Origin of the sequence: Dyella sp. 2RAB6, assembly GCF_052115385.1 — a bacterium.
Taxonomy (GTDB): domain Bacteria; phylum Pseudomonadota; class Gammaproteobacteria; order Xanthomonadales; family Rhodanobacteraceae; genus Dyella_D.
The window spans coordinates 280,488-338,158 of record NZ_JBFRGP010000001.1; the positions used below are offsets into that span (position 1 = coordinate 280,488).

Here is a 57,671-nt window from a genome sequence, read left to right on the forward strand (position 1 = left end):
TCCAGCTTGTCCTCCACTGCCCGCACATCCTTGCCCGGCGCCAGTCCGGTGCGGTTGGCGACGCGGAAGATATGCGTGTCCACCGCGATGGTCGGATGGCCGAACGCGGTATTGAGCACCACGTTGGCGGTCTTGCGGCCCACGCCCGGCAGCGCTTCCAGCGCTTCGCGCGTCGCCGGCACTTCGCCGTCGTACTGCTCGACCAGGATCCGGCACAGCGCGATCACGTTCTTGGCCTTGGCATTGAACAGGCCGATGGTGCTGATATAGCGCTTGAGCGCTTCCTCGCCGAGATCGAGGATCGCCTGCGGCGTGTTCGCCACCGGATACAGCTTGCGCGTGGCCTTGTTCACGCCCACGTCGGTGGCCTGCGCCGACAGCACCACCGCCACCAGCAGCTCGAACGGCGTGCTGTAGTCCAACTCGGTGGTGGGGTGCGGGTCCAGTTCGCGCAGGCGGGAGAACAGCTCGACGACGTCGGCTCGCTTCACGGTTTGGGTTCCTGTTGCCTGGCCTTGGCGCGGGCCAGCGCGGCCAGCACCGGGTTGTCGCTCACCGTCGCACCCAGTTGCGCCTTGCGCGCGGCCAGCTCGGCGGCCTGCCTGTCGCGCTCGCGCATGAGGCGCGCTTCGCGGCGCTGGAAATGCGTGCGCGCCTGATCGGCATGTGCCGGATCTTCCACCTGGGTCAGCGGCATCGGTTCCAGCACGATGCAGTCGACCGGACAAGCCGGCACGCACAGCTCGCAGCCGGTGCAGTCGTCCGCGATCACCGTATGCATCGCCTTCGCCGCCCCCACGATCGCATCCACCGGACAGACCTGGATGCACTTGGTGCAGCCGATGCAATCCGCCTCGACGATGCGCGCCAGCGTGCGCGGTTTTTCCACGCCGTTCTCAGGGTTCAGCGGCAGCGCTTCGCGTCCGAGCAGATCCGCCAGTTTGCGGATGCCGGCCGCGCCGCCGGGCGGACATTGATTGATCGGCGCTTCGCCGCTGGCGATCGCCTCCGCGTAAGGGCGGCAGCCGTGGTAGCCGCATTGCTCGCATTGGGTCTGCGGGAGCAGGGTGTCGATGCGGTCGGCGAGGGTGCTCATGGCGATAGCTTGAACGAAGCGGAAGAATGGGAATGAGGCATTCCCGTTCTTCCGCTGGACCTCAGCGAACCGTCGCCCCGGGCTTCGCACCCTGGTCCGCATCCAGCAGGAACAGATCGTCGCCGCCGTCGCCGGCGGACAGGATCATCCCTTCGGACAGGCCAAAGCGCATCTTGCGCGGAGCCAGGTTGGCGATGAACACCACGTTGCGGCCGAGCAGCTTTTCCGGCTCGCCGTAGGCGGCGCGGATGCCGGAGAAGATCTGGCGCGTGCCCAGCGGGCCGGCGTCCAGTTCGAAGCGCAGCAGCTTGTCCGAGCCGTCGACGAATGCGCAGGCGGTGACCTTGCCGATGCGCAGGTCGAGCCGGGCGAAGTCGTCGATGCCGATGATTGCCGCAGCGGTGTCGGTGGTGCCGGTGTCGCTCATGGTCTTGCCGTTGTCCTTCTTGGTTTCGTTCTTGATCGCCTTGGCGGGCTTCGCCACCGGCTCGGGCGGGGCCAGCGAGTCGCGCGAAGCTTCCACCATCGCCTCGATCAGCTTGGTGTCGATGCGGCCGAGCAGCGGCTCGAACGCATGGATGGTGTGGTTGTGCAGTTCGGCGCGCGCGTCGTCGAAGCCGGTGACCGGCGCGTCGAGGAAGCGCTCGGCCTTTTCCACCGTGGCCGGCAGGATCGGCTTGAGCAGGCCGGCGAGCAGGCGGAACGCGGCGATCGCGAACGAGCACACCTCGTGCAGCTCCTGCTTGCGCGTGCTGTCCTTGGCGATGTTCCACGGCGCCTTGGCCGCGATATGGCCGTTCACCAGGTCGGCGATCTGCACGAACTTGCGCGTGACTTCGGCGAACTCGCCTTCGCGGTACAGCGCCGGCACTTCGTCGTAGTGCGACATCAGCTCGCGCCACAGCTCCGCCTCGACCTTGCCGAAGGCAGGCGCCAGGCGCCCGTCGAAGAACTTCTGCACGAAGCCGGCGGTGCGGCTGGCGATGTTCACCCACTTGCCGACCAGGTGCGAATTGACGCGCTCCTCGAACGACTTCAGGTCCAGGTCCACGTCCACCGGCGTGTCGCCCAGCAGGGAGGCGAAGTAGTAGCGCAGGAATTCCGGGTGCAGGCCGACGTCCAGATAGGTGCGCGCCTGGATGAAGGTGCCGCGCGACTTGGACATCTTCGCGCCATTCACCATCAGATAGCCGTTGACGTGCAGCGCCGTCGGCGTGCGGAAGCCCGCGCCCTTGAGCATGGCCGGCCAGAATAGGCCGTGGAAGTTGATGATGTCCTTGCCGATGAAGTGGTGCATTTCGGCGCGGCTGTCCGGCGCGAGGAAGTCCTCGAAGCGCGTGCCGGTCTTCGCGCACAGCGCCTGGAAGCTGGCCAGGTAGCCGACTGGCGCATCCAGCCACACGTAGAAGAACTTGCCCGGCGCGTCGGGAATCGGAAAGCCGAAGTAGGGCGCATCGCGCGAGATGTCCCAGTCCTTCAGGCCGCCGTCCAGCCATTCGCGCAGCTTGGCCACCACGCCGCTGTTGGCCACCGGCGCGCCATCGGTCAGCTTGCCGGCGAACCAGTCGCGCAGCAGCGGCTCGAACTTGCTCAGTTCGAAGAAGTAATGCTCCGAGTCGCGCAGCACCGGCGTGGCGCCGGACATCACCGAGTAGGGATTGATCAGGTCGGTGGGCGCATAGGTGGCGCCGCAGTTCTCGCAGTTGTCGCCGTACTGGTCCGGCGTGCCGCACACCGGGCAGGTGCCCTTGATGTAGCGGTCCGGCAGGAACATGGTTTTTTCCGGATCGAACAGCTGCTGGATCGTGCGGCGCGCGATATAGCCGCCGTCGCGCAGGCGCGTGTAGATCAGCGAGGCCAGCTCGCGGTTCTCGTCCGAATGGGTGGAGTGGTAATGGTCGAAGGCCACGCCGAAGGCGGCGAAGTCCGCCTCGTGGCTGAGCTGCACGCCTTCGATAAAGGTCTCCGGCGCCACCCCGGCCTTCTCCGCCGCCAGCATGATCGGCGTGCCATGCGCGTCGTCCGCGCATACGTAGAACACTTCGTCGCCCTGCATGCGCTGCGCCCGCACCCAGATGTCGGCCTGGATGTAGCCCACCATGTGGCCCAGGTGCAGCGGACCGTTGGCGTAGGGCAGGGCGTTGGTGACGAGGAGTCGGCGGGACATGGCTGCTCGGCTGATGAATGGATCGAGGATTATGGCACGCGGGCGGTGGCCTCAGGCCGCGCGCCGCGGCGCGCCAGCCATACGGCAAACGCGGCCAGGGCGCAGGGCAGCCACACCCACTTCAGTTCGGAGCCGAGCACCACCAGGCCGCGTGCGCTGAAGAAGCGCGCGCCGATCGGCGACACCGCGATCGGGCGCCAGGGAAAGAACAGGCGCTCGCTGGAGAACGGCCAGGCCAGCGCCACGCCGAGGCCGCCGTCGGTCAGCGCATCCAGCAGCGGATGCGAGAGGGCGGCGAGGCCGACGAACAGGAAGGTGCGCCATGGCGTGCTGCGCAAGGGGCGATAGGCGAGTGCGGCCACCATGCCAAGCGCGAGCGCCATGCCGATCGAATGCGTGGCGCCGCGGTGGCCGAAGGTGTCGGCGTAGGCGACGCCGAATTTGAAGGCGAGCACGTCGGCGTCGGGGAGCATCGCGGCGATGGCGCCGGCGGCGAGCAGGCGCGGCGATATCGCGCGTTTGCCGGCGGCGGCGCCGAGCAGGAGGGGGACGGCGGCGTGGGTGAGGATGGTGGGCATGGGGTCGTCCTTGGAGATGCCTTGCGAAAGAGCTCGTCATTCCGGCGCAGGCCGGACGAGCACGTAGCGCGAAGAACGCCCGCAGGGCGGCCCCGGAGGGGCGAGCGGAGCGAGTCATCCAGTAGCGGCGAGGATTGATGGTCGCGAGGCGTTCCAGATGCCGCTTTTGGGGCTTTTCGCGACAACCGGGCAATGACGCTACTGGATTCCGGCCTACGCCGGAATGACGGCCGCTGTGTAGGCGGGCGTCGTCCATGATTTGCTTGTTTATGCACGATTGTATACATTCATGCCCATTGTTGAATCCGGGCAGCAAGGCATGAAAGCAAGCAACGAAGGCGTCTTGAGCGGCCGCGCATCCCTGGGCCGCGCCACGCTGTCCACCCGCCTGATCTTCCTGGTCTCCGGCATCGGCATGTCGGCCTGGGCGCCGATGGTGCCGTACGCGAAATCGCGCCTCGGCCTGGACGACGCCCAGCTCGGCCTGATCCTGCTGGTGTTCGGTGGCGGCTCGATGGCGTCGATGCCGTTCGTGGGCTGGCTGACCCATCGCTACGGCAACCGCCGCGTGATCGTCGCCTCCGGCCTGCTGCTGTGCCTGGCGCTGCCGGCGCTTGCCCTGGCGCCGAGCGCCATCGCGCTCACCGCGGCGCTGGCGTATTTCGGCGTGATGCTCGGCGTGGTCGACGTGGCCATGAACGCGCATGCGGTGGATGTCGAGAAGCTCGACGGTCGCGTGCTGATGTCCGGCTTCCACGGCCTGTTCAGTGTCGGCGGCCTCACCGGCGCGGCACTGATGAGCGCGCTGCTCGCCACCGGCTTGCCGCTGGTGTGGTGCGCGACGGTGCTGGCCGCCTTGCTCGCCGCGCTGGTGTTCTCCCTGCGCAGCGGTTTGCTGCCCGGCGCCAGCGATGCGGAAGGCCATGCGGCGTTCGGCATCCCGCGCGGGGTGGTGCTGCTGCTGGGCCTGCTGTGCTTCGTCAGCTTCATGGCGGAAGGCTCGATGCTGGACTGGAGCGCAGTGTTCCTGCGTGACTTCCGCGGCTTCGCGGCCAGCTCGGCCGGCATCGGCTACGCCTGCTTCTCCATCGCCATGGCACTGGGCCGCCTCACCGGCGACCGGCTGGTGCAGCGCGTGGGCACGGTGTGGACGGTGCGCGCCGGCGCGGCGATCGCCGCCGCCGGTTTCGCCCTGGTGTCGAGCCTGCCGTGGGCGCCGGCGTCGCTGCTCGGCTTCGTGCTGATCGGCCTGGGCGCATCCAATATCGTGCCGGTGATGTTCAGCGCCGCGGGCCGTTTGCCGGGCACTTCGCCGGCGGTCGCGCTGGCGGCAGTGACCATGCTTGGCTATATCGGCCTGCTCAGCGGGCCGGCCTTGATCGGCTTTCTTTCGAAGATCAGCAGCCTGCCCATGGCGATGGCCACGGTGGCGGGGTTGCTGCTGGTGGTGTCCGCCTCGGCGCGGATCGTGCGGCGATGAGCGGGAGCGGCGCAATGATCGATACGGTGGTGTTCGACCTCGGCGGCGTGCTGGTCGACTGGAATCCGCGTTACCTGTATCGCCAGCTGTTCGATGACGAAGCGGCGATGGAGCATTTCCTCACCCAGGTGTGCACGGGGCCGTGGAACGAGCAGCAGGATGCGGGACGGCCGTGGAGCGAAGCGATTGCCGAGCTGTGCGCGAAGTTCCCGCAGCAGGCGCCGCTGATCGTCGCGTTCCGCGAGCGCTGGGAAGAAATGCTGGCCGGCCCGATCGCCGGCAGCGTGGAACTGCTGGCCGAACTGAAGGCGCGCGGCGTGCGCCTCTACGCGCTGACCAACTGGTCGCACGAAACCTTCCCGCGCGCGCTGGAGCTGTACGGCTTCCTGCATGACTTCGAAGGCATCGTGGTGTCGGGCGAGGAGCGCCTGATCAAGCCCGATCCGCGCATCTATCAGCGCCTGTTCGAACGCTACGGCATCGAACCGTCGCGCAGCATCTATATCGACGATGCGCGCCGCAACGTGGATGCGGCCGCTGCGCTGGGCATGCATGCGTGGTGGTTCCAGGGTGCGGAAGGCCTGCGCACCTGGCTGGCTTCGCACGGCCTGGTCGAGGCGAGGGCCACCGCATGAGCCGCAGCATCGCGCACGAAAGCTTTCCCGCCGAGGCGTTGCCGCAGGAGCGCCAGCAATGGATCCTGCAACGGCTGCGCAGCCGCGGCCGCGTGGTTGCCGCGGAGCTGGCGGCGGAGTTCCAGGTATCGGAGGACTCGATCCGCCGCGACTTGCGCGAGCTGGCCGCGCAAGGCTTGTGCAAGCGCGTCTACGGCGGCGCGCTGCCGTTGACGGTGACGGTGCAGCCGCTGAAGCAGCGGCGCGCCGAGCATGCGGGCCGCAAGCAGGCGCTGGCGCGCAAGGCGGCGACGCTGGTGCGGCAGGGGCAGATCCTGCTGATCGATGCCGGTTCCACCAATACCGCCATCGCCGCGGCGCTGCCGGAACGCAGCGGGTTGACCGTAGTGACCAATGCGCCCGACGTGGCGCTGGCGCTGATGGATCGCGAGGGTTTCGAGATCCTGCTGGTCGGCGGCCGGGTCGATCCGCGCATCGGCGGTGCGGTAGGTGCGCAGGCGGTGAAGTCGCTGCAGGGTATTCGCGCGGACCTGTGTTTTCCCGGCGCCTGCGCGCTGGACCTGGACGGCGGCCTGTGGGGTTTCGACAGCGAGGAAGTGCTGTTCAAGCGCACCATGGTCGAGTGCAGCGGCGAGACCGCGGTGGTGGTCACCAGCGACAAGCTCGGCAGCGTGGCCACGCACCGCGTGGCGGAGCTGGGCGAGGTGCAGCACCTGGTGGTCGAGCACGAGGTCGACAAGGCGACGCGGGCGGCCTATGCCGCGCGCGGCGTGAGCGTGCATCGCGCGGACGCCGCGGCGGACTGACAAAAAAAGCCCCGCCATCGGCGGGGCTTTCTGTTCGAGCGACCGGCTGCCGCTTATTCCTGGCGTTCCCACACCTGGCTGCGTCCGATCAGCGAGAAGCCGATATAGCCGTGCACGTCCAGCTTGGCGCCGTTCTCCAGCATCTTCAGCTTGACCTTGTAGGTCTTGCCGTTCTTGGGATCGAGGATCTTGCCGCCGTCCCATTCGTCGCCGTCCTGCTTGACGCCCCACAGGATCACCATGCCCTCGATCGGCTGGTCCTTGCGCGCGCCATCGCACTCCACGCACTTGGGGTTCGGGCCGTGGTCGGACGCCAGCACCTGCAGCACCTTGCCCTGCAGCTCGCCGTTGACCTCGGTGATCTGCACGATCGACTTCGGCTGGTGGGTCTTGTCGTCGATGGTCTTCCAGGTGCCCACTGGCGTGTTGCTGGCGGCAAGGGCGGCGCCGGCGGCGAACAGCAGGCCGGCGGCAGTGGCGAGGCGGATCAAAGGCTTCATGCAGTCCCTCCCATACGAAACGGTATGGACGGAGCCTGACGAGGCCCCGGCTGGCCGTCAAGCTGCAATGCGCAAGCTCGGCGGCGCCGCCGCGGCTGGCATAATGGGCCTTCTCTCCCGCTGCAAATCTCTTTCATGACGCAGGCAAGCGAAGCCCTGGTACGCCGCATCCTCGGCGACACGATCGACTCCCACACCGGCGCGCCGCTCGCCGACAGCCTGCGCGCCGTAGGCGTGGATGGCGCGCGCGTCTCGGTCGACCTGCAGCTCGGCTATCCGGCCGCCGGCGCGGTCGACGCGATCGCCGCGATGGCCCGGCAGGCGCTGGAGGCGGACCCCGCCATCGACGCCGCCGCGGTGTCGGTGAGCAGCCGCATCTATGCGCACAAGGTGCAGGGCACGCTGGCGCCGCAGCCCAACGTGAAGAACATCATCGTGGTCGCCTCGGGCAAGGGCGGGGTGGGCAAGTCCACCGTCGCGGCCAACCTCGCGCTGGCGCTGGCCGCCGAAGGCGCCAAGGTCGGCGTGCTCGATGCCGACATCTACGGCCCCAGCCAGCCGCGCATGCTCGGCATCAGCGGCAAGCCGGAGTCGCCGGACGGCAAGACCATCACGCCGCTGCAGGCGCATGGCCTGCAGGCGATGTCGATCGGCTTCCTGATCGAGGAAGAGACGCCGATGATCTGGCGCGGCCCGATGGTCACCCAGGCCATGATGCAGATGCTCAACGATTCGCGCTGGGAGCAGCTCGACTACCTGGTGGTCGACCTGCCGCCCGGCACCGGCGACATCCAGCTCACGCTGTCGCAGAAGGTGCCGGTGGCCGGCGCGGTGATCGTCACCACGCCGCAGGACATCGCCCTGCTGGATGCGCGCAAGGCGCTGAAGATGTTCGAGAAGGTCGAAGTGCCGGTGCTCGGCGTGGTGGAGAACATGGCCACCCACGTGTGCACCAGCTGCGGGCACGAGGAACATATCTTCGGCGAGGGCGGCGGGGCGCGCATGGCCGAGCAGTACCACATCGCCTATCTGGGCTCGCTGCCGCTGGATATCCGCATCCGCGAGCAGGCCGACGGCGGCACGCCGACGGTGGCGGCGATCCCCGATTCCGACCTCGCCGCACGCTACCGCGAGATCGCCCGCAATACCGCCGGCCGCTTGTCGCGCCAGCCGCGCAACAAATCGCTGGGCCTGGGCAAGATCATCGTGCAGGGCACGCCGCCGGCATGATGAGCCACGGCGCAGGTTGGGGTGAGCGCAGCGAACCCCAACAAAGCAAGCGGTGGCATTGAGCTTGCGCATCCTCTGTCTCAGCGGCAGCCTCCGCGGCGTCTCCGCCAACACCGCCTTGCTGCGCGCATGCCGTGCACTGGCGCCGCAGGCATGGGAGCTGACGCTGTTCGAACGGATGGGTGAACTGCCTTTGTTCAATCCGGACCTGGATATCGAGCCGCTGCCGCCGGCGGTGCAGGCGCTGCGCGCGGTGATCGGGTCGAGCGATGCGATCGTGATCGCCTGTCCCGAATACGCGCACGGCGTGCCCGGGCCGTTCAAGAACCTGCTCGACTGGCTGGTTTCCAGCCTGGAATTCCCGGACAAGCCGGTGGCCCAATGGAACGCCTCGGGGCGCGGTTCGCATCACGCGCAGGAGGCGTTGCGCGAGATCCTGGTCACCATGTCGGCGCGCATGCTGGACGAGGCGGCGGCGTCGTTCCCCTTGCCGGGCGCGGGCTGTTCGGTGGAATCCCTGCTCGGCGACGCCGCTCATGTCGAACGCATCCGCGCCGCGCTGTCTCGTCTCGCCGTTGCGCTGACCCCATAAAGAAAACGGGCGCCTCGCGGCGCCCGTTTCACCTCAGGCTCAGCCCTCAGCCGCCGGCCTTCTTCTGCCGATGGATCGCGCGGCTGTCGCGGTTCTCCGTGTGCTGGATATGGCGCTGCTCGCCGCGGCTCACATGGCCGTTGGCGCCGGCGTTGTGCTCCTCGTGGTCGACGTGCGCCTCGCGGCCCTGCAGGTGCGCCACTTGCTTGTCGTTGAGCGAGCCGCTGCGCACGCCCTGGTCGATGCGCTGCTCCTGGTTGACGTTGCGCTGCACGTCGGCGGCCATGCGGCGCGAGGAGGCGGAGTTGGGGTTCTGCGTCCTGCCGTTGTGCGTGTCGCGGTAGACGTCGTGACTTTGCACGTTTTCGGCATGCTGGATCTGCGCCTGCTCCTGGCTGGTCAGCGGACCCTTTTTCAGGTCGCGCTGCTCCATCCGGTCGACATGCGCCTGGCCCTGTTCCAGCTGCGAGGTTTCGCGGGTGGTCAGCTGGCCGTCCTTGACGCCGTTCTCGATGCGCTGCTGCTGGTTGACGTTGCGCTGCACGTCCTGATTGACCGGCGCCTCCTGCGCATGGGCGGCGGCGCCGAAGGCGGCAGCGATGAAACCGGCGAGCGCGAGACGGCGGAAGCTGATGCGGTGCTGCATGGGTGTTCTCCTCTTTGGAATGGTGGAACTGCGTGACCCGGTGCCTGCGGAGAACGGGGGCTGGCGGGGCGTGTTGACGGGCAAAGGCGGGGCGGATTTAGCCGCCGCTCAGCCTGGCGTTCGATTGGTCTTTCCTTAAAGTTTCCATGGATCAGTGACTTGCATTGTATGGCTTGCGCCTGGCTGACGATAATCGGGCTCAAGCGAGGCGTCGGGCGCGGGTGTTGCCGCGACCGGTGGCAGCATGGCCTGCCCATGCTTGCGACTGGCGGGACCCAGGGCGATCCGCTATGTTTTTCCGCTTTCCGCCCAGCGCCCCACGCGGGGACGGACATCTGATCGCAACGGGAGCCTGAGTGAGCATCAAATCCGACAAGTGGATCCGGCGCATGGCCGAACAGCACGGCATGATCGAGCCGTACGAGCCGGGCCAGGTCAAGCTCCGCGACGGCAACAAGCTGGTCTCCTACGGCACCTCCAGCTACGGCTACGACGTGCGCTGCGCACGCGAGTTCAAGATCTTCACCAATATCAACTCCACCATCGTCGACCCGAAGGCGTTCGACCCGAACAGCTTCGTCGACGTGGAAGCGGACGTGTGCATCATCCCGCCGAACTCGTTCGCGCTGGCGCGCACGGTGGAGTACTTCCGCATCCCGCGCAGCGTGCTGACCATCTGCCTGGGCAAGAGCACCTACGCGCGCTGCGGCATCATCGTCAACGTGACGCCGCTGGAGCCGGAGTGGGAAGGCCACGTCACGCTGGAGTTCTCCAACACCACGCCGCTGCCGGCCAAGATCTATGCCAATGAGGGCGTGGCGCAGATGCTGTTTCTCGAATCCGACGAGGAGTGCGAGACCAGCTATCGCGACCGCGGCGGCAAGTACCAGGGCCAGCTCGGCGTCACGCTGCCGCGCACCTGATTCGCAGGAATTCGCGCGAGTCGGCAGCTGAACGGCTGTCGTCCCGCGCCGGTGCAGGCCAGGGGGCCGGCGCTACACTCACTTCGTTGTCTTCACCTGAATTGAATTGCCGGAGATGCACATGATTCGTCTATCCACGCTACTCAGCCGCAGCGCTGCCGCCGTCCTGCTGGGCAGCATGCTGGTCCTGGCCGGTTGCCATCGCGGCGCCACCAAGGACGAGGCCATCAAGACGGCCCAGATGCAGGGCCAGTTCGACGCCACCGTCGAGGCCTACAAGAGCGGCCAGTTCGTGGTCGACGGTGCGGTGCTCTCGGCCCTGGATACCGGCAGCCACTTCGCCTATCTGAAGGACCAGGGCAAGCTGCCCAAGACCGTGCTGCTGACCCCCAGCGACGAGTCGAAGGTGCGCAAGGCGCATCTGGAATTCATGGCGCGCATGCAGCTGGACTACGGTTTCGCCGTGTACTACGACGACGGCGGCACGCTGAAGAAGATCAACCCGGTCGAGACCAAGGCGCGCGCCCTCGAGGACTACCACGCCCCGGTCAAGATGAACGACGAACTGAAGGGCAAGGAAGCGAGCGGCGGCGGCTACGATCCCTCGCAGCGCTAAGCTCGCTTCGTTCCAGCAAGAAGCCCGCGAGCGATCGCGGGCTTTTTTGTGTTCGGACGGTGCCGCACCGTTGGGGTTCGCCGGTGGCTCACCCCAACCTACGTCAGGGCGTTTTGCAGGTTGGCGATGAGTTGAGCCAGCGCTTCGGGTGCATACGCCTGCGCCGCGCCGCTGCCCCACACCGGCCCCGGCCACGCCGCGTCGCCTTCGCGGCGCGCCACCACGTGCACGTGCAACTGCCGCACGATATTGCCTAGCGCACCGAGGTTGAGCTTGTCGCAGGGCACGCAGGCGCGCAGCGCGGCGGCGGCGCGATTCACTTCCGCCCACAGCGCGTGCTGCTCGGCTTCCGCCAGATCGGCGATCTCCACCAGCTCCGGCCGGCGCGGCACCAGCACCAGCCAGGCGAAGCGCGCGTCGTTCATCAGCAGCACCTCGCACAGCGGCAGGCTGGCGAGGTGGCGGGTATCGGCGGCGAGGCGGCCGTCCAGCGCGAAGGTCGCGCTCATGCGCCGGCCAGCTCGTGCGCGAAGAAGCCCATGCTGCGGTCCCACGCCAGCAGCGCGCTCGGCTGGTGGTATTGCGCGCCGATATCGCGGTTGAACGCGTGGTCGGCCGGGTAGGTGTAGATCTCCATCTGCGGCAGCTTCTCGCGATGCCTGGCCACCATCTCCGGCGGGATGCTCTTGTCCAGTTCGCCGAAATGAAACATCACCGGCGCTTGCAGCGGCTGCTCGAGAAAGGGCAGGTTGCGCGAGCCGTAATAGCTCACCGACGGCAGCCCCAGCCGGATCGCCGCGAGCAGCGCCACCGTGCCGCCCCAGCAGAAGCCGAGCGCGCCGATCTTGCCCGCCGAGGCGATCGATTCCGCCGCGCTGCCCACTGCCTCGACCGCGCGGTCCATGCCCAGCTCCGTCACCAGCGCCTTGCCGCGCGCCATGGTCTCGCTGTCGTAGTCCATCTCCACGCCGCTCTCCAGGTAGTCGAAGCACTGCGGCGCCACCGCGACATAGCCCGCCGCGGCCAGGCGGTCGGCGATGCTGCGGATATGCGCGTTCACACCGAAGATTTCCTGGATCACCACGATGCCGCCCTTGGCTTGGCCTTCGGGTTTGGCCAGGTAGGCGCCGATGCACTGGGTGCCGGAGGTCGGAAGGTTGATGTGCTGGCCCATGGCGGCGTGCTCGCGGCGGCAAAGCCACGAGTTTAGGCGGGTTGGGAGCGGCTGTGCATTTATGAGAGGCTAGCGCGGCTTACCGACCAGGCGGCTTACTGACCAGGATGTTTCGATGAACGGCGATCCCGTACAAACCCAGCTGCTGCGCCTGTTCGAGCGCCACGACGTGGAACTCGAAGAGGACGAGGAGTGGCTGGTCACCGATGGCGATTTTCCCGCCGTGCGCGCCACCTGGCACGAGGGCGCGGAAGCTGCGCCGGGCCGGCTGGACGTCGACGTGGTGATCAGCGAAGAGCGCCAGATCGAGGAAAGCTTTGCCGGCCACGGCCGTGGTGACGCAGGCCTGCGCGATGCGCTGAACGCGTTCGAACGCAATGCCTTCTACGTACTGCTGGCGGCGTGCTGGTACGTCACCGACGACCGGCGCATGCAATTGCACAGCTGGGATCTGAGCATGCGCAGCTGGGACGTATTCGTCGGCCCGCTGGCCTTCAGCCGCGACGACGTGCTTGCTCCGGAGGGCTTGCTGCCGGGCCTGCAGGATGCCCTGCGCAACGAATCCCTGAGCGGCGAATTGCACTGGATCCGCCTGTTCTATCGTCGTGCCGACGATGGCTCAGTGCTGGCCGAGGCCTTGCTGGACAACCAGCCATGGCCGGGCGGCGATCGCCTGCTGGGCCAGCTGGCGTGGCCGTGGAGTGGGCTGGGCTATAGCGCGCGCTGTTTTATTGCGCTGGATATTCGCGATTATTGAAGCTTGGCGGCCGCCGGCTTGTAGCGTGGCGACGCGGGGCGGAAACCATCTTTGAAGTGTCGGGGGGCACGATGGTCGAGACAGCGACAGGTCTTGGGATCGAGGAGTTGCACACGTATTGGGCTTGCCAGTGCGCCCCGGGCTCGGTTGCGCCGCTGCCGCAGGATGTGGTCAAGACCTTGCTGGCCGGCCTGCGCCTCAATGTGCTGGAAACCCTGCGCTATCTGCACCAGCACAAGCCGGGCTTTGCACAGTTCGAAGCGTGGGTGTGGGAGCGCCATGGCGGCGAACTGAAAGAAGCCGCGCTGAATCGCCTGCGGCGCGCACTGGCCGGTGAGGCGGTCGGCGCGGAAGTCGGCGACCTCGATGACGTCGAAGGCTTGAGCGCCGACGACCTCGCGCACTGGGACGAGCACGGCTACGTCATCCTGCGCAACGCCATCGCCCCGGAAGCGGCGGAAACCACCGAGCGGGCCATCTACGATTTTCTCGGGATGGAGCGCGACGACCCGGAGTCCTGGTATCGCGCATCGCTGGGCCATTCCATCTGGGTGCCGCTGCTGCATCACCCGGCAGTGGTGGCCAATCGTCTCGCGCCACGGATTCACAAGGCTCACGCGCAACTGTGGGGGCGCGAAGATCTTTGGGTCACCATCGACCAGGTCGGATTCAATCCGCCCGAGCGCCAGCACTGGCCGTTTCCCGGACCGCATCTGCACTGGGACTCCACCCTCGCCGAGCCGCACTGCCTTGAATTGCAGGGCATCCTGTATCTGGCCGACGTGGCCGCGGACCAGGGCGCCTTCAGCTGCGTGCCGGGCTTTCATCGCGAGCTGAAGCAATGGCTGAAAAGCGTTCCGGCGGGCGTGAACCCGAACGACCATGCGCGCCGCAGCCTGACCATGCAGCCGATCGCCGCCGGGCGCGGCGACATGGTGATCTGGCATCACCTGCTGCCGCATGGCAGCAGCCCGAACCGGGCGCAGCGGCCGCGCGTCGTCCAATACATGTCGCTGCGGCCGACGCGCTTTGCCTATACCGAGGAATGGAAGTCCTGAGCGGGGCCGGGCACCCGTCCGTGCGGGGCATCCGGGTTCCGCTATAATTCCTGGTTGGTCCAACCCTTAACGGTCCCCAGGTCATGTCCCAGGCCACCCAGAAAATCGGTTTCGTCAGCCTCGGCTGCCCCAAGGCCCTGGTCGACTCCGAGCGCATCCTCACCCAGCTCAAGGTCGAGGGCTACGAGATCGTGCCCAGCTACGGCGCGGCCGATGCGGTGGTGGTCAACACCTGCGGCTTTATCGATGCGGCCGTGCAGGAGTCGCTGGATGCGATCGGCGAGGCGCTGCACGAGAACGGCAAGGTGATCGTCACCGGCTGCCTGGGCAAGCGCTCGGAGCTGATCCGCGAAGCGTATCCGGAGGTGCTGGCGATCACCGGCCCGCAGGACTACGCCAGCGTGATGAGCGCGGTGCACTCGGCGCTGCCGCCGAAGCGCAATCGGCTGTTGGACATCATTCCGGATACGGGCGTCAAGCTGACGCCGAAGCACTACGCGTACCTGAAGATTTCCGAAGGCTGCAACCACCGCTGCAGCTTCTGCATCATCCCCTCGATGCGCGGCGACCTGGTCTCGCGTCCGGTCGACGAAGTGCTGGTCGAAGCGGAGCGCCTGGTGAAGGGCGGGGTGAAGGAACTGCTGGTGATCTCGCAGGACACCAGCGCCTATGGCGTCGACCTGAAGTACGCCGAGCGCCAGTGGCGCGACAAGAGCTACCGCACGCGCATGACCGAGCTGTGCGATGGCCTGTCGGAGCTGGGCGTGTGGACGCGCCTGCACTATGTCTACCCGTATCCGCACGTCGACGAAGTGATGTCGCTGATGGCCGACGGCAAGCTGCTGCCGTACCTGGACATCCCGTTCCAGCACGCCAGCCCGCGCATCCTCAAGCTGATGAAGCGCCCGGGCAACATCGACAAGACGCTGGAACGCATCCGCAACTGGCGCAAGGCGGTGCCGGAGCTGACCATCCGCAGCACCTTCATCGTCGGCTTCCCCGGCGAGACGGATGCGGAATTCGAGGAACTGCTGGACTTCCTGCGCGAGGCTGAGCTGGATCGCGTCGGCGCGTTCGCCTATTCGCCGGTGGACGGCGCCAAGGCCAACGAGCTGCCGGGCGCGGTGTCCGAGGAGTTGAAGGAAGACCGCCTGGAGCAGTTCATGGCGGTGCAGGCGGAGATCTCGGCGGCCAAGCTGCAGCGCAAGATCGGCCGCACCATCAAGGTGCTGGTCGACGAGGCGGACGCGCAGGGCGCCATCGCGCGTTCCGCGGCGGATGCACCGGAGATCGACGGCGTGGTGCGCATCGCCCACGACCCATCGAAGCCGGGCCAGTTGCTGAAGCCGGGCCAGTTCGTCGAGGTGGTGGTCGAAGCCGCGGACGAACACGACCTGCACGCGCGCCTCGCCGGCTGAGAGTTCTTTATGCGCTACGTGGCGCCCGCGCGCAGCTCGGTCGACCCGGCCGTGTTCGAGCGGCCGCCGCTGGCGGCATGGAACGAATACGCCGCGTTGCTGCGCGGCGAGCACTGGCCCACCGTTAAAACGCTCGATGCGCTGCTGCCGCTCGCACAGCGCGAACGCTTCGTGGCGCAGACGCGCGCCGTGCTGGACGACGGCCTGCACTACGAGCAGCGCATCCATGCGCACGGCGCGATCGCCACCCGCGAAGCCAACTGGCACGACCTGTTCAATGCGCTGGCCTGGCTGCGCTATCCGGCGATCAAGCGCGCGCTGAACGCGCAGCAGGTGGCGGAGATCGCGCTGATGGGGCCGAGCACCCGCTCGCGGCCGCAATACGCGATGACGCATTTCGACGAAGCGGGCGTGCTGGTCGCGGTGCGCGATCCCGCGCTGCTGGCGCTATGGGATGCGCACGACTGGCATGGCCTGTTCTGGCGCCGTCGCGAGGCCTGGCTGGACGGTTCGATCCATGCCGAGGTGTTCGGCCATGCACTGCTGGAGCACGCGCTGACGGAGGGCAAGCTGCTGGTCGGCAAGGCGCTGGTGTTTGCGTGCGCCGCCGGGGATGACCCCGCCGGGGATGACGCCTCGGTGACGGCGCGCTGCGCGGCCGGCATCGCCGATGGCAGCCTGCTGCGCGATCCGCTGCAGCTGCGCCCGCTGCCCCTGTCCGGCATCCCCGGCTGGCATCCGGACAATGGCGCCGAGGCCTTCCACCGCGATGCCGAGTGTTACCAGCCCCTGCGCGAGGGGCGCAGCTATCCGCCGCCGGTGCCGGACATCGCGTCCCCGCGGTCATGAATGGTCGCGGCAATTGCCGAAGCGGGGGTTTCGCGGCTATATAAACGCCGGGGCAAATCGGGGCGGTTCTTATGGAAGCGAGAACGTCAGGGCGATCGCGCGGCTGGCTGCGCCGGATCGGTGGATGGGCGCTGGCGCTGGCCTGCGGGCCGCCGATGGCGGCGCTGGCGGCCGAGGCGGTCGAGCCGATCCGCTTCGGCATCCTGCCGATCGGCAGCGCGGCGGAGTCGCGCGAACAATGGCGCCCGCTGCTGGCGGACCTGGAAAAGCGCCTGGGCCATCCGATCACCACCGTCTCGGTGAGCAGCTACGCCGGCCTGTCCGGCGCGATCGGCGAGCAGCGCGTGGATATCGCTTTCCTGTCCGGCCGCCTGGCGGTCGAAGCGGTATTGCGCCAGCACATGAGCGTGTTCGCGCAGTTCGAGCGCAGCGACGGCGCCAAGGGCAATGTGGCCTTGCTGGTGGTGCGCGCGGACGGTCCGATCCACGACCTGACCGGCCTGCTCGCGCATCCCGGGCGCTGGCGCTACGCGCGCGGCGAACCTTTGTCGGTGACCGGCTATGTCGCGCCCGAGGCCGAGGTGTTCGCACCACGCGGACTCAACTCGGACACTTTCTTCGGCCGCGTGCGCGTAGGCAATCACCAGAACAACGCACTGGCCGTGGTCAACGGCGAAGTGGATGTGTCCAGCGGCAACAACCCGGATCTGGATCTGTTCCGGCGCAACTTTCCCGAGCAGGCCGCGCAGCTGAAGGTGATCTGGCGCTCCAGCCTGATTCCCTCCGGCGTGCTGGTAGTGCGTGCGGGCATGCCGCCGGCGCTGCGCAAGCAGCTGACCGATTTCATGCTGGGCTACGGCAAGGGCGGCGGCGCCACGGGCGAGCGCGAACGCGACAATCTCGCGCGCATTCCGGACCTAGCCGGCTTCGTGCCGGCCAACAGCCTGGTGCTGCGTCCGTTCTCGGATATGGAATACACCTTGCAGCGGCAGCAGGCCCAGCATGGGCGCTGGGTCAGCGATGCGGCGCGCGACGCGCGGCTGCGGCAGATCGAAGTCGACCACAACCAGGTGGTGCAGGAGTTGCAGGCGCATTAGCCGGCGCTGGGAAAAGCATCCGCGTAGGTTGGGGTGAGCGTAGCGAACCCCAGCGTGCGCACCATCATTCGCCGCCGATGTTGGGGTTCGCCTTCGGCTCACCCCAACCTACAGCCCGCCTGGGCAGGTGCGGTTCATGCTCGGTCGGTAGGGTGGGGCGTTCATGCCACCAGGAGATCTCGCATGACTCACTCCCACGCCCGCCGTCGCGGCGCTTCCATGCGCTGGCTGTTCGCGCTCTCGCTGATGGGCGCCGCCGCGTTGTCGCCGCTGACGGCCGCAGCGCAGGCCAGTCCCCGCCCGCAAGCCGCCCCGCAGCCGCAAGCGGCGCCCCCGGCGCAGGGCAGCGGCCCGGAATTGCCGGCCGCGGATCAGCTGGCGATCAAGAACTACACCCTCAACGAAGACGTGCTCGGCCGCCTGATGGCGGTGACCAAGGAAGCGCGCGCGCAGAACATCCGTCCGCAGCCGGCGCCCGATCCTTCCAAGGTGCGCAACCTGGACGATCTGGCCAACTACGCGGTCGGCGGCGATACCAAGCTCGCGCCGCTGGTGCAGAAGCACGGCTTCACGCCGCGCGATTTCCTGCTGGCCAACCTGGCGCTGATGAATGCGGCGCTGGCGGTGCAGGCACGCAGCGATCCCAACCTGGCCAAGACCGTCGACCAGTCGAAGGTCAACCCGGCGAACGTGGCGTTCTTCGAATCGCACCAGCAGCAGATTGCGGCGCAGATGAGCGCAGGGGCGAAGTAAGTAACGCGCCCTGGCAAGAAGCCGTCATTCCGGCGCAGGCCGGAATGACGAAGGTGTGGGAGCGCGGCCAACTCTGGTCCGCTCAGTACTCCACCGACACGATCGCAAAGCGCGTGCGGCCGCCCGGCAATTCCGCATCGAATTCGTCGTCCACGCGTTTCTTCAGCGCCGCCCGCGCCATCGGCGAATCGATGCTGATCCAGCCTGCCCTGGCATCGGTCTCGTCGGGGCCGACGATGCGGTAGATCACGGTGTCGCCGCTGTCGACATTCTCCAGCTCGATCCGCGCGCCGAAGAACACCAGCGCGCGATCCGCCGGTGCGCCTTCGGCCACCTTCAGCGACGGAATCCGCTTGCTCAGGTAACGCACGCGGCGATCGATCTCGCCGAGCTGCTTCTTGCGGTAGGTGTATTCGGCATTCTCGGAGCGGTCGCCCTCGGCCGCGGCGGCGGCGAGCGCCTTGACCACCTCCGGGCGCAGCGTGTGCCAGAGATGGTCCAGTTCGGTCTTGAGCTTCTCGAAACCTTCGCGGGTGATGATCGCGGTCGAGGAAGGAGAGGGTGGTCGCCAGCGGCTCATCGGGTTTGAGGGGTATCCAGCAGTTGTCGTTCGAGCGCGAGCAGGTCCGCGTGCACCGGATGATCCGGAAAGGCGGCGATCAGCTTGCGCACCAGCACCAGCGCTTCGGCCGGCTGATCGAGCCGCAGGCCGAGCTGCTGCGCGGCGAGCAGGCCGATGCGCGGCGCTTCCGGCGTGCGCGCCCACTTGGAAAGATAGCCCTGGCACAGCTTCACCGCGAGCCGGCTCATGCCCATGCGCGCAGCCAGTTCGGCGAGCGGGCCGGCGGTGGCCGGATCGTCGGGCAGGAAGGCCGGGTCGAGCTCCATGCATTCCTGCACCAGGCCCAGCGCGCGCTTGCCCTCGTTATTGGCCAGCAGCGCCGCGGTCCAGATCTGCCCGTGCACCAGCAAGGCATCGCGCAGCCCTTCCTGGCGCAGCAGCTGGCGATAGGCCAGGTGCAGCGGGGCCGGCGCGCTGCGGTCCTGCAGGCGCGCCACCAGCATGTCGATCGCGGCGCGCGGCTGTTCCGCGGCACGCTCTTGCACGGCGGCGAGCAGCAGGGTGTCCTCGTCCTGGCCGCTGTCGGCGACCAGGCGATGGGCCTCCGGCGCCATGCCGAACTGCTCGTGCCGCTCGTGGATCATCGCGCCCATCAGATGGAAGCCGAGCACGATCAGATAGGTGTAGGCGAACGAATACAGCGGCAGCGCCAGCAGCCGCGGCAAGGCGCCGGTGGCTGCCGCGGCGAGGACGATCAGCACCGCCACGATCAGGTTGATCGCCACCGGAATCAGATAGGCCACGCCGAAACCGGCCATCACGCGGAAGATCTGCAGCGGATTCAGCGCATCGGCGAGATTGCCCTCGAACGCCAGCGTCATGTCGATCGCCGGCAGGATCAGCGCCGACCCCAGCAGGATCGGCCACAAAGCATGCGGAAAGAACACGGCCGAGACCACGCACAACGCGGCGAGCAGGAAATGAATCGCCACCAGCGCCCAGCCGGAGGATTCATTGCCGCCCAGGCTGACGTCCGGCGGATCGGCGAAACCGTTCGCCGTATGCAGCATGCAATCGGAGGCATAGCGCCAGGTCGCCGCCCACACCGCCAGCGTGCCGATGGTGCCGAGCAGGGTCGGCAGCAGGCCGATGTAATGCGCCAGCGCCAGGGCCACGCAACTGGCGAGCGCGGCGCCGCGCAGCGGATAGGCGAACGCCGCGGGCAGGCGTTCGGCGAAGGGTTTGTCGGCGGCGACGGTGGAGATCTTGGGCATCGGCTTAGCGCTTGCCGCCGAAGATGCTGCCCAGCACGCCGCGCACGATCTGCGTGCCCAGCCGCGAACCGATGCTGCGCGTGGCCGACTTGGCCATCGCCTCGATCACGCCCTGGCGGCGGCCGCTGCCCAGCAGCACGTCGCGCACGGTGTCACCCCAGCCGGGCCCCTGGTTGCCCGCGGGCGCATCCTTGCCGGGCGCCGTGGCGGACGCGACTTTTTCGCCGGCGCGCGCGGCCAGCAGCTCCGCCGCGGATTCGCGGTTCACCGCGGTGTCGTACTTGCCGCCCACCGGCGAGCGCTGGCGCACGGTGGCGCGTTCGGCTTCGGTGATCGCGCCGATGCGCGCGGTGGGCGAGGTCACCAGCACCTGTTCCACCGGCGAGGGCACGCCGCCGTCGCGCAGGGTGGAGGCCAGCGCTTCGCCGACGGCGAGCTTGGTGATCGCGTCGGTGACGTCGAGCTTGGGATTGGCCGCGAAGGTCTCGGCCGCGGCCCTCACGGCTTTCTGGTCGCGCGGCGTGAATGCGCGCAGCGCGTGCTGCACGCGGTTGCCGAGCTGGCCGAGGATGGTGCTCGGCACGTCGTCCGGATTCTGCGAGCAGAAATACACGCCGACGCCCTTGGAGCGGATCAGGCGCACCACCTGTTCCACGCGCTGCAGCAGCGCGGCCGGCGCGTCGTCGAACAGCAGGTGCGCTTCGTCGAAGAAGAACACCATCTTCGGCTGGTCGAGATCGCCCACTTCCGGCAACTGCTCGAACAGCTCCGACAGCAGCCACAGCAGGAAGGTGGAATACAGGCGCGGCTTGAGGATCAGCTGATCGGCGGCCAGCACGTTGATCACGCCGCGGCCGCTCATGTCCTGGCGCATCAGGTCGGCCAGTTCCAGCGCCGGTTCGCCGAAGAACTGGTCGGCGCCGTCCTGTTCCAGCTTCAGCACCGCGCGCTGGATCGCCGCGATGCTTTGCGTGCTGATCAGGCCGACCTGGGTGGAGATGTCCTTGGCGTGTTCGGCGGCGTGGCCGAGCAGGGCGCGCAGGTCGGCCAGGTCGAGCAGCAGCCAGCCGTTGTCGTCGGCGACCTTGAAGATCACTTCGAGCACGCCTTCCTGGGTGTCGTTCAATTCCAGGATGCGGCCGAGCAGGGTGGGGCCCATCTCGCTGATGGTGGCGCGCACGGGATGGCCGAGCTTGCCGTAGATGTCCCAGAAGATCACCGGATTGGCCTGCGGCTTCCAGTCCTTCAGCTCGAGCTTGGCAAGACGCGCCTTGAGCTTGTCGCCCGGCTCGCCGGCCGCCATCGCCAGGCCGGCGAGATCGCCCTTGGCATCGGCCAGGAAGCAGGGCACGCCGAGTCGCGAGAAACCTTCGGCCAGCACCATCAGCGAGACCGATTTGCCGGTGCCGGTAGCGCCGGCGATCATCCCGTGCCGGTTGCCGTAGTGCGGGTCGAGGTTGACGGTGGCGCTGTCGTTGCGGCCGATAAGGATGTCAGTCATGAGGGTCCGTCCGAGAGAGGCGCCGCGATTGTAGCCTCGCGTGAAGACGGAATAATCAGTTGAGCCCGATGCTTGCGGCGGCTATTGTCGACGTTTTCGACACGCGACTTTCCTCATGCCGGCAACTGCTTCCGTTCGCGCCCTGCGCCTGCTTCCGCTCTTCGCGGCGTTCACGGCGCTGGCTGGATGCGCGAGCGGTGGCGGCAGCAAGGCGCCGCCGCCGTCGGCACAGGTCAATGCGCTGTACGCGCAGCTCGACCAGGCCAGCAAGGGCTACGACACGGCGCTGCAGCAGGCGCGCGCCGGCGATGCGCAGGCCTCGCAGCAGACGCTGTCGACCTCGCTGGAACAGCTCAAGCGCGCCTCGGCGCAGTGCGGCAGCAGCCCGGGCTGCGATCCGCAGCGCTTCTTCGCGGTGTACGACCGCCTGCTGCGCCTGAAGGACGGCAGCTTCTCGCTGGGCGACGAGGTGGAAGTCAGCGGCGAGCAGACCTCCGAGGGCAGCGCCACCGCCGGCAAGACTGGCGCGGCCAGCCTGCCGCAGGCGCAGCGCAGCGTGACCCTGCTGCACGGCCAGAAGCTGTCCGAGCTGATCGCCATGAACGGGCCGGTGAAGGCGGCGCTGGAGATGTGGCTGACCCAGTGGCGCTCCAACCTGATGGACGCCTACGTCAACTACCAGTACATGCGCTACCAGATGTGGCCGGCCTACCAGAGCCGCGACCTGCCCGAAGCGGTGCTGTTCGGCATCATGGCCAAGGAATCCGGCGGCAAGGTGCATGCGGTGTCGCGCTCCGGTGCGGCGGGCCCGCTGCAATTCATGTACGCCACCGGCCTGCGCTTCGGCCTCAGCAGCGACGGCGGCTTCGACGAGCGCTTCGATCCGGCGCTGGCCGCGCGCGCCAATGCCGAATACCTGGACGAGCAGCTCGGCATCTTCAACAACAACCTCGAAGTGACCCTGGCCGCCTACAACGGCGGCGAGGGCCGCATGCGCCGGCTGGTCGGCGACGACACCGCGGTGAGCTTCTACGACCCGCGCATCTACAACCAGTTGTCGCAGGAAACCCGCGACTACGTGCCGGCGGTGCTGGCGGCGGCCTGGCTGTTCCTGCATCCGGACAGCTACAACCTGCGCTTCCCCAAGGTCGACGGCGTGCCGGGCAGCGTGATGCTGAAGCGGCCGGCCTCGCTGAGCGAGTTGACCGTATGCCTGGGTTCGGCCGGCGGCATGGAGAGCGGCTGGTTCCGCACGTTGCGCAATCTCAACCCGCGGGTGGATCCGCAAGCGTCGCTGCCGCCGGGCACCAAGCTGGTGGTGCCGAAGCTGATCGAGCCGTCCTATGCGGCGCGCTGCGCGGACGGTCCGTGGCCGATCCTGGCCAACGACCTGCATACCGCGGTGGTGCCGGTGATCGCTTCGGCGCCCGACCCGGCGCCGTCGCGCGCGTCCCCGGGGAAGTCGCGCAGCTATACGGTGAAGCGCGGCGACACCCTGGCCGGCATCGTGCGCAAGCTCGGCTGCTCGGACGTGCAGGAAGTGGCCCAGCTCAACGGCATCAGGCAGCAGCACATCAAGCCGGGGCAGACGCTGAAGTTGCCGGCCTGCCGCTGAGTCGGGCGTAGGTTGGGGTGAGCCGCAGGCGAACCCCAACGATGCCGGGCGTCCGATGTTGGGGTTCGCCTGCGGCTCACCCCAACCTACGCCGGTCGTGTTTTACGCCGCGGCCAGGCTGTTGCCGCGCGCTGGCGTCTCGGCGCCGCTGCGGTGGGCTTCCTTCAGCCCGTGCAGCACCTTCAGCAGGTGCCGGTGCTGCAGTTGCAGCTTGAGGTGCGGGGAATCCTTGGTCTCGTGGTACGCCACCGCCAGCCACAGCGCGACGCCGCGGATGGCGACCTCGGCATTGTCCGAGCGGGCACGGGCGTAGCCGACGTCGGTGCCTTCGCCCCAGGGCAGGTAGCGCTGGTCCGGCGAGGTGCCGTACAGATGGGGGAATTCGCTGCGCGAGGCCTGGCCGATCTCGCGGAGGGTCAGCGTGCCGAGCTGGACACGGATGCGGCGGGGCAGGCTGTTGACGATGCGCTCGATCTCGCGGAACTGTCGGCCCAGTTGCCGGGAGCGGCTCAGGGCGATGATCTGACTGACGATGCGCATGCGTTTCCTCCGGTCGCGGATTCGGGGTGCAGCGCGTCCACGCGCTGCGGCGAATACCGGGGAGGATAGCGACGCCGCGCCTCGCCTTGCGCCAAAAAAGTCACAAAACGACGAAAAGCGTCACTCGAATATGTGAGTCAGTTCGTACAGCGACCGAGACGCTGCCCCACCTGCACCACCTGCTGCGGCTGCAGTTCGTCGAACTCCGCCATGCCGTCCGGCAGCAGCAGGATCACCGTCGAGCCCATGTTGAAGCGCGCCATCTCGCCGCAACGTTCCAGTGAAATGTTCTGGCCGGCGAAGGACTTGCGGCGGATCGCCGATGCATACGGCGGGATCACCAGGCCGTCCCACACGGTGGCCACCGAGGACACCAGGATCGCGCCCACCATCACCGCCACGAACGGGCCGCGCTCGCTCTCGAAGTGGCAGACCAGGCGCTCGTTGCGTGCGAACAGGCGCGGGATCGCCTCCACCGCGAACGGCGCCACGCTGAAGATGCGCCCCGGCACGTGCACGGTTTCCTTCAGCGTGCCGGCCAGCGGCATGTGCACGCGGTGGTAGTCGCGCGGCGACAGATAGATGGTGGCGAAGCGGCCGTTGCGGTACGGCGCGGCAGCGGCCTCGTCGCCGAGCAGTTCGGCGGCGGTGTATTCCTGGCCCTTGGCCTGGAAGATGCGCCCGTCGACGATGCGGCCGGACTGGCTGATGCGCCCGTCGGCCGGGCTGAGCAGGGCCAGCGGGTCGGCGTCGGCGCGGCGCGCGTCGGGCCGCAGCTTGCGGGTGAAGAAGGCATTGAAGTGCTGGTAGGCGAACGGATCCGGCTGGGCGGCCTGGGCCATGTCGACCTGGTAGCGGCGCACGATCTGCCCGATCAGGAAGTTCTTCCACGGCGCGAACGTCCAGCGCGTGGCCCAGTAGACCACCCGCGACAGCGCACGATGGGGCAGCAGGTATTGCAGGAGTACGTTGAAAGTCATCCGGCCAGTATATCGGGCAGCCACACCTTTCCCGCCAGCTTGCTTTGCCCCGGCCTGGGCCAGACGGCGAGCCCCAGCGGCTATACTTGGCGATCCTCCAGCCGCAGACCCGGGCCGCCGTGACCGCCGAACTCGCCTCCATCATCGATTTCATCCGCTACGGCGCCAGCCGCTTCTCGGCCGCCGGGCTGACCTTCGGCCACAGCCACGACAACCCGATCGACGAGGCCACCCACCTGGTGCTGGCCAGCCTGCACCTGCCGCCGGACATCCCGCCGGCCTACGGCGCCGGCAAGCTCACCGCCGGGGAGCGCGAGCGCGTGCTGGCGCTGATCGAGCGGCGTGTCAACGAGCGCCTGCCGGTGGCTTACCTGGTCGGCGAAACCTGGTTCGCCGGCCTGAAGTTCAAGAGCGACCGCCGCGCCCTGGTGCCGCGCTCGCCGATCGCCGAGCTGATCGAGTCCGGCTTCCAGCCCTGGCTGGAGCATCGCCACGTCGAGCGCGCGCTGGACCTGTGCACGGGCTCCGGCTGCATCGGCATCGCCATGGCCGAATACAACCCGGAGTGGCAGGTCGACATCGTCGACATCAGCGACGAGGCGCTGTCGCTGGCGCGCGAGAACATCGTGTTCCAGCACGTCGAACGCCGCGTCGAGGCGGTCAAGTCCGACCTGTTCGAGGGTCTGAAGGGCCGCCGCTACGAGCTGATCGTGTCCAACCCGCCCTACGTCACCGAGGCCGAATACGCCGCGCTGCCGGGCGAGTACAGCCACGAGCCCAAGCTCGGCCTCACCTCCGGCGCGGACGGCCTGGACCTGTGCCTGCGCATGCTGGACGAAGCCGCCGGCTACCTCAGCGAGGACGGCCTGCTGATCGTCGAGGTGGGCGAGAGCGAGCACGCGCTGGCCGAGCTGCTGCCGGAAGTCCCGTTCGTGTGGATCGAATTCAAGGTCGGCGCGATGGGCGTGTTCGCGCTGGAGCGCCGCGACCTGATCGAGCATGCCGAGGTCATTCGCGCCGCTGCGCGGGCGCGCCACGGCTGAGCCGGTGGAACTGCTGACGCCGCGCCTGCGCCTGGATGCGTTGACGCCCGGCGATGCCGCGGCGCTGTTCGCCTATCGCGGCGATCCCCAGGTGGCCCGCTACCAGGGCTGGCAACCCGCCGCGCTGGACGAGGCGGCGGACTGGATCGAGGCGCTGGCGCTCGAGCCGGCCCCGGGCCACTGGTGGCAGCGCGCCATCCGCCTGCGCGAAAGCGGCGCATTGATCGGCGACCTGGGGCTGGGCCTGCCCGCCGACGACAAGACGGGTGTCGAACTGGGCATCACTATCGCCCCGGCCTGGCAGGGCCAGGGCTACGCCGGCGAAGCGCTGCGCGCCGCGCTGGACTGGGCCTTCGCCCGCGGCGCCAACCGCGCTACCGCCTCGGTCGATCCGCGCAACACCGCCAGCGTGGCGCTGCTGTGCTCGCTGGGCATGCGCCAGGAAGCGCACTTCCGCGAAAGCTGCTGGCTGCGCGGCGAATGGGCCGACGACCTGGTGTTCGCGTTGCTGGCGCGTGAATGGCGCGCTGACACAGACCCGGCCGCCCGCACGCGCTAAGCTTGAGCGGTTAGCCCCCTGGAAAAGCCCGCCCCGTGTCCAGCAATTCCTTCGGCAAGATCTTCACCGTCACCACCTTCGGCGAAAGCCACGGTCCGGCCATCGGCTGCGTGATCGACGGCTGCCCACCGGGGCTGGCCATCGAAGAGAGCGAGTTCCGCACTGATCTCGACCGCCGCGCCACCGGCAAGAGCCGGCACACCTCGCAGCGGCGCGAGGCGGACGAGGTGGAGCTTCTGTCCGGCGTCTACCAGGGCCGCACCACCGGCACCCCGATCGCGCTGCTGATCCGCAACACCGATCAGCGCAGCAAGGACTACGGCGACATCGTCGACACCTTCCGTCCCGGCCACGCCGATTACAGCTACTGGCAGAAATACGGCATCCGCGATCCGCGCGGCGGCGGCCGTTCGTCCGCGCGCGAAACCACCATGCGCGTGGCCGCCGCGGTGATCGCCAAGAAATGGCTGGCCGAGCGCCACGGCGTGCGCGTGCGCGGCTACCTCGCGCAGCTGGGCGAGATCGCGCCGAAGGGTTTCGAATGGGATGCGGTGGAAGCCAATCCGTTCTTCTGGCCGCATGCCGCGCAGGTGCCGGCGCTGGAGAAAGCCATGGACGCGCTGCGCAAGTCCGGCGACTCGGTCGGTGCGCGCGTCAACGTGGTGGCCGACGGCGTGCCGCCGGGCTGGGGCGAGCCGATCTACGGCAAGCTGGACGGCGACCTCGCTGCCGCGCTGATGTCGATCAATGCGGTGAAGGGCGTGGAGATCGGCGACGGCTTCGCCGCGGTAGCCCAGCACGGCAGCGAGCATCGCGACCAGATGAGCCCGGCCGGCTTCGCCTCCAACCATGCCGGCGGCATCCTGGGCGGCATCAGCACGGGGCAGGCGGTGATCGCTTCGATCGCGCTGAAACCGACCTCGAGCATCTTGATTCCCGGCCACAGCGTGAACCTGGCCGGCGAGCCGGTCGAGGTGGTCACCAAGGGCCGCCACGATCCCTGCGTGGGCATCCGCGCCACGCCGATCGCCGAGGCCATGATGGCCCTGGTGTTGATGGACCACGCCTTGCGCCATCGCGCCCAGTGCGGCGACGTGGGCGAGGTGAGTCCGCGCCTGGCATGAATCCACGGTGCGGCACGACGTAAGTTGAGTACATGAGCGCAAGACAGAAAGTGTGGGTGTCGCGCCCCTTGTTCCCCGAAGTGCTGGCGCGCCTGTCCGAATATCTCGACGTGCAGGCCGAGGCGCTGGAGCGCCGGCACGCGCCGGAAGAACTGCGCCAGCACCTGGCCGGCGTGGACGCGGCGATCATCGGCCTGGCCGACCCGGTCGGCGCCGCCGTGGTGGAGGGCAACCGCCGCCTGCGCGTGATCTCCAACCTGGCGGTCGGCTACAACAACCTCGACGTGCCCGCGCTGACCCGCGCCGGCATCCTCGCCTGCAACACCCCGGACGTGCTCAACGAAACCGTGGCCGACTACGCCTGGGCGCTGATGCTGGGCGCCGCGCGCCGCATCGGCGCGGCCGAGCGCTGGCTGCGCGCGGGGCAGTGGCGGGGCAGCATGCGCTTCGACGACTGGCTGGGCCTGGACGTGCACGGCAAGACGCTGGGCATCCTCGGCATGGGCCGGATCGGCCAGGCCATCGCGCGCCGCGCGGCCGGTTTCGACATGCAGGTGCTCTATCACAACCGCTCGCGCCTGCCCGAACCGCTGGAGCGCGAATGCCGCGCCAGCCTGGTGGACAAGGCCGAGCTGCTGCGCCGGGCCGATCACCTGATCCTGGTGCTGCCGTACTCGCGCGAAAGCCACCACGCCATCGGCGCGGCGGAACTGGCGCTGATGAAACCCACCGCGGTGCTGGTGAACGTGGCCCGCGGCGGCATCGTCGACGACGCGGCGCTGGCCGCCGCGCTGCGCGAGGGGCGGCTGGCGGCCGCGGGGCTGGATGTGTTCGAGGGCGAGCCGGCGCTGCACGCGGACCTGCTGCGCCTGGAGAATGTCCTGTTGAGCCCGCACATCGCCAGCGCCGGCGCGGATACGCGCCGCGCCATGGCCGAACTGGCGGCGGATAATGTGCTGGCTGCGCTGGGCCACGGACCGCGTGCCGGGCGTCCGCCGGCGCCGCTCAATCCCGAAGTGATGAAACGCTGGTCTTAAAAAGCTGCTGTTTCAAAGCGTGATGCCATTCACGCCCAGACAGATCGCGTATTGTTTTGCCTTCAACCCCGGCTAGATTTCCGCTGATGCGGATATCGGCCCCGTTCGGACGGATCTCCGAGTCCCTCTACTGAATCCTGGAACATGAGCAAGAAGAGCAGCTACAAGGTGGCGATGGTCGGCGCGACGGGCGCCGTGGGCGAAACCCTGCTGTCGATCCTGGCAGAGCGCAACTTCCCGGTCAGCGAGCTGGTGCCGCTGGCCAGCGAGCGTTCGGCGGGCGGCCAGGTGGACTTCGCCGGCAAATCGATCACCGTGCGCAATCTTGCCGACTACGACTTCGCCGGGGTGGACATCGCCTTCTTCTCTGCCGGCGGCTCGGTCAGCCGCGAGCACGCGCCGCGTGCCGCCGCGGCCGGCGCGGTGGTGATCGACAACACCTCCGAGTTCCGCTACCAGGACGACATCCCGCTGGTGGTCAGCGAGGTCAATCCGCACGCGATCGCGCAATACACCACGCGCGGCATCATCGCCAATCCGAACTGCTCGACCATGGGCATGCTGGTGGCGCTGGCGCCGATCCACCGCCAGGCGGGGATCACGCGCATCAACGTGGCCACCTACCAGTCGGTCTCCGGCGCGGGCCGCTCGGGCATGGAGGAACTGGGCAAGCAGACCGCCGCGATGCTCAATTTCCAGGACGTGGAAACGTCGAAGTTCCCCAAGCAGATCGCCTTCAACGTGATCCCGCACATCGACGAGTTCCAGGCCAACGGCTACACCAAGGAAGAAATGAAGATGGTCTGGGAGACCCGCAAGATCCTGGAGGACGAGACCATCCAGGTGAATCCCACCGCGGTGCGCGTGCCGGTGTTCTACGGGCATTCCGAGGCGGTGCACATCGAGACCCGCGACAAGATCACCGCCGGACAGGCCCGCGCGCTGCTGGAACAGGCCGAGGGCGTAGTGGTTCAGGACGAGCGCAAGGCCGGCGGCTATCCGACCCCGGTGGGCGACGTGGCGGGCAAGGATCCGGTGTTCGTCGGCCGCATCCGCGAGGACATCTCGCACGAGCGCGGCCTGGACCTGTGGATCGTCTCGGACAACATCCGCAAGGGCGCGGCGCTCAATGCGGTGCAGATCGCCGAGCTGCTGATCGAGGACTACCTCTGATGAGTTTCCGTCTGACCAGCCTGGCGCTGTGCATCGCGACCGTGGCGATGCCGGCCTGGGCCGGTCAGCAGCTGGGGGCCGCGGCGCCGGCTGCGGCACCGAAAGCCGACGCCGAACACCGCGTTGCCAGCAAGAGCGCCGAGGTCCAGCGCCTGCAGCACGACGTGGCTTCGCAGGAGGCCCAAAGCGAGCAGGCCGACCGCAAGATGGAGCAGCAGGACCGCGCCATCGCGGACCTGCAGCACCAGCTCGAAGCATTGAAAACTGCCAAGGCCGTGCCCGGCCAAGGCCATTGAGCAAGACCCAATAAGCGGGGCTGCTGCGAGAACCTTTCGCAGCAATGCGTTGTAAATATCGGCCGCAACTATTGTTTGTGGGCCTTTTTCTAACTTAAAGTGTCGTCTTGTCGACGGAATCGCCGCCCCAGTGCGGCGATCCTTATATAAGAAATGTCACGGGGCAGTTCGGGGGAACACGCGATGAATCGTTCGTTGAGACTGTCGGTGCTGCTGGCGCTGGCCTTAGGCAGCACCCAGGCCGCCGCGCTCGAGCTGGGCCAGATCCAGGTCAAGTCGGCACTGGGCCAGCCCTTGCTGGCCGAGATTCCGCTGAACCCGGAACATCCTTCCGAGCTGCAGAACCTGTCCGCGCGGCTCGCCTCGGGCGAGGACTTCGCCAAGGCCGGCATCAGCGGCGCGCCGAACATCCCGCTGCAGTTCGCGGTGATCGACGGCGGCAACGGCCGCAAGGTGATCCGCATCACCAGCGCCGCGCCGGTGAACGACCCCTACCTGGACCTGCTGGTCGAAGTGAGCAACGCCACCGGCAAGAGCGTGCGCGAGTTCGCCATCCTGCTCGATCCGCCCAGCAGCCCCGGTGCCGCGCCCGCCACCCGCGCACCGGCCGTGGCGTCCTCCGCCAAGCCCGCGCGGCATGCCGCGCCCGCGCCAGCCGCCGACGAGCAGCAGGCTGCCGCCAAGCCTGCGGCCAAGCCCGCCAAGCCGGCTCCCGCCGCACCCGCCGCGAAGAACGGCGAGTACGGCCCGGTCGAGCGTGGCCAGACGCTGTCCTCGATCGCCAAGGAAACCGCGCCGCAGGGCGTGGACATCAACCAGATGCTGGTGGCCCTGAAGCAGGCCAACCCGGATGCTTTCTACCGCGACAACATCAATGCGCTGAAGACCGGCGCCGTGCTGCGCGTGCCTTCGTCGCAGGACGCGCAGGCCCTGGCGGTCGCCGCGGCCGCCGCCGAAGTGCGCCGCCAGAACGGCGACTGGAGCTCGGGCGCCGCGCGCACCGCCACCAGCGTGGCCGATGCCGGCACGCGTCCGGCCGCTTCCACCGCGCCGACGACCGGCAAGGGCGCACCGTCCGACCGTCTGTCCCTGGTGCCGGCGAAGGACGGCGCGCAGGGCGCCGCCGGCGGCAACGCCAAGGGCGACAGCAAGGACGCCAAGGCGGCAGCCGGCCTGCGCGAGGACCTCCTGCGCAGCAAGGAGGCGCTGGCCACCCTGGATCAGCAGGGCAACGAGCTGAAGTCGCGCCTGAAAGACCTGGAAGACATCAACCAGAAGAACGGCAAGCTGCTGGCGCTGAAAGACAACGAGATCGCCGACCTGCAGCGCAAGCTGGCCGAGGCCCGCAAGGGCGCCGGCACGCCGCCCGCCGCGGCGGCTGTCGAGACCAAGCCGGCGGCTGATGAAGCCAAGCCGGTCGTGGCCGAGGCGCCGAAGTCCGCACCCGCCGCCAGCACCGCCAAGCCCGCCGCCGACACGCTCGCCGTGACCCCGGCCGGCGCCAGCCCCGCACCGGCCGCCACCGGCAGCGCCGCCGCCACCGCGCCGGTGGCCAGCACGCCGGCCAAGCCCGAGAACAAGCCGGCGGCACCGAAGCCCGCCCCGGTGGCGCCGCCCGCGCCGGTCGAAGAACAACCCTGGTACATGCAGACCTGGGCGCTCGCCGCCGGCGCCGGCGCCGTGGTGCTGCTGCTCCTGGGCGCGCTGCTGGGCCGTCGCAAGAAGTCCTCCGACGCACCCGCGCCGCGCTCCGCCTCGTCGCTGGCCGACCGCTTCGGCGCCGATCCCGCGATCGGCGGCTCCGACCCGGACCAGGACGAGTTGCTCGACCAGCTCGCCGAGCATCCGGACGACGTCGGCCTGCACCTGGAACTGGTCAGCCTGTACTACAGCCGCCGCGACGTGGACCATTTCGAAGCCGCCGCGGAAGCCATGCACGCGCACATCTCCAGCACCGACCAGCCGGAATGGCTGGACGTGGTGTCGATGGGCGAGGACCTGGTGCCCGGCCACCCGCTGTTCACCCCGGGCGGCGCGCCGCCGCTGCCGCCGCAGAATGAGGACGAGCACGAGGCGCTGCACCAGTTCGACCTGGATCGCTATGCCGCGCCGTCGCATGACGACGACAACGACATCCCTCCGATCCCGGCCGCGCCGCTGCCGCCGAAGAACCCGAAGGTCAGCGAGTACCACTTCGATTTCGACCTGACCCCGCGCCCGCTGGCCAATGCCGCACCGGCCGCCGAGCCGGAGCCGCCCACCGCGGCGGAGCGCGAGGCGGTATCCACCTGGCAGTTCGCCGACCTGGAAGACGACATTCCGGCAGCCCCTGCGCACGCTCCGCTCGAGGACGATTTCGTCCACCCCGGCGACGCGCACGGTGGCGGCTTCAACGACGATCCGGTCGACACCAAGCTGGACCTGGCCCGCGCCTATCTCGACATGGGCGACCCGGACGGCGCGCGCGCGATGCTGGAAGAGGTGCTGCACGAAGGCACCCAGATGCAGAAGGACGTGGCGCAGAAGCTGCTCGACGGCATCCGCTGATCCATCGCTGCATGGTTTCTCCATCGGGCCGGCGTATGCCGGCCCGATGCGTTTCAGGCTTGCCGCCGGCCCGGGATGCTAACCTCGTCGGCCTTGCAGCTTCGCTTTACTCCACATGCGCATCGCCCTGGGCATCGAATACGACGGCACCGACTTCCTCGGCTGGCAGCGCCTGACCCATGGGGCCACCGTGCAGGGCGCGCTGGAAAAAGCCTTGTCGTTCGTGGCCGCGCATCCGGTCGAAGTGACCTGCGCCGGCCGCACCGACGCCGGCGTGCACGGGCGCTGCCAGGTGGTGCATTTCGATACCGACGTGCAGCGCGATCCACGCGGCTGGGTGCTGGGCGCCTGCGCCAACCTGCCGCGCAGCGTGGCCGTGCTGTGGGCGCAGACGGTGCCCGAGGATTTCCACGCGCGCTTCTCTGCACGCAGCCGCCGCTACCGCTACCGCATCCTCAACCGCCCCGTGCGCGCCGCGCTGGACGGGCGCTACGTGACCTGGGAGCGCCAGCCGCTCGATGCCGCACGCATGCACGAGGCGGCGCAGGTGCTGATCGGCGAACACGATTTCACCGCCTTCCGCGCGGTGTCCTGCCAGGCCGCGCATGCGCGGCGCGAAGTGCTGGCGGTGAGCGTGCGGCGCGAGGACCAGCAGGTGCTGGTCGAGATCGAGGCGAACGCGTTCCTGCATCACATGGTGCGCAACATCGTCGGCTCGCTGCTGCCGGTGGGGCGCGGCGAACAACCCGCGGCCTGGGTCGGCGAACTGCTGGCCGGACGCAATCGCGAAGTGGCCGGTCCGACTGCGCCGTCGTCCGGCCTGAGCTTCCTCGGTCCGCGCTACGAAGCGCACTGGGGCCTGCCGGCGGAGGTGAGCCAATGACCCGCATCAAGTGCTGCGGCATGACGCGCGTGGAAGATGCGCGGCTGGCCGCACAGTACGGCGCCGATGCGATCGGCGTGATCTTCACCGCGCGCAGCAAGCGCCGGGTGGATGTCGCGCGCGCCAGGGAGATCTTTGCCGCGCTGCCGCCGTTCGTCAGCACGGTGGCATTGTTCATGGACGACGAGGCCGCCTATGTGCGCGAGGTGTTGCGCGAGGTGCAGCCCGATCTGCTGCAGTTCCATGGCGAGGAAAGCGATCCGTGGTGCGCGCAGTTCGGGCATCGCTATCTGAAGGCGATCGCGATGGGCGAGGGCGCGGCCGCCCTGCCGCGTTTGCGCGAGTACCCCGGGGCTGCGGGCCTGCTGCTCGACGGGCATGGCCTGGGCGAGGCCGGCGGCAGCGGCAAGGCGTTCGACTGGTCGCTGATGCCGGCGGATGTCGGGCAGCCGTTGATACTTGCCGGCGGGCTGACGGCGGAGAACGTCGCGCACGCCATTCGCGTGGCGCAGCCGTGGGCGGTCGACGTGTCCAGCGGCATCGAATCCGCGCCGGGGATCAAGGACGCGGCGAAGATGTACGCCTTCATCGAGGCGGTGCGCCAGGCCGGCTGACCTCAAGGCGACTGGCGTAGGTTGGGGTGAGCCGCAGGCGAACCCCAACGGGCGCGTGGTGATCGCGATGCCTTGTTGGGGTTCGCCTGCGGCTCACCCCAACCTACGCCAGTGCGAGGCGCAGCCAGTCGCGCAGAGCTTCCGCCTGCACCCCCGGCGCGCGCCGCGGCACGGCGAGAATCCAATGCGCCGGCGTCGCACGAAAACCCCATGGCGCCAGCAGCCTGCCACTCGCCAGGTCGTCGGCCACCAGTTGCTCCGGCGCAATCGCTACGCCCAAGCCGGCGACCGCCGCTTCCAGCAAGTAATACAGATGATCGAAGCCCTGGCCGTAGTGCAGCCGCGCGGGCGCAAGACCGGCCAGCGCCGCCCATTGCGGCCACGCCTGCGGACGCGAGGTCGTATGCAGCAAGGCTTCGCCCAGCAGTTGTTCGGGCGTCTGCAACTGCGCCGCACCGGGATAGCGCGGACTCAGCACCGGCCCGATCCGCTCCGGCGCCAGTTCGTGCACACGCCAGTCGGCCGGCCACGGCGGCTCCGCCAGCAACAGGGCAGCATCGACGCCCGCCAGCGCGGGATCGAACGCGGTCTCCTGCGCCGACAAATGCAACTTCAAGCCGGGCAAGTCCTGCTGCAGCCGCTCCAGCCGCGGAATCATCCAGCGCGCCAGCAGGCTGCCGGGGCAGCCCAGCACGAACGGTGCATCCGCCTGGCCGCGCGCCACCCGCGCCCAGGTTCCGCGCAGCTGCTCGAAGGCATCGCGCGCACCGTCGCGCAATTGCTCGCCGGCCGCGGTAAGCGCCAGGCCGCGGCCGTGGCGGGCGAACAGCGGCTGGCCCAGTGCTTCTTCCAACGCGCGCAGATGGCGGCTGATCGCGCCGTGGGTGACATGCAGTTCCTCCGCGGCGCGGCTGGCGCTGCCCAGGCGGGCAGTCGCTTCGAAGGCGCGCAGGGCATTCAGCGGTGGCAGTTCGCGGGGTGTGGACATGTGAGTTTTACTGACAGGTGGCGGCGATCTTATCGCTTTTCGCAGGACCGGTCCGTGCGTTAATTTATCGGTCTGGTGCCTGGCCGGGATAGTCACGGCGGCGCCCTTGCCGCTAGAGGAAACCGCACATGTCCCAGGACTTCCACCGCTGGCCCGACGAGCACGGCCGCTTCGGCGCCTACGGCGGCCAGTACGTCGCCGAGACCTTGATGGCGCCGATCGCCGAGCTGACCGAGGCCTACCTGCGCCTGCGCGAGGATCCCGAATTCCTCGCCGAGCTCGATCGCGACCTGAAGTACTACGTCGGCCGCCCCAGCCCGATCTATCACGCCGAAAACCTGTCCCGGCATGTCGGCGGCGCGCAGATCCTGCTCAAGCGCGAAGACCTCAACCACACCGGCGCGCACAAGATCAACAACACCATCGGCCAGGCCCTGGTCGCCAGGCGCATGGGCAAGCCGCGCGTGATCGCCGAGACCGGTGCCGGCCAGCACGGCGTGGCCAGCGCTACGGTAGCCGCGCGCTTCGGCCTGAAGTGCGTGGTGTACATGGGCGCGGTGGATATCGAGCGGCAGAAGATCAACGTCTATCGCATGAAGCTGCTCGGCGCCGAGGTGGTGCCGGTGACCTCAGGCTCGAAGACGCTCAAGGACGCGCTCAACGAAGCGATGCGCGACTGGGTCACCAACGTGGCCGACACCTTCTACATCATCGGCACCGTGGCCGGCCCGCATCCGTATCCGATGATGGTGCGCGACTTCAACGCCATCGTCGGGCGCGAAGCGCGCGAGCAGATGCTGACGCAGTACGGCCGCCTGCCGGATGTGATCACCGCCTGCGTCGGCGGCGGCTCCAACGCGATCGGCCTGTTCCACGCCTTCCTCAACGACGCCGACGTGCGCATCGTCGGCGCCGAGGCGGCGGGCGAGGGGATCGCGACGGGACATCACGCCGCCTCGCTCGCGGCTGGGCGCCCCGGCGTGCTGCACGGCAACCGCACCTATGTGCTGTGCGACGACAACGGCCAGATCACCGAGACGCACTCGGTCTCCGCCGGCCTCGACTATCCGGGCGTCGGCCCCGAGCACGCCTTCCTCAAGGATGCCGGCCGCGCCGAATACGTCGGCGTCACCGACGACGAAGCGCTCGAAGCCTTCCATCTCCTGGCGCGCACCGAAGGCATCCTCGCCGCGCTGGAATCCAGCCATGCGGTGGCGCAGGCGATCAAGCTCGCCCGCGGCATGCCCAAGGACCAACTGGTGCTGTGCAACCTGTCCGGCCGCGGCGACAAGGACGTGCACACCATCGCCGCCCGCGAAGGAGTGCAGGTATGAACCGCATCGACCGCCGCTTCGACACGCTCAAGGCCGCCGGCCGCACCGGCCTGATTCCCTTCGTCACCGCCGGCGATCCCGCGCCGGAACACACGGTGGCGCTGATGCACGCCCTGGTTGACGCCGGCGCCGACGTGATCGAGCTCGGCGTGCCGTTTTCCGACCCGATGGCCGACGGGCCGGTGATCCAGCACGCCAGCGAGCGCGCCATCGCCAAGGGCGTGGGCCTGGCCGACGTGCTGGGCTGGGTCAGCGCGTTCCGCCAGCGCGATGCCGACACGCCGGTGGTGCTGATGGGTTATCTGAACCCGCTGGAGATCCACGGCTACGCGCGCTTTGCCCGCGAAGCCGTCGAAGCTGGCGTGGACGGCGTGCTGCTGGTCGATTGCCCGCTGGAGGAGTCGGCCGTGCTGGCGCCGCTGAAGGCCGCCGGCCTGCGCCAGATCCTGCTGGCGGCGCCGACCACCGCACCCGCGCGTATGGCGCAGTTGTGCGGGTCGGCGGAGGGTTTCCTGTATTATGTCTCGTTTGCCGGCATCACCGGCGCGGGGCGCTTGAGCACCTCGGATATCGCGGCCCGCGTGGCCGACATCCGATCCCGCGCCAAGGCGCCGGTGGCAGTGGGCTTCGGCGTGCGCGATGCGAGCAGCGCCAAGGCCATCGCCGGATTCGCCGATGCCGTAGTCATCGGCAGCGCGCTGGTCGAACGGCTGGCAGGGGCCGAGCGGGCGGACGAGATCGCCGACCGCGCCAAGGCTTTCCTGCAACCGATCCGCACGGCGCTGGACGCACACTGAAGCGGTTCCTGACCCGCTTCCGTAAGGAATGCTCCGGTCAGGAACGTTTGAGGTGTAGCGATGAACTGGCTGCAGAAAATCATGACCCCGCGTGCGCGCACGCAGAGCTCCAACGGCGGCAAGGGCAAGGTGCCCGAGGGCGTGTGGGAGAAATGCGGCGGCTGCGGCACCGTGCTGTACCGGCCGGAGCTGGAGCGCAACCTGATGGTCTGCCCCAAGTGCGGCCATCACCACGCGATCGATGCGCGCGCGCGCCTGCAGGCGTTCCTGGACGAAGGCTCCACGCAGGAGCTGTGGGCAAATCTTGAGCCCACCGATCCGCTGAAATTCCGCGACTCCAAGAAGTACCGCGACCGCATCGTGGCCGCGCAGAAGTCCACCGGCGAGAAAGACGCGCTGCTGGCCATGAGCGGTGCGCTCAAGGGCCGCCCGCTGATGGCGGTGGCGTTCGAGTTCAGCTACATGGGCGGCTCGATGGGCTCGGTGGTCGGCGAGAAATTCGCCCGCGCCGCCGAGCGCGCGCTGGCCGAGCGCAGTGGCCTGGTGTGCTTCGCCGCCACCGGCGGCGCGCGCATGCAGGAGTCGCTGTTCTCGCTGATGCAGATGGCCAAGACCTCGGCCGCGCTGGCACGCCTGCGCGACGCCGGCGTGCCCTACATCAGCGTGCTCACCCATCCGACCACCGGCGGCGTATCCGCCAGCTTAGGCATGCTCGGCGACGTCAACGTGGCCGAGCCGAAGGCGCTGATCGGCTTCGCCGGCCCGCGCGTGATCGAGCAGACCGTGCGCGAGACGCTGCCGGAAGGCTTCCAGCGCTCGGAGTTCCTGCTGGAGCACGGCGCCATCGACATGATCGTCGACCGCCGCGAGATGCGCGACAAGCTGGCCGACGTGCTGGGTATCCTGTCGCGGGCACCGCGCGCAGCGTGATCGTCGCTGCCGCGATTTGAAGATGCCGCCGCGAGGCGGCATTTTTTTTCGCGCCATCGCCCGATGTTTTCCACAGCCGGTGTGGATGGCTTGCGGGTAAGCCTGTGGACAAGCATCGCAAGTGACTGACAGCGTTGCGTTGCGCACGCGTTGCGAAAGTTTTGGTCACGGCACTGCAACGTCGCGCGTGCGCTATTGACATCACGGCGCAGCTCGGAGTGGGTGCAGCGAACTGCAACATCGATGTGGATGCGCACGCCGCAACGCCAGGTTGTCCACAGCAGCTGTGGATGCACTGCGGGTGAGCCTGTGGAAAACACCTTCAAGTGCTTGATGACGCAGGAGCGCGCACGCGCTGCGAAAGTTTTGGTCACGCCATCGTCATGTGACGAAATGTTTTCCACAGCAGTTGTGGATGCCAACTGCACAAGTCTGTGGACAAATCCGTTTGCGCCGTTGGCGGACAAGCACTTGGCACGTGCTGATGGTTTTTTCGGCAACGGCGCCAGCGTGCCCGCGCCACGCGTTTGTCCACAGCTGCTGTGGACGCGCACTGGGTAAGCTTGTGGATAAGCGCGATCGACACCTTTGCCAACAGTGACTTGTCACGCTTTGCCGAAGTTCTGCTCAACGAATGACGTGCAAACCGATGTTCACTCGACGCATGGATGCCCTTTCCCCTCCAGGGAGAGGGCCGAGGTGGGGGCGCGCAGTGACGAGCCGAGTGTCGCGACAGGCGTGCCGATGCCACGGCAGCAGATGCAACCCGCGTAGGTTGGGGTGAGCCAACGGCGAACCCCAACGATGCGATGCGCCTCGACCTAGCCATGTTGGGCTTCGTCTGCAGTCCACCCCAACCTGCGCCTCCACCCGTCATTCCGGCGCAGGCCGGAATCCAGTGGCGAAAGCGCACGACGATCGCGCCATCGCACATAGCTCCCGCCTTCGCCGCTGCAATTCAAGAAGCAAGTGGTCGACGCGATACGGCGCAACCGAATCGCCTCTCTATTGGATTCCGGCCTGCGCCGGAATGACCAGTGGAGCCGGTGAACCAGGCCGATGAGCTGGCTCGATGTGTTGTTGCCGACCACCATTCCCTCAATGCACACCGCATTCGACTCCGTGATAACCACGTGAAAATCTTTTCTACCCGGATCAGCTAATTCAATTAACCGAGAGTTTTAATCGGATCACCAATTGCTGCGACGCAGAAAATACCCTTCGCCGACGTTTGCAGGCCTTCACCAGGCTGACGCCGTAGGAAACGATTCAAGCGCTGATTTACAGGGGTTTTTCAAACGCGCATCCGCCTTTCAAAAAGCGCCATGGCAGAGCCTTGCGTTGCAACTTGCTTTTGAATCGACGCAAGTCAATCTTGCGAACGCTCGTATGAAACCAAGCGTTCAAATGGAGACTTGAATCTGACGTTCCACTTGCCGGAGGGGCAGGCCGGGGGCGGCCAGAGGATCAGCGGGGACCGGCAACCGATGTTGAATCAGCTCAACGATGAGCAAGGCGCCAGATTTCGCCTGTTGCGTGCGGCCGAAGCGCTGTACGTCGAGCACGGCTATGAGGCGATGTCGCTACGCATGATTGCCGGACTCGCGCAGGCGAATCCGGCCCTGGTCAGCTACTACTTCGGCAGCAAGGAAGCCTTGATGCGTGAGTTGATGACCTCGTGTCTGAATCGCCTAAATCAGGAGCGTCTGCATTTGCTGGCAGCTTGCGAACAACACGGTGGCAGAAGCGCGATCACCGCACCGGCTGTGCTTGGTGCATTGATTATCCCGGTCTTGCGCATGCGTCGGGACAGCATCGAGGAACGCACGCGGATACAACTGCTGTTGCGCGCTTACGGCGATTCCTCGCCGGTTATCCGCAGCTATCTGAAAGACAGTCACCAATCGATTTCAGCGCGTTTTTTCAAGGCTTTCACGCGCGCCTTGCCGGACCTGCCGCGGCGCGAATTGAGCACGCGGCTGCGGCTTGGCCTGAAGGCGCTGGCCTGTGTGATGGCTGGCGCGAACCTGGGCGAGCTGGCCTGCGCGATCTGCATGGGCGAGCCGGTCAGCGACTCGCTGGTGATGACGCGCTTGCTGGTGTTCGTGACGCCGATCCTGACCACTCCGTTTCGCGATGCGCAGCGCGATCGCCAGGTCGAGCAGGTGGTGGATCAAGTGGTCGCCGCGGCGGAAGTGGTCGAGCCGGAAGTGCAGGCAGGCCTGCACAAGGGGGCGCGGCCTGGTGATCGCGGGCTGTTTCGTGCGGTCGCCGAAGTGACGGCGCCAGCGCTGTCCGGCGAGCTTGAAGCGATGGCGGCTGCCGCCTTCGACGAAGCCACCGAGGCGGACTATCCGCCGGCGCGCCGTGTCGAGTGGTTTGCCTAGCGGTGCAGTGTTTCCAGGGGGAAGGCTTTTGAGCCTGGGTATCGAGGCGGTACGGGTGTCGCGCCACGCGACTCTTCAATGGGAGGGGAGTAATGCAACATAAGCAATATCGGCCGCATACGTCGGTCAAGCCATGCGCACTCATGCTGGCGATTCTGTCTTGCCTCGCCATCCAGGCGCGCGCGCATGCTGCCGAACGCGGCCGCGACGCGGCGGTGTCCAACGACACGCCCGCGGTGCCCGCATCGAACAACACCCCCGTTGCTGCCGCGCCCGCCGATGCGGCTGCGGCAGATCCCCAGGCCCAGGCTGCTGCCCAGAAAAAATCCAAGACCAAGCCCGGCAGCAAGGCCGACGCCGATAAGGTCGTCCAGCTCGGCGCGGTGACGGTGACCGCGCAGAAGCGCGAGGAGCGTCCGATCGACGTGCCGATCGCGCTGTCCGTATTCGATGCGCAATCGCTGGACGATCACAAGATCGAAGGCGGCGCCGAACTGCTGCGCGCCACGCCTAACGTGACGTTCTCCAAGTCCAACTTCGCCAGCTACAACTTCTCCATCCGCGGCGTCGGCACCAAGGCGCTGTCGGTCACCACCGATCCCGGCGTGGCGGTCAGCTTCAACAGCACACCGCTGATCCGCAACCGGCTGTTCGAGCAGGAATACTTCGACGTCAACCGGATCGAGGTGCTGCGCGGGCCGCAGGGCACCCTGTATGGCCGCAACGCTACCGGCGGCGTGGTCAACATGATTCCGAACCTGCCGTCGCTGGATGGCTTCGATTCCTGGTTCAAGGCCGAAACCGGCAACTTCGAAAGCCGGCGCTTCAGCGGCATGGTGAACGTGCCGATCAGCGACACCCTGGCTTATCGCCTGGCGGGCGCCTGGACCAAGCGCAGCGGCTACGACAACAACACCGTGACCAACAAGGACGTCAATGGCCGCGACCTCTGGAGCGGCCGCATGGGCCTGCTGTGGAAGCCCAGCGACAAGTTCAGCGCGAGCATGGTGTGGGAGCATTTCAACGAGAACGACGACCGCTCGCGCACCGGCAAGCAGCTTTGCCACAACGATCCGGGTCCGACCCAGATCGGCGATACGGCGGTGCCCGAGTTCAACCAGCCGCAATTCAGCCAGGGCTGCCAGCCCGGTTCGCTGTATGGCAAGGGCGCTTTCGGCGTGCCGAACGGCGCGAGCCTCTCGCAGCTGCTGTTCGCGCGCACCAGCCTGCCGCTGGGCATCACCCCGGATTTCCTGAATACCCCGTCGCTGGTCAAGTCCGGCGATCCGTTTGCCGGCGTGCAGCAGTCGACCAACCTGCGCACCATCGCGACCAGCTACGACCCGCGTTTCAAGGCCAAGAACGACGTGGTCCAGATCAACCTGGAGTTCAAGCCCAGCGAGGATCTGAAGCTGATTTCGCAGACTGCTTATTCGCGCGATTTCTATTATTCGACGCAGGATTACGGGCGCTTCCAGTCCAACCCGATCTTCAACGACTCCAATGGGTTGCTGAATCCCTTCCCTGATCCGGTAACGGGCAACTTCGGCGGCCCCGCCAATCCGATCACGCCAGGCGGCGTCTATACCGATCCGCAGCTCGGGCCGTCCAAGGGTTATCTGGCGGTCGACCTGGTGCGCTCGCACAGCAAGCAGTGGTCGCAGGAACTGCGCCTGCAGTCGTCCTTCGACGGGCGCTTCAATTTCAGCGTCGGCGCCAACTATCTCGACTACAAGATCGACGAAGACTATTTCGTCTTCAACAACATCTTTACCGCGACCGCGCAGGAGTTCTTCAACCAGGGCTACTTCGGCCGGACGCCGATCAATTGCACGCCCAATTATCTCGACCAGTACAACAATTCCTGCGTGTATATCGACCCGAATCCGATCGGCAGCATCAACGGCCAGGGCCACAACTATTTCCGCAGCCAGAATATCGCCGAGACCAAGTCCAAGGCGCTGTTCGGCGAACTGTATTACCAGCTGTCGGATACGGTGAAGCTGACCGCCGGCCTGCGCTACACCGACGACCAGAAGACCAGCACCCCGGTGCCCAGCCAATTGCTGCTGATGCCTGGTTTCGCCGGCGGCGGCTACGTCAATTACGGCTATCCGCATCAGCCGGATATCAAGCAGAGCTGGCGCAAGCCGACCGGGCGGCTGGTGCTGGACTGGAAGCCGAAGCTGTCCTTCACCGACGAAACCCTGATGTACGCCTCGCTCTCGCGCGGCTACAAGGCGGGCGGCACCAACTCGCCGGGCATCGGCGCCGATCCGCAGAACCTGTTCTTCAACGCGCCGCCGTCGACGTTCAAGCCCGAATACGTCAATGCCTTCGAGATCGGCACCAAGAACCTGATGAACGACGGCAAGCTGATGCTCAATGCAGACGCTTTCTACTACGACTACAAGGATTATCAGGTCTCGCAGATCGTCGACCGCGCCACCTTGAATGAGAACTTCGATGCCAAGATCTTCGGCTTCGAACTGGAAGCCGCGTGGCAGGCCACGCGCGCACTGCGCTTCGACGGCAATCTCGGTTATCTGCATACCCGCCTGGCCAATGGTTCGAAGTCGATCGACGTGCTGAACCGCACCCAGGGCAACCAGGACTACGTGGTGATCAAGCCCTGGCTGCAGCAGGCGTCCAACTGCGTGGCGCCGAAGGCGGACGTGGAAAAGCTGCTGCAGTGGGCGCAGACCAGCGGCTATATCCTGGCCTTCAACGACCTGGCTTCGTTCTGCGGCGGTCCGTTCCCGACCAGCAACTTCGTCGCGCCGGATGGTTCGATCCAGTTGGCGAGCGGGGATTTCTACAATCCGAGGACGCAGGCGCCGAATGGCGGCAAGGGCTTCTATGCCGATCTGGGCGGCAAGCAGCTGCCGAACTCGCCGCATTGGACCGGCAATGCCGGTGCGCAGTACACCTTCTTCACTTCGAGCGGCGACTTCACCCTGCGCGGCGATTACTACCGCCAGAGTTCCAGCTATGCGCGCATCTACAACACGGTGTCGGACAAGCTGCGCGGCTGGGGCAACGCCAACCTGTCGTTGACTTACCAGGCGTCGAAAACCGATCTCACCGTGCAGCTCTACGTAAAGAACCTCTTCAACAAAACGCCGATTACCGACGCTTTCGTCAACAGCGACGACAGCGGCCTCACCACGAACGTCTTCACTCTCGATCCCAGGATCTACGGGATCTCCGTTCGCATGGGCTTCAACTGAGAAGCTTGACCGCTCTTATGCAGGGATAGCGCAGGCGCGTCTGCGATGTCCCTGCATCCACGCTGGCTTCGCTGCGTGCGTTGCCGGCGAATGTCTCTGCGGCCCGCCTTGTGGCCGCGGTGCAGCCTGGTGCTTATCGCACCTCCCAACCTTGAAAGGAGTCATCGCATGACCTTCGTCAAATCCATCGCTGCAAGTGGTGTGCTGGCCGTTGGCATGTTGGCCGCCGCGCCGAGTTTCGCTTCGCATTTCACGCCGGACGGTACGTTTACGGCTGCGGGTTCCACCAGTCTTTCGGCTCTCGGCGGCGCGATCAGGATTCCGTGCCATTCCGTCTTCACCATCCAGGTGACCGGTGGCGTAGGCGTCGTCACCAGTGCCGTGTTCAGCCCGGATCCGGCCAACGGCAACAATGCGAACTGCAACAACCTGCAGGCGACCAACTACAACTGGGCGCTGAACATCACCAGCGCTACCGCTGGCATCGCCCAGGGCGTCAAGGTGGTGGGCATCAACGGCAATCCGGTGACCTGCGGTGCTGGCCCGGTGCCGCTCACGCTGAACAACGGCGTCGCTACCTTCAATGGCCAGCTCAACCCGGGCGCCTGCGCGGTGGCCAGCGGCGCTCTGCCGGTCACCAACAACGGTGGTGGCGCCACCCTGAGCATCGTCTATCCGTAACAGGGAAGTCGTGTAGCGTCCCGGCCGGCAGGAAGCCTGGCCGGGACGAGCCAGGGATGGTGTAGCCGGGATGTTTGATCTGTCGTATCGCTGCGCAAGAGAGCGATCTCTTGCGCAGCCTCCGACGGCAGATAAACAAGGGACGCCAAGGTTTGTCTGGATTGGCCTGGTATTGAGTTTCTATTGGCGCCGAACCGCTGCAAGGCAGCGTCGCCAATGCCATGCCCGGTTAATTTGGAGTGTGCGCAATATCGCCGGACTTATTGGATTTGTGCCGATATTGAGTGTTATGCCGTAACTGATTTTTCTAGTGAGAAGCCGCTTGCAGGGCCGTCATGGCGCACCGGCGAGTTGCCGCATGGCACTCGCGGGCTCGTTGCGGCTGTGCCGGAGTTAATGGTTTGCCGTCCACGGCCGGATATCCGCTTCCGCAAACTTTTACTCGATACACCGGAGATCACCATGTCAAAAACATTGAAGTTCCTCGGTATCGCTATGGTCGGCGCGCTGGGTATTTCCGCGCAGACGGCGAGTGCCGGCACACCTTCGGGTGACTACGCGGTTTTCCAGCATTGTCCGTATCAAAGCAACGACCAGGTCACCGCCTGCGTCGTCGCCACCATCACCTCGGGCTCGTTCAAGATCGGCAAGGCGACGGTGCCGATCAACAAGCCGATCGTGCTGCAGGGCGGCGTCAACAATATCGCCGGCCTTGGCAATCTCTACGTCCCCGTTGACGGCGCGCCGGCGATGTCGCCGACGGCGCTGGACGTGCCGGGCGGCCTGCTTGGCCTGATGGAGCCCGATTCCACCTGGCCCGGTCCGCTGGTGCAGCTGTTCTGGCATATCGTCAACACGGTCAATGACGTCACCGCCACCGCGGAGCCGGTGGGTCCGGCGCAGGCCAACCTGATCAATGCTTCGTTCCCGCCGCCGCCGCCGGAAGATCCCACCGTCATCAAGTTGCAGATCCGCATCCATCTGCAGAATCCCTTCCTCGGCAATACCTGCTATATCGGCTCGGCCAGCCACCCGATCGTCTTGAACCTGGTTGCCAATACCACCAGTCCGCCACCGCCGAATTCACCGATCAGCGGCGTGCCGGCAGTGCTGTCGTTCGTCAACACGACGAATCCGGACGGGCAGATCCTGATGGCCGAGAATGGCACCCTGGTCGACAACTCCTTTGCCGTGCCCAAGGCCGAGGGCTGCGGCAATACCTTGCTGCCGATACCGATCATTACGCCGATTTTGCAGGGCATCATCACGGCCGCGGTCAACCTCAAGGAAGGATTACCCGCCGCGGCAGGAAAGAACACGGCGATCATGATCGGGGACACCGCGATCGGGCCGACGATCTACGTGCAGGCGAGCGAGCAGTAGAGCGGGATCGCGATTATCTTTGAAGCCGCATCGGATCGCGCGAAATAAACCCCTCTCCTTCGCCTGTATGGCAGGAGAGGGGTATTGCACCCGGTTGCCTATTCAATCCTGGATATTTAACGCATTTCTATACCGGCTATGGTCCGTTCTTGCTGGTAGGATCAGGCAGCAGAGGCGAATGTGAGAAAATACGCGTGAATAGCCAAGTAACTGCATCGGGAAATACCCGAATCCGCCTGTTACAGGCAGCCGAGGCGCTGTTTATCGAGCGCGGCTTCGAATCCATGTCGCTGCGGCAGATCACTCAGTTGGCCGACGCCAATCTGGCTGCCGTGAATTACCACTTCGGCAGCAAGGAACTGCTGGTGCAGGAGCTGCTGTCCAAGCGGCTCGACCGGCTCAATCAGGAACGCCTGCAATTGCTGGCTGCCTGCGAGCAACAGGCAAACGGCAGTGCGCTGGATGCGTCGGCGGTACTGAGCGTGCTGTTCGTGCCGGCCTTGCGGCTAAGCCGCGATCCTGCCGGCGGACCGGCGTTCATGCGCCTGCTGGGCCGCGTGTACAGCGATCCTTCGCCGTTCATCCGCAACCATCTGCAGGATCACTACCGTCCGATCTTCGGGCGCTTTTTCGAGGCGTTCTCGCGCGCACTGCCCGAGCTGCCGCGCAACGAACTGGGCATGCGCCTGCACTTCAGCCTCAAGAGCCTCTCCGGCCTACTCGCAGGCGAAGACATGGACGATCTGATCGCCTCGTTGAGCATGGGCGAGACGATCAGCGATGCGGTGGTGCTGGCGCGCCTGATCTCGCTGGTCTCGCCGATGCTGACCAGTCCGTTCGGCAGTCCGGAACAGATCCAGATCATCGAACAGGTCATGGGTCATGCGGATGCCGCGGCGCGGGCCACCGATGCCGAGCAGGCAGCCAACGATCAAGCGGCCAGTCACAAGCCCTTCGGCGTGCTGACGATGTTGAACGAATCGAACGAAGGCGCCTGAGCGCGCACGGCGATTGCATACGCTGGCGGTGACGCCAGCTTCGCCTGTTCACCAAAGAACAGGCTGCGTACCCATGCCCTGACGCCCCGCGCATCGCATGCGAACCGATGGCTGAGGCCAGGCACGACGCCGTCGAATCGGCAAAAACGCCAACTGCACACGGCAACGCAAAAACTTGCGGCTTGCAAAGCCGTGCGCATTGTTTGAAGAATCTAAGAGGGGAGGGTCAAGCATGCAGCTCATCGCGCCGGCGGGTGCGAGTGCCTGCCCCCGCTCCGTTGGCATCAGCATCGTTTTCCATGGATCTGAAACGCCGTGTGCGCGGTTGCGCCAGGGCGTCCCTCGTTAGGAGTACGCATGTCCACCGGTTCGCGCGCGTCGGAAACACTTTACGAAGTTGTGGTCAATCAGGACGGCCAGTATTCGACCTGGCCCGTGTTCAAAGCGCTGCCGCAAGGGTGGGCGAAGGCGGGGAAGCAGGGGCCGAAGGCGGCCTGTCTCGAATTCATCGGCGTGACGTGGACTGACATGCGTCCGACATCGCTGGACGCTAGCGTGCGCCGTTAGCGCCGCCGCGCGTTTCGCTTTGCGTTCCGGATGACCCGCGCGGGTCGTCCAGGTACCCCTCGGGGGGAGGGGAGTTGGCTGCACGGTCAGCCATGGATTCCGCGTTTGCCCGGTCGTCGCCACGACCGGTAAGCGGAGCCATGAGCCAGTATGGATGCGTCGCTCGTGAAAACCGTATTGTCGTTCGTGGGGCAGGGTTCCCATCACGTCGGGATGGGGCGTGAATTGTTCGAAGGCGATGCCTGCTTCCGCGCGAGCATGCAGCACGCCGATCGTGTCGTGCGCGAACGTTGTGGCGAATCCGTGCTGGCCTTGCTGTATCCGGCAGGTGGCAGCAACGAGCCGCTGACGCGCCTGCTGCATAGCCACGCGGCTATCTTCATGGTCGAGCATGCGCTGGCCCGTTCGCTGCTCGAACGCGGGCTGCGATTCGATCTCGCGCTCGGTTCCAGCCTGGGCACGTTCGCCGCGGCTGCAGCAGCCGGCTGGATCGATGCGGACGACGCGCTGCTCGCCGTGATCGAGCAGGCGCTCGCCGTCGAAGCGCATGCCGAGCCCGGGCGCATGATTACGGTGCTCGGCGAACCGGAGCGTTATCTCGACACGGCGCTGCTCGCGCTGTGCGAAGTCGCTGCGCGCAACTTCGCCACGCATACCGTGCTCTCGCTGCCGGAAGGCAACGGCGCCGCCGTGGAATATCTGCTGCGCCAGCGCGGTATGACCTTTCACCGGCTTCCCGTCGCGTTTCCATTCCATTCGCGCTGGGTCGACGCGGCGCAGGCGGCGTACGAAGCGTTTCTGCGCACGCTCTCGCCGCAGGCCGGCCGCATGCCCGTGGCCTGCTGCACGGCGGGCAAGCTGCTGCACGAGATCAGGCCAGGCGATTTCTGGTCCGTCGTGCGCGATCCGATCCGCCTGCCGGAAACGCTGGCGGCGATCGGCACACCGGAAAGCTATCGCTACGTCGACGCCAGCCCCGCCGGGACGATGGCGACGCTGTTGAAACACGCGCTGCCGGCGGGCGGCGCAGTGGAGATCCGCTCGATCCTGTCGCCTTCCGGCGGCGATCTCGCGCGGCTCGATGCCCTGGCGCCGCGCCCGGCGCGGACGCAGCGCAGCAGCAATGGACAGGTAAGTAACGGACCACTACCGGAGTCACGCCCCATGAAGGCAGTCATCTTTCCCGGCCAGGGATCGCAGTTCAAAGGCATGGGCAAGGAGCTGTTCCCGCTCTTTCCCGAGCAGGTGCGCAAGGCCTCGGAGATCCTCGGCTATTCGCTGGAGGATCTTTGCCTCCACGACTGTGAAGGGCTGCTCGCCAAAACCCAGTACACGCAGCCCGCGCTGTACGTGGTCAACGCGCTGCACTACTACCACGCGCAGGCCGACGCTGCGGCCGACGCTCCGATCATCTTCGCCGGCCATAGCCTCGGCGAATACAACGCCTTGCATGCGGCCGGCGTGTTCTCCTTCGAGACCGGCCTGCGCCTGGTGAAGAAGCGCGGCGAGCTGATGGGGCGCGCGAGCGGCGGCGGCATGGCCGCGGTGATGGGGCCGACGGCGCAGGACCTGCGCGGCATGCTCGAGGAGCATCGCCTGCACGGCATCGACATCGCCAACCTCAATACGCCCACGCAGACCATCATCGCCGGCGACCACGAGGCGCTCGCCGCGGCGGCGCAATTGTTCGAGAAGATGAATCTGCGCTATGTGCCGTTGAACGTGAGCGCGCCGTTCCATTCGCGCCACATGCAGCCGGTACAGGCGGAATTCGCCGAATTCCTGCGCGGTTTCAGCTTCGAGGCGCCGAAGGCCACGGTGATCGCCAACGCCACCGCGCGGCCCTACGAGGGCAGCCGCATCGCCGACACCCTGGCCAGGCAGATCGCCACCCCTGTGCATTGGGTGGATTCGATCCGCTACGTGATGGGCAGGGGCGAGGTGGAGTTCCAGGAACTGGGCGCCACGATCCTGTCCAAGATGGTGACCGAGATCCGCCGTACGCAGACGCCAATCTTCGACGATGCGGAATTCGACGATGTGGAATTCGACGATGAGGGCGGCGAAGCGGCGCCCGCCGTCACCTCCCTTGCCGATGGCGCGGGCACGCATGCGCAGCCCATCGCCGCCGTGCACGGCGAACCCGGTGCGATCGAAGCAGCCTCGCTCGGCAGCGCCGTATTCCGCCGCCGCTACGGCCTGCGCTATGCCTATATGAGCGGCGCGATGTACCGCGGCGTCGCTTCGGCCGAACTCGTCGTACGCATGGGCCAGGCCGGCCTGCTCGGCTTCTTCGGCGCCGGCGGCTTGTCGCCGGCAAAGATCGAGCAGGCGCTGCTGCGCATCAAGGCGGAGCTGGACGCAGGCCAGCCCTATGGCATGAACCTGCTGGCGAACTACGAATATCCGGCGCAGGAAGAGGCGGTGGTCGAGCTCTATCTGCGCCATGGCGTGCGCCACGTGGAAGCCGCCGCCTTCATGCAGATGACACCGGCGCTGGTGCGCTTCCGCTTGAACGGATTGCGGCGCAACGCGGCGGGCGAGCTGGTCTGCACGCATCGCGTCATCGCCAAGGTGTCGCGCCCGGAAGTGGCGCGCGCCTTCATGAGCCCACCGCCGCCGGCGATCGTCGAGCGCCTGCTCGAACGCGGCCTGGTGACCGCGGAGCAGGCTGCCTGGGCGCCGTCGGTGCCGATGAGCCATGACGTCTGCGTCGAAGCCGATTCCGGTGGCCATACCGACGGCGGCATCGTGGCGGTGATGCTGCCGCCGCTGATGCGGCTGCGCGACGAACTGCAGGCCGCGCACGGCTATGCCGAACCGATCTGCATGGGCCTGGCCGGCGGTATCGGCGGTCCGGAGGCGGCGGCCGCGGCCTTCCTGCTCGGCGCCGACTTCATCGCGACCGGCTCGATCAACCAGTGCACGGTGGAGTCGGGCATGAGCGCCGACGGCAAGGCGCTGCTGCAGGCGATGGATATCCAGGACACCGAGTACGCGCCGGCCGGCGACATGTTCGAGATCGGCGCGCAGGTACAGGTGCTGAAGAAGTCGGTGTTCTTCCCGGCGCGCGCCAACAAGCTGCTGTCGCTGTATCGCCATCACGAAAGCCTGGACGACATCCCCGAGCGCACCCGCAAACAGCTGGAGACGACGTTCTTCCACAAGAGCTTCGGCGAGATCTGGGAAGAAACCCGCGCGTATTTCCGCGCGGTGGGCCTGGAACACGAGATCGCCAAGGCCGAGGCCAATGCCAAGCACAAGATGGCCCTGGTGTTCCGCTGGTACTTCGCCTACTGCACGCGCATCGCCATGGAAGGCAAGGGCGAGGACCGCGTGAACTACCAGATCCAGACGGGCCCCGCGCTGGGCTCGTTCAACCAGTGGGTGAAAGGCACCGCGCTGGAGCCGTGGACCGCGCGCCACGTGGACGACATCGCCGTCCGCGTGATGGAAGGCGCGGCCGCGCACCTCAACCGTTCCTTCGCGCGGCTGCGCCGCGGCTGACAACGAATCGAAGCACAGGAAGGCACGAGCATGAACGCCGGTCAGATCGAGCCGCTCAACCCCGCAAGGTCCTCCGCGCGCGAGGACATCGCCATCGTCGGCATGTCCTGCCGCTTCCCGGGCGCCGGGAACTACGCGCAGTACTGGCGCAACCTCGGCGCGGGCGTGTCCAGCGTGAGCGAGGTGCCGGCGAACCGCTGGGACAAGGAGGCGTTCTACTCATCCGACGTGAGCGAGCCGAACAAGTCGACCAGCAAGTGGGGCGGCTTCATGGACGGCGTGGAATACTTCGACGCCGACTTCTTCGGCATCTCCGCGCGCGAAGCGGCGGTGATGGACCCGCAGCAGCGCATCATGCTGGAGCAGGCGTGGAACTGCCTGGAAGACGCCGGCTACGACCCGCGCGCCTTTAGCGGCACCCGCACCGGCGTGTACGTCGGCGTGTTTACCTTCGACTACCGCGACCACCTGGGGCGCGCGCTCGACGCCGTCGAGGCGCACGTCGCCACCGGCACGCATACCGCGCTGATCCCCAACCGCATCTCGTATTTCCTCAACCTGCACGGCCCCAGCATTCCGGTCGATACGGCCTGTTCCAGTTCGCTGGTGGCGCTGCACAAGGCCGCCCATGCGATCCGCCGCGGCGAATGCGAACAGGCGCTGGTGGGCGGCGTCAGCGTGCTGTGCAGCCCAACGCATTTCATCTCGTTCTCCAAGACCGGCATGCTGTCGCCGGACGGCAGCTGCAAGACTTTCGACGAGCGCGCCAACGGCTATGTGCGCGGCGAAGGCGCGGCGATGGTGCTGGTCAAGCCGCTGGCCAAGGCGATCGAGGACAAGGACCGCATCCTGGCCGTGCTGCGCGGCACCGCGGTCAACCACGGCGGCCGTGCGCGCACGGTCACCTATCCCGGCTCGCTGGCACAGTCGAATGCGGTGGCGCATGCGCTGCGCGAAGCCGACGTGCCGGTGGGCACGGTGAGCTATGTGGAGGCGCATGGCACCGGCACGCCCAAGGGCGATCCGATCGAGATCGAAGGCTTGAAGATGGCCTTCGCCCGCGTTGCCGCCGAACGCGGCGAAGCGCTGGACGAGGGCTCGTGCGGCATCGGCAGCGTCAAGACCAATGTCGGCCATCTCGAATCGGTGGCCGGCATGGCCGGGCTGATCAAGACCATCCTGTGCATGCGTCACGGGGTGTTCCCGCCGCTGGTGCATTACAGCAGGCTCAATCCGCGCATCGCGCTGGAGGGTAGTCCGTTCTATATCGTCGACCGGGCGCAGCCGTGGGCTGTTCGCGTGGGCGAGGACGGCCAGCCGGTGCCGCGCCGTGCGGGCATCAGTTCGTTCGGCTTCGGCGGAGTGAACTCGCATGTCGTCATCGAGGAATATCTCGCTAGCGAAGCGGCGCCTGATGAAGCGTCGTCATCGCGCGAGCCCGCACTGATCGTGCTTTCCGCGAAGATCGCTCCGGTGTTGCGCGAACGCGTGCAGCAACTGCTTGGCGTGCTGGCCTCCGGCGAGATCGGCGATGCGCAGCTGGCCGATCTGGCTTACACCTTGCAGGTCGGGCGACAGGCGATGGCCGCGCGCCTGGCTACGGTGGTGGATTCGGTGGCGATGCTGCGCGAGCGGCTGCAGGCATGGCTTGAAGGTGGCGCGGACCAGGTCCTTGCCGGCGAACTTACCGCCGAATCGATGGTAGCGATTGCCGATGCGCCACTGGTGCCGCCGGTGGTGGATGCGCTCGAAACCGCGCGGCGCTGGGTAGCTGGCGAGTCGTTCGAATGGTCGGTGTGGCATGCCTCCGTTCCGCGCCGGCGTCTGGCGCTGCCCACCTATCCGTTCGTGCGGGACAAGCACTGGGTCGAGATGAAGTCGGTGGCCGGAGCGCAGGCGGCGATTCATCCGCTCGTCCATCGCAACACCTCAACCGTCGCGGGGCTTCGTTTCACCAGCCGCTTCACCGGGCGCGAGGGCTTCCTTGCCGACCACGTGGTGCTGGCCAGGCGCACCTTGCCGGCGGCGGCGCAGTTGGAGATGGTCCGCTGCGCGGCGGAACTCGCGCTCGCCACGGGTGGCGCGTGCCGCGTGGAGGACGTGGTGTGGCTGCGTCCGTTCGTGGCGGACGACGAAGCCAGGGACTGCCACGTTGCGCTGTTTCCCGAAGGCGAGGGGCGCTTCGGTTTCGAGATCTACGACGACGAAGGCGAAGGCACGGTCTATAGCCAGGGCGTAGTGACGCGACACGTGCCGGCCGCGGATGCAGTCGCTCAAGACCTGGCCTCGGCGCGCGTGCGCTGCGGCCGCTCGCGCCGCGATGCGGATGCATGCTACGGGCTGTTCGACCGGATCGGCCTCGCCTACGGTCCGGCACATCGCTCGCTGAGCGAAATCCTTATCGGCGATACGGAAGCCTTGGCGCGCATCGTCCTGCCCGATGCGGCGAAGTCGTCGCAGGGCGACTATGTCCTGCATCCGAGTGTGCTCGATGCGGCGCTGCAGGCGGCGATCGTCTTCGCCGCCGATGGACAGTGGGCCGCCGCCGGGCTAGCGCTGCCTTTCGCGCTGGGTGCGCTCGATGTGATCGCGCCGTGCCACGCGGACTTGTGGGCGTCGATCCGCCGCCAACCCGCGCAGCGCCCAGGCGACGCCGTCAGCCGCTTCGATATCGAGCTGTGCGACGACAGCGGCGTGGTCTGCGCGCGCCTTGGCGGCTTTTCCCTGCGTGCGGTGAGCCGGGCGGACGAGGCGGTGTCGCGCACGGCCTTGTTGGTGCCGGCGTGGACGCCACGACCCGTGGCAGCCGGTTCGATTTCCCACACGCAGCACCTGGTGCTGTCGTGCGTGCCATCGACGGGTGCGCGTGCGCGCCTGCCCGGTGTGAGCTTCATCGATATCGATGCGGATGCCGAACCCGCGCAGCGCTACGAATCCGCGGCCGCTTCGCTGCTGGAAAGTATCCAGGCGATGGTGCTGCAACCCGGAAAGCAGCTCGTGCAGCTCGTCGTGCCCCAGCTTGGCGAAGACCAGCTCATGGGGGGGCTCGGCGGTTTGCTGCGCACTGCGCAGCGCGAAAATCCGCGCATCGCCGGCCAGGTGATCGAGGTCGAGCCGGGGCAGGACATCGCCAAGGCCATCCTCGAGAATCGCGACGGCCTTGCGTCGCGCATCCGCTATGTGGACGGCGTGCGGCAGGAAGGCCATTGGACGGAAGCCGCGCCCGCATCCATCACCCGCCCATTGTGGAAGGCGGGTGGCACCTACCTGATCACTGGCGGCGCCGGCGGCCTGGGCCGCATCCTCGCGCGCCATATCGCCGGCGCGGCGAAAGGCGCCACGCTGGTTCTCACCGGCCGTTCGCCCGTAGCCGATGCGAGCTTCGCCGAGCTGGCGGCCCTGGGCGCCACCGTGCGCTATCGCCAGCTCGACGCAGGCGACCGCGACGCCGTGCTGGCTTGCGTGCGCGAACTGGCCAACCTCAACGGCATCATCCACGCGGCCGGCGTGCTGCGCGACAGCCTGCTCGTGCGCAAGACCCGCGACGAACTGCACGACGTGCTGCGCGCCAAGGTCGCCGGCACGCTGCACCTCGACGAAGCCAGCCGCGAGCTCGATCTGGACCTGTTCCTCTGCTTCGCCTCGACCTCCGGCGCGCTCGGCAACGTGGGCCAGGCGGACTACGCCGCGGCCAATGCGTTCATGGACGCCTTCGCGCGGCATCGCGCGGCATGCGTCGCGCAGGGCACGCGCCGTGGCCGCACGCTGTCGGTGGACTGGCCGCTGTGGGAAGAGGGCGGCATGCGCGTGGACGATGCCACGCGTGCAGACCTGGCCGCGCGCAGTGGCCTGGTGCCGTTGCGTACTGCCAGCGGCCTCGCTGCGCTGGAGCAGGCGTTGGCCATGGACGCGCCACAGGTGCTCGTTGCGGAGGGCGCGATCAGCCGCTTCATGGCTTCGCTCGCGGACGCACCGGAAGTGGTTGCCGCTCCGGCGAATGAGCCTGGCGCGGTATCCGCCGAGCTGCGCGACAAGGCCGTGCGCTATTTCGTCCGCCTGCTCGCCGGCACGCTCAAGCGGCCGGCGGAGAGCATCGATGCGCGCGCACGGATGGAGGCCTACGGGATCGATTCGATCCTGGTGATGGAACTGACCCGCTCGCTGGAACAGGTGTTCGGCACGCTGCCCAAGACCCTGCTGTTCGAATACCAGACCATCGCCGACCTCGCCGGGCATTTCCTCGACGAGCACCGCGAACGCCTGGTCGACGTGCTGGGCGGGAGCACGCTGGAAGCACCCGTAGTGGTGGTGCCCAGCGAAGCCGCGGCGCCGGCACCGACTGCGCGTCGTCCCCGCTTTGGTACCGGACAGGCCGCGCGCACTGATGTGCCACGAGCGGTGCCGGAAGCAAGCAATGGCGACATCGCCATCGTCGGCGTAGCCGGCCGCTACCCGCAGGCGGCGGACCTCGCCGCGTTCTGGGCCAACCTCAGCCAGGGCATCGACAGCATCACCGAGATCCCCGCCGAGCGCTGGGATTATCGCGATTATTACGACGCAGACCGCGACGCCCCCGGCAAGACCTACGGCAAGTGGGGCGGCTTTATCGACGGCGTCGACCGCTTCGACCCGCTGTTCTTCAATATCTCCCCGCGCGAAGCGGAGCTGATGGACCCGCAGGAACGCCTGTTCCTCGAATGCGTGCATGCCACGCTTGAGGATGCCGGCTACACCCGCGAAAGCGTCGCCGAGGATGGCAATGTCGGCGTGTTCGCCGGCGTGATGTACGAGGAGTACCAGCTCTACGGCGCGCAGGAGCAAGCGCGCGGCAATAACCTCGCGCTGTTGAACAGTCCCGCCTCGGTCGCCAACCGCGTTTCTTACTTCTGCAATTTCAACGGCCCGAGCCTGGCGCTGGACACCATGTGTTCGTCGTCGCTGACGGCGATCCATCTGGCCTGCCAGTCCATCCAGCGCGGCGACTGCGCGGTGGCCATCGCCGGTGGCGTGAACGTATCGATCCATCCCAACAAATACCTGATGCTGGCCCAGGGCCGCTTTATCTCGGGCAAGGGGCGTTGCGAGAGTTTCGGCGAAGGCGGCGAAGGCTATGTGCCGGGCGAGGGTGTCGGCGCGGTGCTGCTGAAGACGCTGGCGCAGGCGCAAGCCGATGGCGACCATATCTATGGCGTGATCCGCGCCACCGCGGTCAATCACGGCGGCAAGACCAACGGCTACACGGTACCGAACCCGAATGCGCAGGCGAAGGTGATCGAGCGTGCGCTGCGCCGTGGCGGTGTCGATGCGCGCGAGATCAGCTATATCGAAGCGCATGGCACGGGCACCAGCCTGGGCGATCCGATCGAGATCGCGGGGCTGGCCAAGGCTTTCCGCCAGTGGACGCGCGATACGCGTTACTGCGCGATCGGCTCGGCGAAGTCGAATATCGGCCATTGCGAAAGCGCGGCAGGTATCGCTGGCGTGACCAAGGTGCTGTTGCAGCTCAAGCACGGTCAGCTGGCGCCGAGCCTGCATTCGGCGGTGCTGAATCCGAATATCGACTTCGACGCCACGCCGTTCATGGTGCAGCAGGAACTGGCTGCATGGCAGCGGCCGGTGATCGACGGCCGCGAGTGTCCGCGTATCGCCGGCATTTCCTCGTTTGGCGCAGGCGGCGCGAATGCCCATGTGGTGATCGAGGAATATATCGCGCCTGCAGTGGTAGTGCAGGCGACGGGACCGGCCCTGGTCGTGCTCTCGGCCCGTCACGAGGACCGCCTGCGCGAGCAGGCCGAGCGCCTGCTGGCCGCGATCGAGGCGGACCCGCAATTGCCGCTGCACGATCTGGCCTACACCCTGCAGGTCGGCCGCGAGGCGATGGACGAACGTCTCGCCGTGCTGGCGCATTCGCTGGACGAGCTGCGCAGCCGGCTCGCCGCCCATGTCGCGGGGGAAACCGCGGTCGAAGGTCTTTATCGCGGCCAGGTACGCCGCAACAAAGAAGCATTGGCGGCGTTCGCCGGCGACGATGATGTGGAAGCCATCGTCGCGGCGTGGATCGCGCACGGCAAGTTCGGCAAGCTGCTCGATCTGTGGGTGAAGGGCTTGGCCATCGATTGGCGGCGCCTGCACACGGGCCGGCCGCTGCGGCGCGTCAGCCTGCCCAGCTATCCGTTTGCGCGCGAGCGCTACTGGGTGCAGACCAGCGAGGCCCGGCCGCTGGCCGGCGCGATCGGCGCGAACCTGCATCCGCTGCTGCACCGGAATACCTCGGATCTGGATGGTCCGCGTTTCAGTGCGGTTTTCAGTGGCCAGGAGTTCTTCTTCGCCGACCACGTGGTGCGCGGTGCGCGCATGTTGCCCGGCGTCGCCCAACTGGAGATGGCGCGTCGCGCGGTTGCCGAGGTGGCGGGCGAAGGCTTCGAGCCGCGCTTGAAGCAGGTGTCGTGGCTGCGGCCGATCGTCGCCGGAACTGACGGCATCGCGGTGCAGCTCTCGCTTTATCCGCAAGCGGATGGCGCGATCGGTTTCGAGATCCACGGCGACGAAGACCTTGTCTATGCGCAAGGTACGGCCGTCGACGGACGCATTGCCGAGCCGGTGGCCAATCACGATATCGCGCTACTGCGCCAGTCGTGCGTATCGACATATAGCTCCGAGGATGGCTACGCGGCTTTCGCGCGGATGGGGCTGCAGTACGGTCCGTCCTTCCAGGGCATACGCGAACTCTTCGTCGGAGCAGGGCA

At 67.2% G+C, this 57,671-nt stretch carries 48 protein-coding genes (2 of these 48 cut by a window edge); 34 read left to right on the forward strand and 14 right to left on the reverse strand.

Annotated elements, in window-relative coordinates:
• The 4 genes from nth to AB4083_RS01395 all read right to left on the reverse strand — a co-directional run.
• Positions 1-491, reverse strand: partial view of an endonuclease III gene (gene nth / locus AB4083_RS01380; RefSeq protein ID WP_441605961.1) — the 5' portion only. It extends 217 nt beyond the left edge of the window; only the first 491 of its 708 coding nucleotides appear in the window; the start codon lies at positions 489-491; its stop codon lies off the left edge, out of view.
• Positions 488-1,096 (reverse strand): RnfABCDGE type electron transport complex subunit B, encoded by a 609-nt coding sequence (locus AB4083_RS01385; protein ID WP_441605962.1) that lies wholly within the window; start codon positions 1,094-1,096, stop codon positions 488-490. The genes nth and AB4083_RS01385 overlap by 4 nt, the downstream gene beginning before the upstream one ends.
• Before the next feature lie 61 nt (positions 1,097-1,157).
• Positions 1,158-3,263 (reverse strand): methionine--tRNA ligase, encoded by a 2,106-nt coding sequence (metG, locus tag AB4083_RS01390; protein WP_441605963.1) that lies wholly within the window; start codon positions 3,261-3,263, stop codon positions 1,158-1,160.
• Between the two features lie 29 nt (positions 3,264-3,292).
• Positions 3,293-3,841: a metal-dependent hydrolase gene (locus AB4083_RS01395; protein WP_441605964.1), complete on the reverse strand. Its 549-nt coding sequence runs from the start codon at positions 3,839-3,841 to the stop codon at positions 3,293-3,295.
• Between the two features lie 319 nt (positions 3,842-4,160).
• Here AB4083_RS01395 and AB4083_RS01400 point away from each other — a divergent pair, with 319 nt between their 5' ends.
• From AB4083_RS01400 to AB4083_RS01410, 3 genes are read left to right on the forward strand one after another with little or no spacing between them, the layout of a single operon-like run.
• Positions 4,161-5,321, forward strand: a complete 1,161-nt coding sequence (locus AB4083_RS01400; protein WP_441605965.1) for an MFS transporter — start codon at positions 4,161-4,163, stop codon at positions 5,319-5,321.
• A gap of 14 nt (positions 5,322-5,335) precedes the next feature.
• Complete coding sequence (locus AB4083_RS01405) at positions 5,336-5,956, forward strand: HAD family hydrolase (protein ID WP_441605966.1); 621 nt, start codon at positions 5,336-5,338, stop codon at positions 5,954-5,956.
• Positions 5,953-6,762 carry a DeoR/GlpR family DNA-binding transcription regulator gene (locus AB4083_RS01410; protein ID WP_441605967.1) on the forward strand — a complete coding sequence of 270 codons (810 nt, stop codon included), beginning with the start codon at positions 5,953-5,955 and terminating at the stop codon, positions 6,760-6,762. The genes AB4083_RS01405 and AB4083_RS01410 overlap by 4 nt, the downstream gene beginning before the upstream one ends.
• A gap of 53 nt (positions 6,763-6,815) precedes the next feature.
• Here the strand turns inward: AB4083_RS01410 and AB4083_RS01415 are convergent, their stop codons facing one another.
• The gene (locus AB4083_RS01415) at positions 6,816-7,262 is read right to left on the reverse strand and encodes a DUF2147 domain-containing protein (protein ID WP_441605968.1); all 447 of its coding nucleotides are present in this window, start codon (positions 7,260-7,262) and stop codon (positions 6,816-6,818) included.
• A gap of 135 nt (positions 7,263-7,397) precedes the next feature.
• On the opposite strand from AB4083_RS01415, the gene apbC reads away from it, so the two are divergent.
• Together apbC and AB4083_RS01425 are read left to right on the forward strand one after the other, a co-directional pair.
• Positions 7,398-8,492: an iron-sulfur cluster carrier protein ApbC gene (apbC, locus tag AB4083_RS01420; protein ID WP_441605969.1), complete on the forward strand. Its 1,095-nt coding sequence runs from the start codon at positions 7,398-7,400 to the stop codon at positions 8,490-8,492.
• 64 nt (positions 8,493-8,556) lie between these two features.
• The gene (locus AB4083_RS01425) at positions 8,557-9,084 is read left to right on the forward strand and encodes an NADPH-dependent FMN reductase (protein ID WP_441605970.1); all 528 of its coding nucleotides are present in this window, start codon (positions 8,557-8,559) and stop codon (positions 9,082-9,084) included.
• 46 nt (positions 9,085-9,130) lie between these two features.
• Here the strand turns inward: AB4083_RS01425 and AB4083_RS01430 are convergent, their stop codons facing one another.
• Positions 9,131-9,730 (reverse strand): hypothetical protein, encoded by a 600-nt coding sequence (locus AB4083_RS01430; RefSeq protein WP_441605971.1) that lies wholly within the window; start codon positions 9,728-9,730, stop codon positions 9,131-9,133.
• A gap of 356 nt (positions 9,731-10,086) precedes the next feature.
• Between AB4083_RS01430 and dcd the strand changes: the two genes are divergently transcribed.
• Positions 10,087-10,653 carry a dCTP deaminase gene (dcd, locus tag AB4083_RS01435; RefSeq protein ID WP_441605972.1) on the forward strand — a complete coding sequence of 189 codons (567 nt, stop codon included), beginning with the start codon at positions 10,087-10,089 and terminating at the stop codon, positions 10,651-10,653.
• A 121-nt stretch (positions 10,654-10,774) separates the two neighbouring features.
• The gene (locus AB4083_RS01440; protein ID WP_167255827.1) at positions 10,775-11,269 is read left to right on the forward strand and encodes a hypothetical protein; all 495 of its coding nucleotides are present in this window, start codon (positions 10,775-10,777) and stop codon (positions 11,267-11,269) included.
• Positions 11,270-11,367: 98 nt separating this feature from the next.
• Here the strand turns inward: AB4083_RS01440 and AB4083_RS01445 are convergent, their stop codons facing one another.
• Complete coding sequence (locus AB4083_RS01445) at positions 11,368-11,778, reverse strand: HIT family protein (RefSeq protein WP_441605973.1); 411 nt, start codon at positions 11,776-11,778, stop codon at positions 11,368-11,370.
• Positions 11,775-12,443 carry a dienelactone hydrolase family protein gene (locus AB4083_RS01450; protein WP_441605975.1) on the reverse strand — a complete coding sequence of 223 codons (669 nt, stop codon included), beginning with the start codon at positions 12,441-12,443 and terminating at the stop codon, positions 11,775-11,777. The genes AB4083_RS01445 and AB4083_RS01450 overlap by 4 nt, the downstream gene beginning before the upstream one ends.
• A 115-nt stretch (positions 12,444-12,558) precedes the next feature.
• Between AB4083_RS01450 and AB4083_RS01455 the strand changes: the two genes are divergently transcribed.
• From AB4083_RS01455 to AB4083_RS01480, 6 genes are all read left to right on the forward strand, one after another.
• Complete coding sequence (locus AB4083_RS01455) at positions 12,559-13,200, forward strand: DUF6348 family protein (protein ID WP_441605976.1); 642 nt, start codon at positions 12,559-12,561, stop codon at positions 13,198-13,200.
• On the forward strand, positions 13,197-14,258 hold the full coding sequence (locus tag AB4083_RS01460) for a phytanoyl-CoA dioxygenase family protein (protein ID WP_441605977.1): 1,062 nt from the start codon (positions 13,197-13,199) through the stop codon (positions 14,256-14,258). The genes AB4083_RS01455 and AB4083_RS01460 overlap by 4 nt, the downstream gene beginning before the upstream one ends.
• 83 nt (positions 14,259-14,341) lie before the next feature.
• Positions 14,342-15,676 (forward strand): 30S ribosomal protein S12 methylthiotransferase RimO, encoded by a 1,335-nt coding sequence (rimO, locus tag AB4083_RS01465; protein WP_441605978.1) that lies wholly within the window; start codon positions 14,342-14,344, stop codon positions 15,674-15,676.
• 9 nt (positions 15,677-15,685) lie between these two features.
• Positions 15,686-16,525, forward strand: a complete 840-nt coding sequence (locus AB4083_RS01470; protein WP_441605979.1) for a DUF3025 domain-containing protein — start codon at positions 15,686-15,688, stop codon at positions 16,523-16,525.
• Between the two features lie 71 nt (positions 16,526-16,596).
• Positions 16,597-17,622: a phosphate/phosphite/phosphonate ABC transporter substrate-binding protein gene (gene phnD, locus AB4083_RS01475; protein ID WP_441605980.1), complete on the forward strand. Its 1,026-nt coding sequence runs from the start codon at positions 16,597-16,599 to the stop codon at positions 17,620-17,622.
• A 183-nt stretch (positions 17,623-17,805) separates the two neighbouring features.
• Positions 17,806-18,375, forward strand: a complete 570-nt coding sequence (locus tag AB4083_RS01480; protein WP_441605981.1) for a hypothetical protein — start codon at positions 17,806-17,808, stop codon at positions 18,373-18,375.
• Between the two features lie 82 nt (positions 18,376-18,457).
• Here the strand turns inward: AB4083_RS01480 and greB are convergent, their stop codons facing one another.
• From greB to AB4083_RS01495, 3 genes are read right to left on the reverse strand one after another with little or no spacing between them, the layout of a single operon-like run.
• Positions 18,458-18,955 (reverse strand): transcription elongation factor GreB, encoded by a 498-nt coding sequence (gene greB, locus AB4083_RS01485; protein WP_441605982.1) that lies wholly within the window; start codon positions 18,953-18,955, stop codon positions 18,458-18,460.
• Positions 18,952-20,211 carry a hypothetical protein gene (locus tag AB4083_RS01490; RefSeq protein WP_441605983.1) on the reverse strand — a complete coding sequence of 420 codons (1,260 nt, stop codon included), beginning with the start codon at positions 20,209-20,211 and terminating at the stop codon, positions 18,952-18,954. Before AB4083_RS01490 ends, greB begins: the two co-directional genes overlap by 4 nt.
• A 4-nt stretch (positions 20,212-20,215) precedes the next feature.
• A complete protein-coding gene (locus tag AB4083_RS01495; RefSeq protein ID WP_441605984.1) occupies positions 20,216-21,712 on the reverse strand; it encodes a helicase HerA-like domain-containing protein in 1,497 nt (498 codons plus the stop codon).
• Positions 21,713-21,827: 115 nt separating this feature from the next.
• Here AB4083_RS01495 and AB4083_RS01500 point away from each other — a divergent pair, with 115 nt between their 5' ends.
• Positions 21,828-23,327: a transglycosylase SLT domain-containing protein gene (locus tag AB4083_RS01500; RefSeq protein ID WP_441605985.1), complete on the forward strand. Its 1,500-nt coding sequence runs from the start codon at positions 21,828-21,830 to the stop codon at positions 23,325-23,327.
• Between the two features lie 102 nt (positions 23,328-23,429).
• Here AB4083_RS01500 and AB4083_RS01505 read toward each other — a convergent pair whose 3' ends face one another.
• Positions 23,430-23,867 carry a hypothetical protein gene (locus tag AB4083_RS01505; protein ID WP_441605986.1) on the reverse strand — a complete coding sequence of 146 codons (438 nt, stop codon included), beginning with the start codon at positions 23,865-23,867 and terminating at the stop codon, positions 23,430-23,432.
• 137 nt (positions 23,868-24,004) lie between these two features.
• Complete coding sequence (gene asd / locus AB4083_RS01510) at positions 24,005-24,847, reverse strand: archaetidylserine decarboxylase (protein WP_441605987.1); 843 nt, start codon at positions 24,845-24,847, stop codon at positions 24,005-24,007.
• Between the two features lie 119 nt (positions 24,848-24,966).
• Between asd and prmB the strand changes: the two genes are divergently transcribed.
• The 9 genes from prmB (at position 24,967) to AB4083_RS01555 (ending at position 34,123) form a co-directional block, all read left to right on the forward strand.
• Entirely contained in the window at positions 24,967-25,890 is a 924-nt protein-coding gene (prmB, locus tag AB4083_RS01515; RefSeq protein WP_441606461.1) for a 50S ribosomal protein L3 N(5)-glutamine methyltransferase, read from the forward strand.
• Entirely contained in the window at positions 25,847-26,449 is a 603-nt protein-coding gene (locus AB4083_RS01520) for a GNAT family N-acetyltransferase (protein WP_441605988.1), read from the forward strand. The genes prmB and AB4083_RS01520 overlap by 44 nt, the downstream gene beginning before the upstream one ends.
• 35 nt (positions 26,450-26,484) lie before the next feature.
• Entirely contained in the window at positions 26,485-27,573 is a 1,089-nt protein-coding gene (aroC, locus tag AB4083_RS01525; protein WP_441605989.1) for a chorismate synthase, read from the forward strand.
• A gap of 32 nt (positions 27,574-27,605) precedes the next feature.
• On the forward strand, positions 27,606-28,610 hold the full coding sequence (locus tag AB4083_RS01530; RefSeq protein ID WP_441605990.1) for a 2-hydroxyacid dehydrogenase: 1,005 nt from the start codon (positions 27,606-27,608) through the stop codon (positions 28,608-28,610).
• A 144-nt stretch (positions 28,611-28,754) separates the two neighbouring features.
• Positions 28,755-29,783 carry an aspartate-semialdehyde dehydrogenase gene (locus AB4083_RS01535; RefSeq protein WP_441605991.1) on the forward strand — a complete coding sequence of 343 codons (1,029 nt, stop codon included), beginning with the start codon at positions 28,755-28,757 and terminating at the stop codon, positions 29,781-29,783.
• Positions 29,783-30,079 carry a hypothetical protein gene (locus AB4083_RS01540; RefSeq protein WP_441605992.1) on the forward strand — a complete coding sequence of 99 codons (297 nt, stop codon included), beginning with the start codon at positions 29,783-29,785 and terminating at the stop codon, positions 30,077-30,079. Before AB4083_RS01535 ends, AB4083_RS01540 begins: the two co-directional genes overlap by 1 nt.
• A gap of 183 nt (positions 30,080-30,262) precedes the next feature.
• Complete coding sequence (locus tag AB4083_RS01545) at positions 30,263-32,626, forward strand: FimV/HubP family polar landmark protein (RefSeq protein ID WP_441605993.1); 2,364 nt, start codon at positions 30,263-30,265, stop codon at positions 32,624-32,626.
• A gap of 115 nt (positions 32,627-32,741) precedes the next feature.
• On the forward strand, positions 32,742-33,509 hold the full coding sequence (gene truA, locus AB4083_RS01550) for a tRNA pseudouridine(38-40) synthase TruA (protein ID WP_441605994.1): 768 nt from the start codon (positions 32,742-32,744) through the stop codon (positions 33,507-33,509).
• The gene (locus tag AB4083_RS01555) at positions 33,506-34,123 is read left to right on the forward strand and encodes a phosphoribosylanthranilate isomerase (protein WP_441605995.1); all 618 of its coding nucleotides are present in this window, start codon (positions 33,506-33,508) and stop codon (positions 34,121-34,123) included. The genes truA and AB4083_RS01555 overlap by 4 nt, the downstream gene beginning before the upstream one ends.
• Positions 34,124-34,226: 103 nt before the next feature.
• On the opposite strand, the gene AB4083_RS01560 is transcribed toward AB4083_RS01555, so the two are convergent.
• A complete protein-coding gene (locus AB4083_RS01560) occupies positions 34,227-35,111 on the reverse strand; it encodes a LysR family transcriptional regulator (protein WP_441605996.1) in 885 nt (294 codons plus the stop codon).
• 128 nt (positions 35,112-35,239) lie between these two features.
• Here AB4083_RS01560 and trpB point away from each other — a divergent pair, with 128 nt between their 5' ends.
• The 11 genes from trpB to AB4083_RS01615 form a co-directional block, all read left to right on the forward strand.
• Positions 35,240-36,445, forward strand: a complete 1,206-nt coding sequence (trpB, locus tag AB4083_RS01565; RefSeq protein WP_441605997.1) for a tryptophan synthase subunit beta — start codon at positions 35,240-35,242, stop codon at positions 36,443-36,445.
• The gene (trpA, locus tag AB4083_RS01570; RefSeq protein WP_441605998.1) at positions 36,442-37,242 is read left to right on the forward strand and encodes a tryptophan synthase subunit alpha; all 801 of its coding nucleotides are present in this window, start codon (positions 36,442-36,444) and stop codon (positions 37,240-37,242) included. The genes trpB and trpA overlap by 4 nt, the downstream gene beginning before the upstream one ends.
• A 60-nt stretch (positions 37,243-37,302) precedes the next feature.
• Positions 37,303-38,172 carry an acetyl-CoA carboxylase, carboxyltransferase subunit beta gene (gene accD / locus AB4083_RS01575; RefSeq protein WP_441605999.1) on the forward strand — a complete coding sequence of 290 codons (870 nt, stop codon included), beginning with the start codon at positions 37,303-37,305 and terminating at the stop codon, positions 38,170-38,172.
• Positions 38,173-39,587: 1,415 nt separating this feature from the next.
• On the forward strand, positions 39,588-40,559 hold the full coding sequence (locus AB4083_RS01580) for a TetR/AcrR family transcriptional regulator (protein WP_441606000.1): 972 nt from the start codon (positions 39,588-39,590) through the stop codon (positions 40,557-40,559).
• A 92-nt stretch (positions 40,560-40,651) separates the two neighbouring features.
• On the forward strand, positions 40,652-43,789 hold the full coding sequence (locus tag AB4083_RS01585) for a TonB-dependent receptor (RefSeq protein WP_441606001.1): 3,138 nt from the start codon (positions 40,652-40,654) through the stop codon (positions 43,787-43,789).
• 168 nt (positions 43,790-43,957) lie between these two features.
• Positions 43,958-44,470 carry a hypothetical protein gene (locus AB4083_RS01590; protein WP_441606002.1) on the forward strand — a complete coding sequence of 171 codons (513 nt, stop codon included), beginning with the start codon at positions 43,958-43,960 and terminating at the stop codon, positions 44,468-44,470.
• A gap of 462 nt (positions 44,471-44,932) precedes the next feature.
• On the forward strand, positions 44,933-45,853 hold the full coding sequence (locus AB4083_RS01595) for a hypothetical protein (protein ID WP_441606003.1): 921 nt from the start codon (positions 44,933-44,935) through the stop codon (positions 45,851-45,853).
• Positions 45,854-46,047: 194 nt separating this feature from the next.
• The gene (locus AB4083_RS01600) at positions 46,048-46,851 is read left to right on the forward strand and encodes a TetR/AcrR family transcriptional regulator (RefSeq protein ID WP_441606004.1); all 804 of its coding nucleotides are present in this window, start codon (positions 46,048-46,050) and stop codon (positions 46,849-46,851) included.
• A 357-nt stretch (positions 46,852-47,208) separates the two neighbouring features.
• Positions 47,209-47,418 (forward strand): MbtH family protein, encoded by a 210-nt coding sequence (locus tag AB4083_RS01605; RefSeq protein WP_441606005.1) that lies wholly within the window; start codon positions 47,209-47,211, stop codon positions 47,416-47,418.
• A 165-nt stretch (positions 47,419-47,583) separates the two neighbouring features.
• Positions 47,584-50,925 carry an ACP S-malonyltransferase gene (gene fabD, locus AB4083_RS01610; RefSeq protein ID WP_441606006.1) on the forward strand — a complete coding sequence of 1,114 codons (3,342 nt, stop codon included), beginning with the start codon at positions 47,584-47,586 and terminating at the stop codon, positions 50,923-50,925.
• A 30-nt stretch (positions 50,926-50,955) separates the two neighbouring features.
• Positions 50,956-57,671: the start of an amino acid adenylation domain-containing protein gene (locus AB4083_RS01615; protein WP_441606007.1), read on the forward strand. The gene runs 25,132 nt beyond the window's last position; the window shows 6,716 of its 31,848 coding nt (coding positions 1-6,716); it begins with the start codon at positions 50,956-50,958; its stop codon lies beyond the right edge, outside the window.

Excerpts from the sequence above, each read along its gene's own strand:
- AB4083_RS01415 (WP_441605968.1), bottom strand. The coding sequence starts at position 7,262 with ATGAAGCCTTTGATCCGCCTCGCCACTGCCGCCGGCCTGCTGTTCGCC.
- AB4083_RS01605 (WP_441606005.1), top strand. The coding sequence starts at position 47,209 with ATGTCCACCGGTTCGCGCGCGTCGGAAACACTTTACGAAGTTGTGGTC.
- AB4083_RS01500 (WP_441605985.1), top strand. The coding sequence starts at position 21,828 with ATGCCGGCAACTGCTTCCGTTCGCGCCCTGCGCCTGCTTCCGCTCTTC.
- AB4083_RS01540 (WP_441605992.1), top strand. The coding sequence starts at position 29,783 with ATGAGTTTCCGTCTGACCAGCCTGGCGCTGTGCATCGCGACCGTGGCG.
- AB4083_RS01400 (WP_441605965.1), top strand. The coding sequence starts at position 4,161 with ATGAAAGCAAGCAACGAAGGCGTCTTGAGCGGCCGCGCATCCCTGGGC.
- apbC (WP_441605969.1), top strand. The coding sequence starts at position 7,398 with ATGACGCAGGCAAGCGAAGCCCTGGTACGCCGCATCCTCGGCGACACG.
- AB4083_RS01470 (WP_441605979.1), top strand. The coding sequence starts at position 15,686 with ATGCGCTACGTGGCGCCCGCGCGCAGCTCGGTCGACCCGGCCGTGTTC.
- AB4083_RS01505 (WP_441605986.1), bottom strand. The coding sequence starts at position 23,867 with ATGCGCATCGTCAGTCAGATCATCGCCCTGAGCCGCTCCCGGCAACTG.
- AB4083_RS01445 (WP_441605973.1), bottom strand. The coding sequence starts at position 11,778 with ATGAGCGCGACCTTCGCGCTGGACGGCCGCCTCGCCGCCGATACCCGC.
- AB4083_RS01560 (WP_441605996.1), bottom strand. The coding sequence starts at position 35,111 with ATGTCCACACCCCGCGAACTGCCACCGCTGAATGCCCTGCGCGCCTTC.
- AB4083_RS01430 (WP_441605971.1), bottom strand. The coding sequence starts at position 9,730 with ATGCAGCACCGCATCAGCTTCCGCCGTCTCGCGCTCGCCGGTTTCATC.
- AB4083_RS01490 (WP_441605983.1), bottom strand. The coding sequence starts at position 20,211 with ATGCCCAAGATCTCCACCGTCGCCGCCGACAAACCCTTCGCCGAACGC.
- rimO (WP_441605978.1), top strand. The coding sequence starts at position 14,342 with ATGTCCCAGGCCACCCAGAAAATCGGTTTCGTCAGCCTCGGCTGCCCC.
- AB4083_RS01495 (WP_441605984.1), bottom strand. The coding sequence starts at position 21,712 with ATGACTGACATCCTTATCGGCCGCAACGACAGCGCCACCGTCAACCTC.
- AB4083_RS01405 (WP_441605966.1), top strand. The coding sequence starts at position 5,336 with ATGATCGATACGGTGGTGTTCGACCTCGGCGGCGTGCTGGTCGACTGG.
- trpA (WP_441605998.1), top strand. The coding sequence starts at position 36,442 with ATGAACCGCATCGACCGCCGCTTCGACACGCTCAAGGCCGCCGGCCGC.
- AB4083_RS01450 (WP_441605975.1), bottom strand. The coding sequence starts at position 12,443 with ATGGGCCAGCACATCAACCTTCCGACCTCCGGCACCCAGTGCATCGGC.
- metG (WP_441605963.1), bottom strand. The coding sequence starts at position 3,263 with ATGTCCCGCCGACTCCTCGTCACCAACGCCCTGCCCTACGCCAACGGT.
- AB4083_RS01520 (WP_441605988.1), top strand. The coding sequence starts at position 25,847 with ATGCCGAGGTCATTCGCGCCGCTGCGCGGGCGCGCCACGGCTGAGCCG.
- AB4083_RS01480 (WP_441605981.1), top strand. The coding sequence starts at position 17,806 with ATGACTCACTCCCACGCCCGCCGTCGCGGCGCTTCCATGCGCTGGCTG.
- AB4083_RS01385 (WP_441605962.1), bottom strand. The coding sequence starts at position 1,096 with ATGAGCACCCTCGCCGACCGCATCGACACCCTGCTCCCGCAGACCCAA.
- AB4083_RS01410 (WP_441605967.1), top strand. The coding sequence starts at position 5,953 with ATGAGCCGCAGCATCGCGCACGAAAGCTTTCCCGCCGAGGCGTTGCCG.
- accD (WP_441605999.1), top strand. The coding sequence starts at position 37,303 with ATGAACTGGCTGCAGAAAATCATGACCCCGCGTGCGCGCACGCAGAGC.
- AB4083_RS01440 (WP_167255827.1), top strand. The coding sequence starts at position 10,775 with ATGATTCGTCTATCCACGCTACTCAGCCGCAGCGCTGCCGCCGTCCTG.
- AB4083_RS01530 (WP_441605990.1), top strand. The coding sequence starts at position 27,606 with ATGAGCGCAAGACAGAAAGTGTGGGTGTCGCGCCCCTTGTTCCCCGAA.
- asd (WP_441605987.1), bottom strand. The coding sequence starts at position 24,847 with ATGACTTTCAACGTACTCCTGCAATACCTGCTGCCCCATCGTGCGCTG.
- AB4083_RS01455 (WP_441605976.1), top strand. The coding sequence starts at position 12,559 with ATGAACGGCGATCCCGTACAAACCCAGCTGCTGCGCCTGTTCGAGCGC.
- phnD (WP_441605980.1), top strand. The coding sequence starts at position 16,597 with ATGGAAGCGAGAACGTCAGGGCGATCGCGCGGCTGGCTGCGCCGGATC.
- greB (WP_441605982.1), bottom strand. The coding sequence starts at position 18,955 with ATGAGCCGCTGGCGACCACCCTCTCCTTCCTCGACCGCGATCATCACC.
- AB4083_RS01585 (WP_441606001.1), top strand. The coding sequence starts at position 40,652 with ATGCAACATAAGCAATATCGGCCGCATACGTCGGTCAAGCCATGCGCA.
- truA (WP_441605994.1), top strand. The coding sequence starts at position 32,742 with ATGCGCATCGCCCTGGGCATCGAATACGACGGCACCGACTTCCTCGGC.
- AB4083_RS01535 (WP_441605991.1), top strand. The coding sequence starts at position 28,755 with ATGAGCAAGAAGAGCAGCTACAAGGTGGCGATGGTCGGCGCGACGGGC.
- AB4083_RS01395 (WP_441605964.1), bottom strand. The coding sequence starts at position 3,841 with ATGCCCACCATCCTCACCCACGCCGCCGTCCCCCTCCTGCTCGGCGCC.
- trpB (WP_441605997.1), top strand. The coding sequence starts at position 35,240 with ATGTCCCAGGACTTCCACCGCTGGCCCGACGAGCACGGCCGCTTCGGC.
- AB4083_RS01555 (WP_441605995.1), top strand. The coding sequence starts at position 33,506 with ATGACCCGCATCAAGTGCTGCGGCATGACGCGCGTGGAAGATGCGCGG.
- AB4083_RS01595 (WP_441606003.1), top strand. The coding sequence starts at position 44,933 with ATGTCAAAAACATTGAAGTTCCTCGGTATCGCTATGGTCGGCGCGCTG.
- AB4083_RS01590 (WP_441606002.1), top strand. The coding sequence starts at position 43,958 with ATGACCTTCGTCAAATCCATCGCTGCAAGTGGTGTGCTGGCCGTTGGC.
- AB4083_RS01545 (WP_441605993.1), top strand. The coding sequence starts at position 30,263 with ATGAATCGTTCGTTGAGACTGTCGGTGCTGCTGGCGCTGGCCTTAGGC.